Genomic DNA, 57,671 nt, shown 5'->3' on the forward strand with positions numbered 1-57,671 from the left:
GCGAAGACTGATTATTGATGACATGAACGGCCTACCGGCCTGATGAGAAACCTAACATAAAAAATGGCTCTTTCAAGCCGACAAGGTTTTAAGGTTCATCAGGCGCGGAACTCATCGAGGCGCAGGCTCCTTGCCTACAGTGACGCCGGATAGATTTAAGCAAGCCAAAAATTCATCAAAAATGAGTGTTGCAAAAACGAGGGGAACCATAGATTTTTTATGCTCTCCAATCAGACAAGGTTCTCGGTTACTGAAAAATGTTAAAAAATCCTGCCGCCGCAGCGGCTTATCAATGAGTTCACCCGTGTATTCATCAACAAAATGAATTTGCATCAAATGTTTTGCAATATCGACGCCAAAAGGAGTAAATTTCATGGGTGGATCCTCCAGTCATCAAGGAGCAACAGTCTCCCGTTTTTAGGCACTATAAGGCCGGAAATCTGTGAGGATCCACACCTCCTCTCTCAATTCCAGCACAATGCCAAGGGCTAAGTGGTTGGGATGGGTGAATAGAGCTGTCCGGTCACCCAGACAGCCCCCTCCGCAGAACCGGACGTGCGGAACTACCGCATCCAGCTCCCGACAGACCTGTGTCCCCACACATATTCAGCGAGAATTGAACATTGAATGTGTTTTCCATCTGGACGGATAACCCAGCATTTTCAAGATCAGATTCAGCTTCTTCCACGTCAGTCGGCGACGTCCTCCTTGACGGTTGAACCATCGATAGATTATTCGCGTACTTTGGTAGATAAACTGCCCGACTCGTCTCTGGTTATCAGATATACCATGATAATTTACCAGCCTCTGATTACCCTGATGACGATATTCAAGGTAAGCCTTTTGTCGGTTGTATTCAGATTCTTCCAAAGGAAGTCCCTGAGTCCCTTCAATTTGGCTGCAAAACGGTCTTTTCGGCTGGTTAATTTCAGCCGCCAGTGCCCTTTTCGCGTTTTCCCCCAATAGCAGGTAAACCCCAGAAAATTAAACGTGGGCAGGCGATTTCCTGACTGATTGGCTCTCATTGCCGCTATGTGACCCGCGGGAATTAATTGCGATTTGTCACTGTGTAATTCCAGCCCATATTTCTTCAGTCTTTTGGGTAACACCTTATAGAAACGTTTGGCTTCGCTAGGGTACTGGAAGGTGAATACCCTGTCATCGGCATACCTCACCATCTCTGCCCGCCCGTGAATATGTGAACGGCTGATTTCATCAAACCATCCATCTATTACATGATGCAGGTAGATATTAGCCAATACCGGTGACAGAATTGAACCTAATGCACAGTGAAGATAAATGCGCAGTGATGCTAAATTGGGCGTATGGGATCAGACCATACGCCACAAAGCGTAAGCATAATAAATTGAGACATATTCAAATCTGACCAGGATGGTTATGGGGAAATCCCCAACCTCACCTTTTATCTGGAGATTTGAACATGAAAAAATTACCGATCAGAGTACTTATCAGCCTGCTTGAGCAGGAACTTATTCGCATGGGATATAAGGAAACTACTCTGAATTATTATTGTGAACACTGGAAAAGGATCGCCACGTATTTTGATGAGCATCACGAGAATTTTTTTCCGAGCGTATCGCGATGCAATATGTGGATGAAAAATGCGACTTTTTTGCCAAAGAAAAGGCGGGATTACTGACACAAAGTAATATCTATCTGTTCCGGATTGTACGAATGATGGGCGATTTCCAGCAACACAGAGCGGTGCTGCGTCGGTATCATCGTAGCCTTTCTAGAATAAATGTCCCTGAAAATATCATCCTGTTAAGCCAGTTCCAGCAACACTGTAAAAATGGTGGTTATGCGGCTTCCACAACTAAAGGTTATTGCAGAACCGCCGAAAATTTTGCCCGTTTTATGGAATCACACAACCTGAGCGTTGAGGCGCTGAAGGCAGAGGATCTTCCTGATTTTGTCAGAACACTGATGGGCTATAGCCACAAGATGGTAGAGTTTGTTCTCTGTGGACTCCGGTGTTTTCTCCGGTTTCTTTACAACGAAAAGGGACTTGCCGCAGATTTCTCTGATTCGCTTCCCTGTATGCAGACTCGTCAGCAAACAAAAATCCCCTCCGTCTGGAAAAAAGACGATTTGCTCAGGTTGCTGGCAGCGATTGATCGCGGGAATCCGTCCGGCAAACGGGATTATGCCATCATTCTGCTGATTACGCGCTTGAGCCTGCGTTGTATTGATGCAAAACGTCTGACATTTTCAAATTTTAACTGGGCTGAAAACTCTCTGGAATTCTCACAATCCAAAACTCAAAAGCCAGTACACCTGCCACTTTTAAAAGATGTCGGCTGGGCCATCATTGATTATCTTCAGAACGGACGTCCTGTCAGCGATTCTCCTTATGTATTTTTACGACATCTTGCGCCCATAGCCCCTTTTTCTGATGAAGATCATCTGTACCAGATGATCGTGAAGTACATGCGCGTGGCAAAGCTGCCGGTGTCTGAAAAGAAAAAAGTGGGGATGCACTCCCTTCGTCATACGTTGGCTACCACGTTGATGGAACAACAGACACCGATTGAGGAAATCGCTGATATCCTTGGTCATCAGCGTACTCAATCCACATCGGTCTACCTGAAAAGCAGTCTGAAGCGGCTTTGCGAATGCGCACTCAGCCCGGAGGTGAAATGATGGACTATTTATCTACTTTCGCCCCACACATTACTGGATTGATCCAACAGAAGCGGGTTTTAGGGGACAAATACGATTCCGAGCCAGGCATTCTCCGACGCTTTGATACCTTTTGCAGAGAGTGCCATCCTGGTGAGGTCACGATAACCCGTGAACTTATGTTGGCGTGGGCTGTAAAACGTCCCGGAGAACACCCAGCTACTTTACAGGGACGTATTACCCCAGTCAAAGAACTCGCAAAATACACGATGAGACTGGGATACAACGCATTCTGCCTGCCAAAGGGCATGATGCCACGGATCCCCCGGTATCACCCGACATGCTGACGCGGCTGAAAGCATACAGGCAAAACATTCACCTGTTATCCAGCCCGAAAGTTTCAAAAAGCCAGACGATCATCTGGTAATGAGCTTTCTTGAATGGCTTGAAAATGGAAGAAATTCTTCTGTTGCCACAAGAAACCAAAGGCTTGTCGCCATCCATGCGTTTTTTCGTTATGTTCAGGTGCAGGAACCCGGGCAGCTTCATTTGTGCCAGCGGGTTTTACAAATTCCCGGCAAAAAGCCTCAGCGGCGGATTGTCCGGCATCTTACGCCAGAACAGACAAAAGATTTGCTTGCAGCACCAGGCTCACACACTCAGTCTGGGCGCAGGAATATGACATTGCTCAGTGTTCTCTATGATACCGCGGCAAGGGTTCAGGAGCATTGTGACCTCCGTGTTCGTGACATCAGGCTGGAGCAGCCTGCCATTATCACTCTGACCGGAAAGGGACGCAAAACACGCCATGTTCCCATTTTAGGCAACACCGTGACGCTTTTGCACTCATATATGCAGGAAAACAACCTGTTACATGATGGAAAGCTGGACTCGCCGTTGTTCATTAATCAACATCATACAAAGCTGACTCGTGGCGGGATTAGCCATATTCTACAAAAACATGCGAAGACAATAATTCCCCGGTATCCGGGGATGTACGAAAAGCTCACGCCTCATGTCCTTCATCACTCAAAAGCCATGCACTTGTACCAGTCCGGCGTCAATCTCATCTATATTCGCGATATTTTGGGGCATGTGGACATATCAACCACGGATATTTATGCAAGAGCTGGTATGGAATCCAAACGAAAGGCACGGGAAAACGCGTATCCGGATATTACACCGGAGGTACTGCCAGACTGGGATCACAATGAAAATTTACTGAGATTCTTAAACAGCCTGTAGCATCTCTCTATTTATTATGCTTACTCTTTGTGGCGTATGGCCTGATCCCATACGCCCAATTTAGCATCACTGCGCATTTATCTTCACTGTGCATTAAGTGCTTTATGTAAAGCTTTACATAACCCACCTTGTGGGCACCCCCGCTCATTGCTGAATGTTTGTTTACCGATTATTACTGGTGCCGTTATCAACACCTCGATCAATCTGAGGAAACGGCGATCTGATATCTTCTTCCGAAGTAATTCCATCAGTTCCCTGTGTGGGATCACATTGAAATACTTACGGATGTCGATTTCCACAACAGCACCATTCCAGTTGCGGAACGTCTGCTGTTGCAGAGCCTTTAATGCTGCATGACAATTTAAACTCGGTCGAAAACCGTATGAGCAGGGCATAAACAGCGGTTCGTAGATCCTGCTAAGAATATCGCTGACAGCAAGCTGTACCAGCTTATCTTCCAGACAAGAAATGGCTAATGGCCGTTTGCTGCCATCCTCTTTCGGTATTTCCGTTATTCTGGCGGCCATGGGGTGATATGTTCCCCGGCGGATACGTAAGATAAGACTATTGATATTCTCATCAATCTGCTCTCCGTAGGCGGCCTTTGTCACGCAATCAATACCAACGGCTTTACTCCCGTCCAGCCGCTGGAATTGCCCTTTCAGCATGTCACTACTGAGCAAATGACCTAAGTTATTGAACAATTGCTGTTTGTTACATGCCGATTTCTCGCCTATGCGCTCAAGTTTTGTTAACCATGATATTCCGTCGTTGCTGAGTACGGTCATTGTTTCTCTCTCACGCTCGATCTATCTGCCAGTCCTTCGCTCCACGGTCATTACTCGTTTCTACGCTACTATGACTGACTCCGACTTCCTGATACTCATTTCTCAGGCCTTGTGTTGGGCACTTGTGCCTAAGATACTCATTCCATTGAGAAGTATCAGGATCTCCTGGGTTCCGCACTGTTCTCTACAAGCTCGCCGACGCCCGCGGCTCCGGTGTGTGCTTCTGAATGGATATTTGCCAGTATGACCATTCCGAAGCTGTTGCCTGCTGGTTTTCCAATACCATCGGCACATCACTATCAGAGGGATTTCGGCGCTATCACGTTCACCATTTGGTTTCGGCTCGAATGTTTCGCTGTCTACGCTATCTCCTTTGTTACCGCCGGAAATGCAAGACTCGCTACGTAGTGATGTGATGGACGTCCCCTTTTCCAGTTGCAGACAGTGTCGCCTTTAACTTGATACTGAGTGCGCTGTATTTCGGAGGGTTCTTCCATGAACACAATCAAAGTAGTGGGCATTGATCTTGCCAAAAACGTTTTCCAGGTCTGTGTTTGGTTAACTGATAACTCTGTTGCCTGGAACAAAAAGGTCTCACGACAAAAATTGCTGGATACGCTCAGCGCGTTTCCACCCAATACCCTTATTGCGATGAAAGCTTGCCAGAGTGCTCATTATTGGGGAAGAAAGCTCCAAGCCATGGGCTATAAAATCAGGCTTATCCCGACTCAGCATGTCAAAGCGCTCTGTAAGAATCAGAAAAATGATGCCAATGATGCGCTGGCTATTTGTGAAACGGCCTGTCGCCCTGAGATTCATTTTGTCCCTGTCAAAACGATTGAGCAACAAGATATCAAAGCCCTGCGTAGTGTCCGGCAACTCATGGTGGAACAACGTACTGCACTGGTTAATCAAACCCGGGCGCTGCTCGCTGAGCAGGGAATTGTTATTCCTGCGGGCATTCAACAACTCCGGCAGGCTCTGCCTGATATTTTGGAAGAGGGAAATAACGCATTATCCTTTGTCCTCCGACGCCTCCTCCATTCACTCCAGGAAGATATGCAGCGGTTTGATGCCCGTCTTCACGAAATGGATAAAGAAATTCAGGCGGTTTCAAGCCGGCAATCGGGTTATGCCCACTTACTGACCATCCCTGGCGTGGGACCGTTGATTGCCGCCGCTTTTGTCAGTGAGGTCAACGTAGAACAATTCTCACATGACCGTCAGCTTTCTGCCTGGTGCGGTCTGGTTCCGCGCCAATACAGTTCCGGAGGGAAAAACCGTCTGGCTGGCATAACCAAACAGGGCAACAACCGTCACCTGCGAACGTTAATTATTCATGGTGCCCGTGCGGTGATGCGCTATTCTCAAAGACGTGAGGATGCCTTGGGTGAGTGGTTAAGAAAGTTAATTGCCCGATGTGGGGTCATGAAGGCGACGGTCGCGTTGGTCAATAAACTGGTTCGTATTATCTGGCGCATTTTGAAAGATGATGTTGATTTTATGATGAAGAAAGCGGTGAATTAACCGGTTAAAAAAGACGTTTTATTGAGTTTGCAAACACTGATGAGAAAACGGCTACCGTCCCTGTAATAGCCTGGACTAGACCAAGGTACTGAGATACCTACGTAGTGATAAGGAAACGGGGCTCGGATGACATCATGGCGCGGGTGATTTAACCCACAATGACGCCGGATATATGGTCGCAAACCGTTTCAATTCAATGCTTGCACAACCGGGGACGTCCATATATGGTCTGGCTTGTCCTTTCTACGGCAGGACTTTCACCTACAAGATCAGTGCAGCTTTGCCCAGCACACTGACCATCTCATTAACCTCACTCTTCTAATCTTTGGGGTAAAGAAAACACATCTAAAATCATACTGTTACTCATTACACATGCGAATTGGCAGAATGACTCAACGGTTAAGACTAGGAAGGCACTATCCAAGAAAATCTATGCAGCCCCGAACTCGCTGGAACTGTTTTAGCGCACAGGCATAGAAGCTTAACCGAATGCCATTGTCCAGCTTACAACCCCAAGAACGAGGCTGGAAAGGGTTTGGGTTTTAAAGTCCGATGTTTTATGTATATATTTTTTGCTTTTACTTTCTGTATGTACAATAATGTATGTACAAATATTGAGAGTTGGTTATGCAAATATCATTTGAATGGGATTCAAAGAAAGCCAGCATAAATCTAACCAAGCACGGAATATCCTTCGAAGAAGCGGCGCACGTATTCAGCGATCCTAACCATATATCAAGACAGGATAGATTCGAGAATGGAGAGTTCAGGTGGCAAACAATAGGTTTGGTTGGTGGATGCGTTGTTGTACTGGTTGCACACTCTGTCAGGCATGATGATTCAGGAGAAATAATTAGAATCATTAGCGCAAGAAAGGCAACTAAAAACGAGAGGTTAGCGTATGAGCAAAATTACTATTAAACGAGGGGAACTAACCCCCTTAACTGACGAGCAAAAATCAAGACTTAAACAACTTGCAGACATGGCTGATTCGCAAATTAACACAAGCGATACACCAGAGTTACGCCTTGAATTATGGTCTAAAGGTGAGAGAGGGAAATTTTATAAACCCATTAAAACCGCTACGACAGTTAGAATTGATAGCGATGTTATTTACTGGTTAAAAAGCCAAGGTAAAGGCTACCAAACTAGAATAAATGCAATTCTCAGAGATGCCATGCTCAAAGATGAAAAAAAGCACTCATAGCTCTATAGATTAACGTTAGAGGCTATTTAGGGGTTTGGGTTGAGTAGACCTGCCGGTTACCCGGACAGGCCCCTCCTCAGAACCGGACTTGCGGAACTACCGCATCCGGCTCCCGACAGATCAGTGTCCCCACACATATTCAGCGAGTTAGTAACAGCATTGATTTGGTTTTCCATTTATCTGGATAACCCAGTATTTTCAGGATCAGATTCAGCCTTTTCCAAGTCATCGGATGGCGGCCACCCTTACGGTTAAACCACCTGTAGAGTATCCGACGGCTCTGGTAAATGAACTGCCCGATGCGCCTACGGTTATCCGAGATCCCGTGGTAGTTAATCCATCCACGAACCACCCGGGTAACCGTACTGAGGGTTTGTCTTTTGTTTGCGTGGAGGCTCTTCCACAGGAAATCTCTCAGCCCCCTCAGTTTTACCGCGAAACGGTCCTTTCTGCTCGTATATTTCAGCCTCCAGAACCCTTTTCGTGTGCGCCCCCAGTAACAGGTAAACCCCAGAAAGTTGAACGTAGGAAGACGTTCTCCCCTCTGATTTACCCTCATCGCCGCCACGTGACCCGCCGCAAGAAGCTGCGATTTATCTTCGTGAAGCTCAAGGCCAAACCGGCCCAGTCTTTTCGGCAACACACTGGAGAATGTAATGAACGCATCCCAACCACTTACCCGGCATTGTGATGGAATTGGGAGATGAGGCGTGGATCCACTCATGAAATATATTCCTGTTGGCGTCGATATTGCAAAACATCTGATGCAGATTCATTTTGTTGAGGAATCTACCGGTGAACTTATTGATAAGCAGTTGCGACGGCGTGATTTTTTAACTTTCTTCAGTCATCGGCAACCTTGCCTGATTGGTATGGAAGCCTGTGGCGGGGCGCATTAGTGGGCACGGGAACTGAGAAAACAGGGACATGAAGTCCGTTTGCTTCAGGCCCGGTTTGTCCGGGCATTCCGGATGGGTAATAAAAACGATGTTCAGGATGCACGAGCTATTTGGATGGCGGTTCAACAACCGGGTAAATCGGTAGCTATCAAAAATGAAGAACAACAAGCCATCCTGTCATTACACCGGATGCGCTACCAATGAGTGAAATTCCGAACCGCCCAAATCAATGTATTACAGGGTTTGTTACTGGAGTTTGGTGAAACCGTGCATAAAGGGAGAACCGCTTTGGATAAAGCAATGCCCGAAGTGCTTGAGCGGCTAAGGGAAAAACGGGCACCTTTCCTGCTCAGTCTTCTTGAAGAGCAGTACCATCGCTTGAGCGAAATTGATGCGCAAATTGCGCATGTAGAAGACCCGCTGAATGCGTGGGCAAAACAGAATGCTGATTGCCAACGAATTATGAAAATCCCCGGTGTCGGTGTTCTGATTGCCACGGCAGCCCTTGCCACGATGGGTGACCCTCACGCGTTCCGGTCAGGCAGAGAGTTTTCCGCTTATCTGGGTCTGGTGCCGAAGCAGACGGGAACAGGAGGCCGGGTCAAGTTACTGGCAGGGCGCGAGCATACTTTGATTAACATTCAGCCAAAGAAGACTTTGGCGCGGTAATCATCACACCAGCTTGCTTTTTTAAGCTTATTTCTTTGGCTCGGTGCCCCACAATCACATTGCTTGACCACATTCAAAACAAGACGCCGGAATAACGCCAGATTCTCAATTGCACCCTCTAAAACAATCCGTGAATCATCTTCTTTGAAAACGACATCAAGAATATAGTGCTGGCTATTTTCAATTCGCCAATGCTGACGAATGTAATACCCAAGGGATTTATGTCGGGGTGAAAGAGAACTCACATAATACGAGGTATCTACTGTCCCCTTGCCATTTTGTGTTCGGTGGCGTTCAACCGCAATAATGCTACGGATCGTTGGCCACCGCTCGGCCATTTCAGGGGAGAATTTCGGGTTTAACTGGAATACATACCGCTCTTCGCATCGGCCATGGGCTTCTTGCTTGATTTCCGTTATCACTTGCTCTTTACCCGCATCAAACACGGCCTGAAATTGAGACTGAACCGCGTTCCACAAATTGGGTTGATTTTTCTTCACCTGCACAACGACATGGGCTTTCTTTTCGCTGATTTTTTCCAGCGTTTCACGCTGGCAATGCAGGGCATCAAGGGTCACGATACTGCCTTTGAGATTAAGGATATCCAGCCTCTGGCGGACGGTACTGATTTCCCCGTTTTTGGTCGAAGTCGCTTTCTGGCTTAACACCAATCCTGCCTCGGTATCATAGGCAGTGACCAGTTGGGCGGCATTTTTCTTATTGTTACGATAGGCGCGTCGCAGGACTTTCCCATCAAAAGCGATAACCGGTTTATTCCCCAATTCACGCTGCTCATTAACCCAGTTGAGTAAGGCTTCCAGCAGGGAGTCCAGCTCGATAGCACGCAATATTCTCGCCATGGTATGCCGACGGGGTATTCCATTGAGGAATGGGCGATACGTTTTCAGCCACTTAATTTTTGCCCGGCCATAAGTCTCAATATCTTGCCAACCTTCGGCTCCCGCCATAATGGCACTGACGACAAGGAAAATCACATCAATCAGGTCGTACTGACGATTAATATCAGAGCGTGTTTCTTTAACAACGGATAAATGTTCAATCAGGGTCATAAGCAAGCGATTAGAAGAGAAATAAGGCTAATTAGATCATGTCATTACTCTTCATTCAATAGGTGTTAAAAAAGTATGCTCGCGCCCTGGAGCGGCAACCGCTTATCAGCAAAATTACCAGCAAATAAAAAAGATACTTTATTTAACTGCCAGAGCATCAGATTATCACTTAATCCGGTCACTACCCCTGATATCGGTGTAGCTCATCCCGAGGGCAAACAGGCGGATAATCTTCCGCTCTATCTCGTCTGATAACGTGGTCTGGTGCTTCTTAACCAGTTGGGGCTCAAAAGTACCATTACGATCCCGTGGTGTAGCCAGTTCAAAGTTGCCGGTCGGGGCTTTGATGGTCTTTTTGGTGGAGCCATTCTTCCGGTTGGCCTCAAGGTCATTAGCCAGATGGGAGTCAAGTTCGGCAGCCAGAGCGGCTTCAGTAAGCAGCTTAATCAATGGAGTCAGGATGCCATTCTTACCGGTCAGTGCCTGACCATCCTGAAGCGCTTTCAGGGCTTTTTCGAAATCGAAAGGTTGAGTCATTTATCATTCCTTTTTGAGATATATTACTGGAATGACACAGAATTTCTAACACTCCCGACTCAATCCTTTAAAGAGTTATTTTACAAACTCTGCTGCCGTACAGGCAGACTATGAAGCCGGTCACCCGGCTTTCTCACTTACTTCGGCACCTCCGGCCACTCAACATCAGGAGCCTGCGAAGTATCTACCCGTCATTCCGCACCTCATTCCTGATTTAAAAATAGTGTTCTCTTACGCATATTTTACATATTTATTGTTCCCATGAGATTGACGGCGATCGCCCATTTTGATCTATTACTTTTATTTGCCGGAAAGTGAATATGCTCAAGTCAGAACCTGCCATTAAACGTCTTGATCACCTTGGTCTCATCGCGGCTTTCTGCTATGAAGCCGGATTGCCCCGTATCATTGATGCCATCATGCCAAAATATTCGGGTCACACCGTTTCTCATGGTGAGGCTTTTCTTGCGATGATCCTTAACGGGTTGGGGTTTCACAGCCGGACACTGCACATGTTTTCCGGTTTTTTCCAGCATAAGCCGATTGAACGTTTGATTGGCCCCGGTATTGATGCTGGACATCTGAATGATGACGTGCTGGGTCGTACATTAGATGCTTTATATGAGGCCGGCGTGTCAGAAGTCTATCAGATACTGGCTGAACAGGTCATTGATAAATTGGGCATAACACCCCATTCTGTGCATCTCGACATCTCCAGTTTCCATGTGGATGGCGAGTACAAGTCTCCTCTGAAAGACGACACGCAGCGTATTGAACTGGTTCGGGGGTAGAGCCGCGACCATCGGCCTGAGCTGAACCCGGTTATCCTTGAGCTGATTTGTGAAAATCAGATCAGGATACCCGTTTACATGCAGGCGATGAGCGGAAATACCAACGATACCCGGGCGTTCACAGAATTCACAAAACATCATATTCGTTGCCTGAAAGCCGCGCAGAACAGCCGCTACTTTGTCGCCGATCCGCCCTTTATAGCGAAGAGGCAATAACTTCACTGCATAAGCAAAAACAACGCTTCATTACCCGCGTGCCGTTAACGCTCAAAGAAGCCAAACAGCAGCTTTTGAACGTGGATCCCCATCAGCTACAGCCTTTCACCGAAGGTTATGCTGGATGTTGGGTTGAATCCTGCTATGGCGGGATCCCCCAACGCGGGTTGCTGGTGAGTAGTGCGGCTGCCCGTCAACATGAAGGGCAGACTTTTACGAAAAATACGCTCAAATCAACGGAAAAAGAGCTGAAAGCGTTTGAAAAATTATGCAAAAAAGGGTTTGCCTGCAAGGAAGATGCGTTATGCGCCCTGCGTAATTTTGGCTCCGAATGCCAGTTTATCGGTATTGACGCCCCACAAGTGGAGGAAATCATGACATATCAAGGGCGTGGACGTCCGGCTAAAGATAAACCCTCTCAGATTCATTACCGGCTCTCAGGCCGGGCTTACAGTCAACTGGATAAAATCGTGTATGCCCGACTCAAGGTGGGGAGGTTTATTTTGGCGACCAATGAAACGGACGATAAGGCGCTGGATATGGCTGCGTTGCTCGCGAATGACAAAGCCCAGCAGAAAGTTGAGCAAGGTTTTCGATTCCTAAAAAGTCCCGAGTTCTTAACCTCATCAATGTACCTGAAAAAACCGGAACGCATCGAAGCCTTATTGATGGTGATGACGTGTAGCTTAATGGTGTATGCGGCGCTGGAACATAAAATTCGCACGGGTCTGAAACAAAGCCAGGCATTCTACCCGGATATGAAGCAGCAGCAGACGCAATCGCCCACTGCTCGTTGGGTATTTTTAACTTTCGAAGGTATTAATACCTTTGAATTTCAAGAACACCGGATGGTGACGGGAATGCAACCGTACCAAAATGCCCTGCTGAAAATATTGGGGCCACCATACGAGTCTTTTTATTCCTGAATTGGGTGCGGAATGTCGGATTTATGATTCAGTAGTGATCTATGGGAAAACCACGGAGAATTAGCTGAAAAACTGGATGAGCCAGAGGGGCAATTACAGGAGCAGATTATTCATTGGCTGAAAGCGCATTTAGAAAACGGCGATGACATTAGCAACCTGACCAGTGAGGATTATTTGCAGGGGCTCAATGAACAACACACGACCACTCTATCCCCGTAAACACAGGGAATACTTCATATTCATTATCTGTATCTTTTCTATTATCGGGTTATCCCCGCAAGCACGGGGAACCTTTTTACTCGACTACCACCACAAAACCGGAATCTGGTTAATCCCCGTAGATACAAGGAACTCCGGCACTATTGCGGGAATTTCCCTCCCCGATGACGGTCCATCCCCTCAAGTTACGAGGAACACGGTTACAACAAACGAAGATGATTCTGTATTTAGCGGTTTATCCCTGTATAAACAGGGAACACGTTTGTTTCCGCTAATTCAATCGCTAACTGTTCGGTTTATCCCAGTAAATACAGGGAACATTTTTCCAAACCAGATATACAACAGTACCAGTTCGGTTCATCCCCGTACATAGGGAACACTTTACTTAATACTGCCTATAATATTCCCCCGTAGACAGAAGGAACACCGATTACTGCTAATTACGTCCCTGTGTTACTGTCCGGTTTATCCCCGCAGAGACAGGGAACACAGGTAAAACCAATCATCAGTGTCATTCTCATACGGGTTATCCCCGCGGGTACAGGGAACTCATTCCTGGCTTTATGCTATTAGGAGCACTGCTAGGTTCATCCCCGTAGTTACAGGGAACATTTAGTAAATTTACTAAAGCATCACTCATGCCGCGGCTTATCCCCGCCAGTACAGGGAACATGTAAATTCGCTCATTGATAAGATTTATCGAGTTTGGTTCATCCCCGTAGGCACAAGGAACATTCACCAACCAGTCTCTTATGGCTAATTATAGCGTTTTATACCATGAAGCAAAGGGAACATTTTCTTCCAGGCTCAAATGCATACCAAAATTCGGGTTTATCCCCACAGATGTGAGGAACACAGTAATTATTTTATCAATACTTTTTAGAGTAGCGACTGCACCTAACGCGATTAGGATATCGCAGCACGAATACATTAGTTAGTAATCTCGCCTTTTACTCTGCTTTCAAAACATAACGCGAACACCTAATAACACAAATGAACTCTCTTCAACAATCAATACCCTTATTACGATCCCCAACAGAAATAGATTTAAATGAAGTCAATGCCATTATACTGCTCTGATTAACATCAAGCCGCACCCCATAGCTTTAGATCGACCAAAACCTTTTGTATACTGTGCCAAGAATAAATCACCATCGGTAATCGTCAGAAGTCCCTGGAAATCGACACTGGAGAATTGGATTTTTTGTCCCTTCCTTTTTACGCTTCGATGCTGAGTATAACCTTCAATATTCAGTAAATCATCAAACTGAATACCCCATTGCTGCATACGACGATTATCCAAGAGCCAATTACGGGCAGCATCTTCCATCGTGGTCTTGATTTTTCCCTGTTCAGTTTCACCTTGCCGTCTTGCCTGAAACTTAGCATGCATTAAGACATCATGACGCCGGCGTTTTCCAGCAGGATCGGTAACACAAATTGTTGGATTAACACGTAATTTGAAAGCTAAACGTTGTCCCTCATGCAATAGAGGGTAAAATGATTTCGTTTCAACATCAAATAATGGTGACTGCGTTTGAGGTGATGTTTTAGATAAAACATAGAATACAGGTAACCCCATTACTCCGATTTCTTGCCGGAATAGAAATTGACGCTGTACGTCTTCAGAAAATAATTTCCATAACAATTGATGAGAGGTATAAACTCCATTTGCACCAAGCTTCGCCAATATATTTGCTGTCTGGCCTGATTGCCGAAGTGTAATTTTAGACAAATACATTAACATCCTCCCCGACAGAAAGTTGATACATAGTACGTTGCCTGAATTGCCAACGCCCCCTGTTGATCGGCTCATCCCAAGGATGGCTTATGAAGATATTTGAAGCGATAATTTCATCTTTCTCTCCTTCCCAAAAATAAGTAACAAGACCATTTGCTCCCAGCCATAACTTATCTTCCTTATCACAATGGATCAGTGGTGGAAAAGAGATATCCAACGCCGATTTTAATGTCGATTTCTCTGTTAATTTAGGGCAGAGAGGTAAAGCAGGTGGACAAGATTTACGTCCAAGATGCAAGACAAATACCGGTTTAAGTAAAGCATCCCGCAATTGTTCCAGCGTAAAAGCAGCTCTCCGGGTTAATGCAATGGCAACGATCCAAATACCATCACAGCGATAGTCACGATTAGATAATATGGTATTCAGTTTATCTGAACTTAATTCACTTTTACGGCTCTGGTGAATCACATTATTCTCGTGCGTTGGTACCTGCGTCGTATGGTAATCACGCATTAAAGAGCTGGGAACAATTTGCTTAATTGCAATCAACACACTTTTTTGTAATTTTGCTAATTCAGATTCATTATCTCGTCGAATGCCTAACGCAGCTCCTAATAACCCCAAAATCGCAGATCGGCTAGGATATGATCCCGTTGGCCTTTCCCCGCCAACCGCAGGTTGGCCCCAACTTGCCATCGGGCCATATAATCGAAAGACTAAATACTCTTTCATTCTGCCCCCATTACTGCGCAATAAACTCAAGCAGCTCGGTCAAACTTCCTTCCCCTGTGAATGTGTTGAATTTATAGCGGGCATCAGCACACGCTCCATAAACCTGATCAATATTGTGCATTTGGCTTTCTAATGCGTGAATTGCCGATGGGCCTTGGTCACTGTCATGAATCGGTTTTAAAAATGCGACAGATAAAGAACGTGGTTGTTGTTCGCCTTTTTCAGCGAGAACAAAATTGGCATAAGCACGAGAAGCAAAACTACTTTGTTTACCCGTCGGCGAGACTTTCACCGCCGCTTCTGTCAATGCTTTAATCGCTTTATTAGCAAGCGCTTCATTACCATCCAAATTCTCTATTAACTGCGTTTTATTAATACAGATATAACTGTAGAACAACGCCGCCGCAAAACCCGATTCCCCTATATGAGCCGAACCCGTGTCTTCCTTACCATCATTTAAATCATCTACTGCCGTAAAATAATCATCTTCAACGACAACACTGTGCACACTAATCGCATGCGCAACCTGGCAAGCAGCTTCGACGTTAAATGCAGGGCTTGAAGCTAACATTCGACCAAACAACGCAATATCTACAGCGGTTTGTTCAGCTTTTAACAAATTAAGCTCTTCCGATGTTGGTGCCCGGCCTTCTTCTGCCAGCACCGCAACCAACGACATGACAGATCGCTGCTCTGCCGGGCTGATATGTGCCAATTGTTCAGTCTCTAAAGCACCTTTTTTAGTTTTGCCAAAAACACCGGCAATACTTGCAGCCAATGCCTTAGCGGATTTTTCTTTCACGCCAGCACTGATCAAGGCTTCAAATACCTTAATACCAAAGCGCTTTGTGCGAATACCAATATTCTCTGATAACGCTTGCTCAAATAATTCAGAAGTGCGCCAGTGACGTTTCAAACTTTGAGAACTCACTCGCAAACGTTCAAAACCACCCATTTTCGCTGTCTTAGGCCGGCCTAAATCATCACGATTAAGATTAGAGGGTGCATAGGAGGTTAATAAGTGTAATTGAATAAACTGACTCATAGTCATTCATTCTCCTAAATTAAATTAATAAGAATCTGATAAATCAACCCATTTACTACTGGCAGCGCAGTAATAATCCATCACCCACTTTACATTGATACGCTTATCCGCTTTACATGGTCGTAATTGCCCATATTCAGCAAACCATTCCTCAATATCCTGAGCTAAAGCCAGAACAGAAATATTGCCTTTTACTTGCTGTAGGATCCGACGTAATCGACGTAATAACTCGTTCGGTGTTTTCGCATTTTGTAATTGTGAAAAGCGCAATTCACTGACAATCGGTTTATTCCCCCCTCCTTTCTTACCCGCCGCTACGGCCAATTTAATACCATTGTTGTTTCTGACATAAACTAATACCGCCGCTATCGTGGCCCAATATTCTATTTTTACCGGATTATCAGATAAGCTAATTTCGTCGGGTAAACTGAGCCATAAAGCCCGAAAACCTTCAGTTAACATCGCCATCTCAACATTTTCACAACGCTTTAACTGGGCTTTATAAGTAGAAGGAGACGGAATAATATCTTTCTCTTTTAACTGTTTTGGTGACAGAGACATACTTTGCCACCAATGCAATAATATAATTTCAATTTTACTGTCCATTACACCTCCTCTTTGTCAAAATTAATATGATTATTGGTAATAAATGTTTTGATCTCTCTTAAAGCTTTTTGACCATATAACCCCATGATTAACTGCTGACGCGCTCTTATACGTTTCGCCATTGAACGCTCATTACCCAGTTCAGATAAAGCAGCATATTCATCAAATAAATCCAGACAGAGATGACGCAAAGTATTGAGCCAATGTTTGGCCTGTTCCGAGGTAAGAAAAGGATCATTCGAGCGTGCGTTGTCGATAATTTGATGAACCACTGAAAAGAATAACGATTCACTTTGTTGCCAAAAAGCAAGGTCAATAAAAGAAGTGTCTCCTTTCACCTCTGCGGGCTTTTCAAACCAGGCAGCTTTTATTTGGTTTCGGCATAACCAAATTATAGTGGTTGCCAGCTTTTGTAGATCTTTAACTTGACACAGAATATCTTCCTGTTGTTCAGGTAAGACAAAAAACAGCGGCATGATAACGGAATACCAGCAACGTGCTTTCATATTATCCATATCGTAGCCAAACCCCCACAAATAAGGTATGACACTTTGAAGTTCAGCAAAATCACAACATAAAGAATAAAAATGGCTCACTACCGGCGCACAGCGTTGCCCTCTTTCATGACTGTTAAATACCAAAGTATCCCAAGTTTTGTAGGTCACGCCTCCCGGCTGACCTTTAACAGATAAATGTTCCGCTGATTTTTTGGGGTCCCATTTATAAGGCGTTAATGGATGAAGCCAATTCCCAGAATAATTGCTACCATAATTCTGTGTACGATATTCAGAAACAGTTAATGCAGAACACTTGCCTGAAATTTTACAAACCTGTTCCTTCTCTTCCACCACAAGACGTATACGTCTTGGCATTGCCCAATACATATGCAAGGGATGAACATCTGAAAAATAAATTTCTGTCCCTTCCTTAACACTTGCTTTTGTTGGCGCTAACCAGGGAAAAACCTGAGCACTGGTTAAATCAGGTTCTGAATAACGCCATTCATTTCGATTAATGACGTTTAACCACAGTTTTTGCCATAGTGTCGCATCAGCCTGGCCCGGCAGCACTAACGTGGTTAATGGCCCTCCCCCTCGCAATCCGACCCGATGTCCCACACCACCTGATGGCGCGTTAATTTGTAAGGTAAAAAGTGCCAAAGCGGCCATTTCAAGAGACATCACATCACCAATGCCACGTTTAATGAAATGATCAGTATTCAGCCTTAAACCATTAGCTCCTGGTGCTTCAATTAACAGTCCAGCGACAGTGGTTAATTTTACCTTTTGCAGAGGATCAAAATCCTGCATAAAAAGGGGCCCTGTACCGGTAATATTGAAAGCATGTTCAGCTTTATCAAAAGCCTGTTGTAATGTTTTCTTATCAGGCAATGTTGCATACAGGGAATGCCATTGATATTGATCTTCCGGTGCAAAAACAGTTTGCAATAAACCAATAGCAAATTGACAAGCAGCTCCCTGAAAATCAGCTCTCGGTAAAGCAAAGTCCATAACATCATGGTCACATATTGCATTAATGGGCAGTACTTTTTCACTACCATCACGTAATCGGAAAGGCAACCACGGGTCCTGAACTAAGTTCATAACACCTCCTGCTTTTATTTTTCACAAAAACCTATTGTTGAAGAATAAGTAAAATTTGGGTCCTGTTCTGGCAACCAAGGTTGCAAGTACCTAATTTGGTGATATTTCTGTCGTAATGCATTGAGAGCGGGAATTAATTTCCTTGGAATTGGCGCTAATTTATCCGCATATTTATTTTTAGATAATGTAACCGTACTCAATGACACTGAAAATTCGGCAGAATTTACCCAAGGTACCAGTTGTCCTGAATCAGTCTTTTTCAGTAATAACACCTCAACGGTTTCAATATCGCTGTAGCGGGTATGAATATCGGCATCATCTTCATACCAATTATCAGCACTTCGATCACAATAACCATATAACTGCCACTGCAACCAATAAGATTTCGCTTTGGCTTCCTGACTTTGTTCCTCACCAATTAATATATTTTCCTGGCGCTTTAACTTTTCAGGCGCTTGCTCATAAGCATGACCATAAACCGCATCAATTAACTCACGGGTTTCCACAGGCATACGTATTGCACCCAATTTTCTCAATACACGCATGCTTAACCACAAACGTGCAGGCGAGCGATAAACATATTGTGTGCTACGGAAATGATGGCTTAACCAATCTGACTCGGGTTGATCCTTCCACTCAGGCGCGTGGATAAAGAGTATTGGCGCAGAACGTGAATCTTTAATTCCATGTTGATAAACACCATCACTATCACGAGTATGGCGTTGCAAACGCCCTGCTCGCTGAATCAGATCATCAATAGGACAAATATCTGAAATCATCACATCGGCATCAACATCCAAACTTTGCTGGAATACTTGTGTAGCAATTAACGCCTTACCTCGACGCATCTCGCTATGACTATTTTTACCAAAAATAGTCATGACATGATTTTCAATTTCTTTCCGGTGTTGCAATACAAACCGGCTATGAAATAACAGACAACGTTCAGGTTCAGTGAGCAAACTTCGCAGCGTCTGATAAGCCTCAATAGCATCGTCTACTGTATTTCGGATCCAAACGACACATTGCCCTTGTACAATCGCAGCCAATACTTTTTCAACACAGCAGACAAAGCTATTTAAGAAATCAATTTTTACTTCCCGGCTAACATCTTTTCGACTTGATAACGGTTGTTCAATAACGGGCGATATGGCATTCAAGCTTATTTTTGTCGCTAAGGGGAAATCCGTTTTTTGCAATAATTGTGAGCTCAATCCACCGGCGTTCAACCAAATATCCGTTAAACGTTGACGCTGTTTCAGGGTCAGTGTCGCTGTCAGCAAAATAGCCGAACCACCTTGATAAAGATGCAGAGCTAATAAATTTTCTAATAAATTAAACATAAATTCATCAGCGGCATAAACTTCATCAACGATTAATACCTTACGATTAAGCCCAAATAATCTCAGTGCCTGATAACGCCTGGGTAATATAGCCAATAAAGCCTGATCAATAGCACCTATTCCAACAGGCGCTAACAACGCCTTCTTGCGTGGATCCGCCAGCCATTGATTGCACTGCGCTGAAGTGATGACATCTGTTTCACCATAATTTCTGTCTGGGTGACCTAACGCCAGAATGGCTTCACGAAATTGATCATTCATCTCTCGTGCACCATGAGTCAAAATAATACCTGGCTTGCTGCCATTGTCTGTTAATAGCATTTGCTGATAATGTTCAGCAATCCGGTTAAACACTGCATTGGAAGACACCATATCAGGCAATCCGAAATAAAAACCATCGGCTGCTTTTATTTGCATTAAACGATGTGTCAGCGCTAATGCCGCCTCTGTTTTTCCTGCCCCGGTAACATCTTCTAAAATAAAGAGTTGAGGAGAATCATCTACAGGTATTGATTCCGCCCACTTCTGCAATGGTGTCGCAGCAAAACCGTAATAGTCCTGAATAGAAATAAATGGCTTTACTACTGGCACTTTGCCTAAATCTGTCGCCACAACCGCTTTTTTTGCCACGGCTTTAGCATGTTGCCAATAATCGGTTAATGACATAGGTTCAGATTGATATACAAAATAATGATTATCAGAACCAATCCAATCCGCCAATATTGCAATACCAGCAAACTGCCAGCTCACTTGCTCTAATCGCCGTCGCCATTCTTTGGATTGTAATTTTTCAATAGGAAATTCAGGTTGGAGTAATTCAATTAAATGATGAACAAAGAGTGTGGCGGCATTGAGATTATGAGGCTCAGTAAAATATTCGATAGCTTTATAGTCTGTTTTATCTATTGGCTGACCATGATGTCCTAATACACAGTCCATCAGCACCATTAAGGTATCGAAAATCTCTTGCTGTTCTCTCTGTTTAACATCCTCAATATTAATCAGCTTTTTAAGCAACTTCGGTTTAATATTTTCCCAAAAATACAGTCCCATACGGTCATGACAGAAATAACGGCCATCATAGCCTTTACAGCAATAAGGTCGATACAGACTGACTGACTGACTGGGAAATAATTTTTGAAAAGCAGATGCAAATTTACCAATATCGTGCAATGCCAGTACAAAAGAGACAATACTTTGTAACTGCTTTGTGGATAACGCTAAAAAATTAGTGAGATCTTTGATCAACGATCTTTCTAAAGAAAGTAACTGCATGCCGACAGCAGCGACATCCAAGCAATGATAAGGAAGTAGATGATAATCTGTACTCTCAGCCTCTGATGTTCGCTTCGCCTTACCCCAATATTGAAAATAAATTGGTATTTCCATTTAAAATCCTTACTTAAACATTTCTTTTGCCTACTTTCAGAACATAATGCGAAAATTTAGATCAAAAAAATACTACTTTCTGTTTTTTTAGGATAATCCTGTATAAAGATGCCTTACTTAAACAAATACACTTCCGGTTTATCTGTTTAAGCACAAACCAGAATTAAAGCGACATCGTATTGCAAAGAACAACTTGATAACGTGACTAACCTTATCCATCCATTTGATAAGTAAGTAAAATATTTGTACCATTTCATCAAGGATTCATTGATGCCAGCAACCCTGCATATATAATGTCTGACCGAGTTGAGATGAAAATACTGATGGGTGTTTAGCGATGTCAATACAATCATATGCGAATTGCTTTCAGTCTTTAGCGGTGCAAGCGTAAATCCTGATGGGATAACATAGCGAAAAGGCTAATTTACTAACAAAAACAATTTAATAGAATGATTAATATAGATATTTTCACGGACGAACGACTATTTAATGAAGTTAACGCAAAGATTATCTGCGTTTTCTCCTCCATTCTTCAAATTGCGAAGGCCGGAGACCATACCTTGCCAGAACACCTTCATGTAATCGTCGTAACTCCTCAATAACCAATGCCTTTAACGTGTCACGTTCAGATTGACTTAATTGATTGGAAATTAATTTATCTATAACCTCAATCGAATCCATTTCCGGAGCCACAACAACCTGATAAACAATTTGTTTAACGGTATTTCGATATTGCAATCTTAATGGGTCTGGTTCTGCTATTTCTTGTTTAAGAGCCAAATATTCTTGGGTAGAACGTTCGTAAGCCCATAGGTAGAGATCTCGTAGCAATTCAACTCTGGTCATTTCATAAATACCGAGCATTGCACGGCTATATGCCTCTTCTGATACATCCAGAAAAGTCAACGGACATAGGTTTGAACGGAGCAACGGCAAATTAGCAGCCAAGCGGGAAGTTCGTTTATTTATATCTGCAAAAGGTTGTAAGTATGGCAAGTGAACCATGATAAAAAACGATTGCTCAAATGGATCTGAAATAACTTGTGCTTTCGCAAGCAACGAATCAAAAACCTCACTAATATGAACCTCTCCTGATAACGGTCTGAAAACACTTTTTCCTATTTCAACCTGATGCTGACGGATGCGTCCTTCATCTATAGGATTGGGCAGTAAATTTTCAGATAATGTACTATGCAAATTGAGAATGGTATATCGATTAAAATCAGCTTCAACTATACCATCAACAAGTAATTCAATAGCGGATTTATGGTTGAGGATCATTTGAGTTTCAATCGCATCTTTTCCTACAGCAACCTTTCCATACTCAATTAATTCGATCGTATCTAATCGACTGTAAGTATTTCCTTCCAAACGACTTGAGGCCCATGATAAATCAATGAGCAAACGATCCAGAATAGCTCTACCATAAGTTCCCGCTGGCTGTGAGGTCTGTTTTGTTCCTCCCATTCTCCAAAGCTGATTACGAATTGGAACTGACAGATAATGAGTCACATTGGGTTCATACGATTCCAGAAATTCTCGTTGATAACCAACTGGCACCCTGGCTTTCATGGGTTGATCAATATAACGGAGAACATCCTTACTATCTTCAGACAATGGAATATAGCTCGGGAAATCGCCGGATTTTTCTGTTACCTGCTTTAATGTTTCTCGCTCAGAAATAACATAGCGACGACCCCGTCCTTCTCCCAAAGCGTGTACTTTTCCATCTTCAACAAGCTGTCCTAGCCAACGTTGGACAGTCCTTCTGGGAACAGAAGGATGCTCCACTAATAAATCCGAAACAGACATAGGCTGTGATGCAACACACAAGGTCTTATGAATATTAGTAATTGAACTCATAGTAAACGACAAATTTCAGTAAGAATATGGCGCGATTATGGCGCAATTCAGATAATCGCGCCACTTTTGTGCCATCAATATGGCGCGATAAGAACTTCACTCTTTCTTACGGCAGCTTTCCTTATTTGTAGGAGGCGACTTCATCGATATTTACATCCAACAGGATTTCAATGGCACCGCTACGTAAAAAACGTTGAGTTTTAGGTGTAACACTCACTTTTTCACTCACAGGAAGAACTTCAATACCTGTGCCTAAAAATACCGGGATCATGGTTAAGAATATTTGCTGTAATTCACCAACTTCGGCAAAATACGCAGCGGTTTTACCACCTCCCACTAACCAGACATTCTTACCATTAGCCGCTTTTTTCGCCACAGCAACAATATCTCCCGCTGTTTTATCGGTTATGGTGATATTCAGCCCTTCTGGCGTTGGCAATGCCCGATGAGAAAGAACAAATGCGGGAACATTTTTGTATGGCCAATCATCCGATGAATTTGCCATTATCCATTCGTATGTTCCCGAACCCATAATCACAGCACCAATACCTTGGTAAAAATTATCATAAGGTGTTGCGTCATCTCCAAGCACAAACTCATCCAACCAATCCAGACCGTGGTTATTATTAGCAATATAACCGTCTATTGTCGCAGCGACATAATAAATTAGTTTCGGCATTATTCCTTCCTATCAAACACGATGTTAAGACACTATGCTCCTGGCTTTATGACAGTCAAAATCCTTTTAAATTTACACAAAAAGGTAACGTATATTTTCTGGGAGTTAGCCCCCAGTGTATATATATTAACATATGGATTTATTCGTACTATCTTATATCTTCTTCAACACGCCATATTGCAAAGAGAAACACCGAAACACAGCTCTTCACACCCGCAAACGTAAATCTCATCGTTTGTTCGATGCCGCCTGAACGCAGATTGAAAAATTCTCAGGATTAAAAGAAGAAGTAAAATCCTCCCATGCTATAAACTCATCGATGGATCTAAAAAATTTTACAGAAAATAATTATAACAATCTGACCATTGATAATAAAATACGTGACTTATCATGATATTTATCTAATCTTATTTCATGATTGGAATTGTCTAGAAAATGAATCTTTAGACATATAAATATTTATCTTATGGATAGATTATTTTCATGTCGATTTGGTACACACTGATATTATATAACTAGAATGTCTAGATATATCAATAAAAGAATAATATATTTAAAAAGTACATGTAAATATTCAATTATATTTACATGTACAATTAGAAATCATGGTAGGAAAAACATGCTTAGAATAAACATTACTATAATAATAACAACACATCCTATTACTGCTATAAATTCAAAAGGGAATAGCCAAATCCAAAATATACAAAGACATAAGGTTATTCCTATATGCATTACTTCCCTAAATTCACGGTAAAGAAAAACAAAGAAATTTTTAATGAAATAAAAAAAATTTTTATCATTATTCGATCTGTTTGTTGAGCTCATAAATTATCCTCTCGTCCATTTCGGTAGATAAATCACCGGAGCAATACATTTAAATTAAGTTTCCTAAGTATGGTTCAATAAAATAATACATCATATCTAAATTATCTTTTCTTAATTTATAATATAATTTAGGACATTTTCTTCTTAGTCTTTTTGAAGCAGAGCTAACTTTATCAACTAATCCATAAATTGAAAAAGCTGATAACGGCCAAGCAACAAATTTTTTTACTGCTTCTTTTTTTGTTATATCTTTGATTATTTTCTGAGCTATATAATATGATATCGCATATACAATAGCTTTAGTTGTTGCATACTTCCCAATAAAACTTACAATAGGTTTTTGTACTGCTCTTGCATAATTTTCTACTTTCTGTTTCCTTATTTATGTTGAGGAATCAATAAGGTCATCAATAATAACCTCTACTGCAAATTCAATATATTCTGGCTTTGATATAATGCTTATTAATAAATTAAATATTCTGCGGTCTTCTTCTTTTACTTCCCGGCCATATTGATTATAAACTGCTTTTTCGAATTCTGCATAGGAATCACCTAAGATATCACGAGGTAAGAACCAATGGGCTGTCCTTTTAACTGCTCGTTTAGCACCTAAATAAACACTTTCCCCAATATCACTGATTGTACCTGCCAATCCACTATTAGCTACATCTAACGGATCTATGAGTTCTCCGTTTTTGTTCCTGTATATCCATCCATCATCCCATCCTTCACTCCATTCGTTTCTATTCATTTTTATAGCCTTATATGATATTAAATGCTCAATATCATAGTTTATTATTCACTCATTTAAAATATAAATTTTCTTAAAATCATCGTAATTTGACCACTTTTTAAAGTAGAAATTCAGCTCTATTAGTTTCGCACTTTTAGTTAAAACTGAATAGTGATATACCCGCTTAACTTGAAGATGCAGGATTCAGAACCTGGAAGTTGTCATTAATACGGCACGACAGGTTCCCGGCAAGCTCCGATAATCTTTCCGTAAAAAAGTGATGTATTGCTTGCCCGAACAAGGTCGTCGAGGCGAAGTAATGGTTATTTCTGACCTTTTCGTTCATCACCTTCCATAACCTTTCTATCGGGTTCAGATTCGGGCTGTAGGGCGGTAAATAATGAAGGTCTATATTCATCACATAAGCCCAGTCTTTCACCAGCTCACTTCGATGGTAACTGGCTCCGTCAAGGATAATATGAACCTTCTGACTGACCGGATAGGTTTCACGGATAGCAATGAAGAGCAGCAAGTTTATTAAATAAACTAGCCTATCTCGTTTAATGTGAAATAACCGAGATAGGCCCTACTGATATCATTGAATGAATCATTAAGCTAGAGTTCAAGGCAATATGAATACATTCAGAGCAAGCATAATTCACAGCAATAATTCACGTGTTTTTTCTAATTGTTTTTATAGATTTTACTATTATATTTATTTTACCCTTCGGTGTAATTAATTTAATTTGTGAAAAATATTCCAAACTAAAATCATTCAAAAAAAAACAATAAGTTTTCAGAGGAAAATAATTTAATTCTGTCACACTAAAAAACAATACCTATCTTAAATTCCCGATCGTCTATTGAGCGCTTTTATAATTTAACCCTGCTAATGATAAATAAAATCCCATCTGAACAACATATCTCCGCAAATTATTTATTGGTAACGGAGAATAATTACCTGTAACATACCAAAAATGATAATGATTTGCATTTACATTGTGAAATGGCATGAAAATGACCGTTAATGCTTTAGACACCCAAAAGATCCAGTGGATGTACGTCCACAATCATGATTGGCTATTCCGTTGGCTTAAGCATCGTCTTAACTGCGATGAAACCGCCGCAGACCTGGCTCAGGATACTTTTGTCAAATTACTTCGCTCGCCCCTGCCACAGCAGTTAAATGAACCTCGTGCCTATATCGTCACTATCGCTAAGGGGCTGATGATTAACTGGTATCGCCGTCGATCACTTGAACAGTCTTATCTGGAGCTGCTCGCCAGCCTGCCCGAGCAGCTTATTCCTGCTCCAGAGCAGAGGCTTATTATTCTCGAAACGCTTCAAGAAATTGATATGATGCTCAGTCAACTCCCCACGCCGGTACAGACTGCCTTTTTGCTTTCCCAGATAGAGGGAATGAAATATGAAGATATTGCAAATCACATGAATATTTCGCTATCTACGGTCAAACGCTATATGAAACAAGGCTTTTATCAGTGCCTGATCGCTATGACATAGAGAGATTGATCCATGGCTTCCACCAATACATCTCATTCATCAAGTACAACCTCTGAAACGATACTTGCAGAAGCCGCAGAATGGCTGACCATTCTGAATGACAGTCATGTCAGCGAAGCTGACCGGAACGCCTGTGCCGCCTGGTGTGCACAAAGCCCAGAACATGCTCAAGCCTGGGAGCGGGCACAATGCCTGTTAGCACGGTTACATCATCTGCCACCTCATATCGCATCACCCTTGTTGAACAATAAACGCCCCCTTGCCCGCCGGGAAGCTATCAGAAAACTCACTCTTATGTTGTTAATTCCGACTGGAGCATCGTTCTTCTGGCAATCCGATCAATTTAAGCTTCTGATTGGCGATTATCACACCGCTACAGGACAAATACAGCACTGGTCATTACCAGACAGCAGTCAGCTAACGTTAAACACACAAAGTTCAGCGGATGTTCATTACGACGATACCCAGCGGCTTGTTCATTTAAAATTGGGGGAAATGTATATTGAAACCCATAAAGACAGCCACCAGCCGGTACGCCCATTTAAAGTACGAACTAAACAAGGCACCATTGTGGCGTTGGGAACAAAATTCAGTGTCCGCCAGCAAGCCTCCCACACTCAGGTGGAAATAGCAGAAGGGGCAGTTCGTATTATTCCAGATAATGGTTCACCACAAATATTGTATGCCGGAAAAGCAACATATTTCACTCCGTTTGCCGTTGCTCCACCACACCTCAGATCAGCAACATCACTAAGTTGGTTACAAGGTATGATAGTGGCTGATAACTTACCGCTGGCAACGGTGATTGCAGAACTGAATCGCTATCGCTCCGGCGTGATCCGCTGTGATGATGCAGTAGCAAATCTGCGGGTTTCTGGTGCCTTTCCTATACGGGATACGGATCTGGCGCTGCATATGCTATTACAAACCTATCCGCTCTCAATGCGCAGCCTGACTCGCTATTGGATTACCCTCTACCCACCCAATGAATAAAAATAATTATTTTTACTGACACTTTTTTCAATCTCATACGGCATAGAGACAAAAGAAGCTTAAAAAGCATGGAGAAATTGCCTATGCCACATCATGTTAACTGCCAGGGATCACAACCACGCTGGCAAAAAAAGTCCTTAACCACATTGTTATTTCCATTGATTCTGCTGTCGGCACAGCCCATTTATGCCGCCACACAAACCGCGACCGTTTATTCCGTTAATATTCCGTCGGGGGCATTGGGAAATTCTTTGTCCCGTTTTGCTGCTCAAACAGGTACGGCGTTCTCCTTTGATCCGAATTTAACCAATGGACTGACAGCACCTTCATTAAATGGCAGCTTTACCGCCCATGAAGGTTTGGTACAACTGCTCACAGGCAGCCATTTACGACTTTCCCAACGCACCGATGGCAGCTATACGTTAGTAAAAATAGCAAAAAATACGACCAGCAAAGGTGCAATAACACTGAGTCCCCTTGCGGTAACAGGCAGTCGCGGGCACTCAGGTAATGAGCCATTGCGTTTCGATAGCACCACCATCAAAGGTAAAGATATCGAAAAATTTGGTGTGATCCATCCTGTTGATATATTTAAAACAACCCCAGGCGTATTGTCTGGTGAAGCACGCAGTTCAGGCAGCCTGGATGTGAATATACGGGGTCTGCAAGGACAAGGCCGGGTCTTAACCACCGTTGATGGCGCATCTAATCAGACTGCCCTGTATCGTGGTTATCAAGGTGTCTCCAACCGTTCCTTTATTGATCCCGATTTCATTGGCCGGGTAGATATCAGCAAAGGCCCGACAGGAAAAGGCGGTATGGGAGCCATTGGCGGTGTCGTGGAGATAAAAACCATCGAAGCCAGCGATATCCTGCTTGATGGACAAAAAATCGGATTTCGCCTGAAGGGAAGTCTATTGAACAACCATTCTAATCCTGATGATTATCAACGTAATGACTGGCCATCCCCATCAAAAAACGCTTTCTTTGATGCCAGGAATCGAACAGGGAGTATTGTTTTCGCAGTGGCCGAACCTTCCTATGAATTGCTGTTTGGTGCTTCTCAGCGCAAGCGTGGCAATTACCATTCGGGTAAACACGGGCCAGGGGCCAAAGAACGTGGGATGCCGGGTTACCTGTGTCAAAGCGATCCACAGGATTGCCTCATTCCACAATTCAGTGAACAGATGGCAGGTTATTCGCTATATGCAATGGGAGATGCCGTACCTAACACTTCTGAAGATAGCCAATCGTTACTGGGTAAAGGCAAAATTCGTTTTGGTGATGGTCATGAAATCTCCGCTATCGTTAGTCATTATCAAAATCTCTACGGAGAATCTTATGTTGCAGATATGGCAAACCTGAGCCAAACATTCATGATCTTAGATCAGGGTCCACTGACACGGCTCAACATGAACAGGCACAGCCTCAATTATAAATGGGAGCCGTCATCAAATCCCTGGATTAATTTGGACATAGGCGTGTGGCAAACACGGGTTAACGATCGCCCCCGAACCTCAAATAATACCCTCGGTGATAAGAAATTCATGCGCACAGTAGGGATGAATCTGAGTAACACCTCATTATTTGAGCTTTCAATGCAAGATATTGAGTTGAATTACGGGGCCAGCTTTATTCGTGAACGCACAGGCCCAAGCGAAGGAAAATGGGAGTATGCCGTTAATCGGGAAGGAGAGCGTAAGGAAGGCCATCTTTTCCTAAACGGCAGCTATATGCTTACTGGACGCCTTACCTTAATGGGTGGATGGGATTACAAATCCTATCAAGTCGAAGATTATAGTCCAGTACCTTCTCTTCGTCGGAAACTGGCCTCAGGAAAAGTAAACAACAAGCAGGATCACGCTCATGGTTACTGGGCAGGCGCTAAATTTGAACTGAATAATGAAACTGCGCTACACGCCAAATATACCTATGCGCCACGCTTTCCATCAATGGTTGAAGGTATTCGTGGCTACATGATGAGTGTTGACGATTATATAAAACCTGAAATTTCAAAAAATATAGAATTCGGGCTGACATCACGTTTCCCGGGTGTGATTGCTGACAATGACAGTTTCGATATCAAAATATCCTACTTCGATAATCGGGTGAAAGACTATATCAACCGGTCATGGATGGATGATTACTGGAGTATGTATATCAGCAATATTAAAGCCGCGAAATTCGCAGGATTAGAATTAGCAAGTGTTTACCACAGTGATCATTTTGATGCGCGTTTATCTATGAATTACTATACGAAAGTCAGATTCTGTACTGAAAATGAAGGTTGTGTCGCTCGCAGCCTCCCTTCGGATTATGCCACTAACCATATTCCGCCTAAATATGCTGTATCACTCGATCTGACACGAAAATTTCTAGATGACAAAATGTCCATCAATGCAAGAGTCTCACATTATGGTCAACGATCTGTACCCGCAGCAAAACCGGGGCAAGGTTCCGCCGCCTTGCTGGCCCCCATTATTTGGCGACCCGCAACAGTGGCAGATATCTCGCTGACCGCCCGAATGAATAAACATGTCGAGTTTGAGTTTGGTGTGGATAATATCTTCGACAAATATTATATCCAGCCTCTCAGCCTGGGTTATATTCCATCGCCGGGAAGGACATTCCGTGCCGGGATCACAACTTACTTTTAAATCAATTAGTTAAAATAAAGGCATATCACTGAGCTGATATGCCTTTTTCTGACAGAACCCTATTTATCCCCGTGAACACAGGGAACACTTTTCGATTCTATCCTTAATACATAAAAGATAAGGTCCATTCCCGAAAATACGGAAAACACACACAAGTGGCTTATTTATAAATATCTTAATAGAATAAAAGTTTTACTAAGTTTTTAAAAGACTACATAGCAATAAATTTGAAAATCAAAACCAAATTTACAAATTAAATCCAAATTCTACCTATATAAGATTATAGAACGCACAAGTAATTAGTTTATTTAAGTTATTATTATCAAGCCATTAATAAAAATAATTTCAAATAAATCTACCAAATAATTTCGTTTTGCCATTAACCATTCCCGTTTAATTTTAATATGTATCAAAATTTTTTTATCAATATAGGAAAACCATTCTTCCCTGATTGGATAAATTTCCCCTCCTCATTAGCCGTTTCCTGTATCTGACAACTCTTATTTCGAATAAAAACAGAATAACCATGATATATACCCTATAGATTTCAAGATGCATCGCGACGGCAAGGGAGCGAATCCCCGGGAGCATAGTGAACTATGTGACCGGGGTGAGCGAGTGCAACCAACAAAGAGGCAACTTGAAAGATAACGGGTATAAATATATTATTAATAGAAATGCAGGGTGACTTTCAAATAAGAAATAGTTTATGTGTAATTAATCATTCTTAGATGATCGTATGCAAAAATACATATTAACACATAGGGTTTTATAAAATAGAATCACGTTTATTGGACACTTAATAAATTAAAAATTAGCTTCAAATAAAGTATTAATCATTTCTCTTCTTAATAAAAAACAATATGCATAAATGAGAATATCAATCTACAAAATTAAATATCTCGTTCATTAAATTACTATCAAGTTAACCTGAAAAATTACTTTTTTAATAAGGCATACATATGAAAATAGACTCTGTAGATACATTAAATTTAGATAATGCCCAAAATTATGTCACTGCATTATCCGGAATTGTCTCAGTGACAGGCAACGCCTATGGTCGGCTCGAGGTTTTCGGGATAGGTACTGACAACGCAGTGTGGCGTAATCGGCAAACAGTACCAAACACCGACTCTTCCTGGTCCGGCTGGAGCTCGCTTGGTGGAGGAGTCACCAGTAAGCCCGCTGTTTACCTCAATGTGGACGGTCGATTGGAAGTATTCGTACGTGGCACAGATAATGCGCTATGGCATAACTCGCAAACCGCCCCCAATGCGGGTTGGTCAGGCTGGCAGTCACTGGGTGGTGGGATCACCAGCAACCCGGCAGTATATGTCAACTCCGATGGCCGGCTTGAAGTCTTTGTGCGCGGCGGTGATAACGCTCTCTGGCACATCTCACAAACCGTACCCCATTCCAGTTCGTGGTCGAGCTGGCACTCTCTGGGTGGTACGATCACCAGCAACCCAGCGGTACATATCAACTCCGATGGCCGGCTTGAAGTCTTTGCACGCGGTGCCGATAACGCTCTCTGGCACATCTCACAAACCGTACCCCATGCCGGTCCGTGGTCGAGCTGGCACTCTCTGGGTGGCGGGATCACTAGTGATCCAGTGGTAGTCGGCAACTCTGATGGTCGGCTCGAGGTTTTTGTGCGCGGCGGCGATAATGCTCTCTGGCACATCCGGCAAACCATTCCCCATGCCGGCCCATGGTCAGCCTGGCAATCACTGGGGGGCCGGATCACCAGCAACCCAGCAGTATATGCCAACGCCGACGGCCGGCTTGAAGTCTTTGCACGCGGTGGCGATAACGCGCTCTGGCATATCTGGCAGACAACAGCGCACACTGGCCCGTGGTCTAACTGGGCCTCATTGAATGGCGTAATTACCAGCGCCCCAGTCGTGGCGAAAAACGCTGACGGCCGGCTTGAAGTCTTTGCGCGCGGCGGTGATAACGCGCTCTGGCACATTTGGCAAACCACATCATCGTGGTCTGCTTGGGCAACCCTCGGCGGTACCTTGATCGACGCTTCAGCGATCAAATAATCTGGAAAAAGCCAGCTTCGCATAAGATAAGCGTCACCTTCTGGCCCGGTGCACAAGGAAAACATTTACTGAGTCGCATCGGGCCAGTGGTACTTAAAATAGATTCTTGGTTGAATATGTCTGAGAAGCAATCTCTAACAGAGTAACCGCTTGGTTGTCAGTTTTTTTAATAAAATTAAAAGGTAGATTCACATAATAATTACGACAAAAATATATTTTCAAACATAAGAAAAATTAAATTTTAAACCGGTAAAAACAATTCATTTATAATTTATTATTTTTTAATTACTGTATGTAAAATATATATAAACGCATGGAATTTTATAATGTAATATCACATTTGCCAGGCACCTTAAAGATCAGAGATCAGCATCAAATAAAATATTTACCATTTCTTTTATTAATAAAAAACACAAGCAAGGATATTAATATAAAAATTAAATATATTGCTTATTACATGACTATTTATTGAGTCTAAAAAAACCATTCCCAAAGAGAATATATATATGAAAAAAGAATCTATTAATACATCAATTCCAGATAATACCGAGTCATATGTTACAGACGAAATAAAAATATCCAACGAAAGTTCCTGGATGGCATTATCCGAAATTATCTCAGTAGCAGGCAACGCCGATGGCAGGCTCGAGGTTTTCGGTGTGGGCACCGACAATACGGTGTTGCACAATTGGCAAACGGCACCAAACACCGGCTCTTCCTGGTCAGGTTGGAACTCGCTTAATGGCAGAGTGACCAGCAAACCCGCCGTTTACATTAATTCAGACGGCAGACCGGAAGTATTCGTACGTGGCACAGATAATACGCTATGGCACAACAGGCAAATCGCGCCCAATTACGGTTGGTCAGGCTGGCAGTCTTTGGGTGGTGCGATCACCAGCAACCCGGTGATATATGCCCACTCCGATGGCCGGCTTGAGGTCTTTGCACGCGGCTCTGATAATGCTCTCTGGCACATCTGGCAAACAGCCCCCCATTCCGGTCCATGGTCTGGTTGGCAATCACTAAATGGCGTGCTCACCAGTGATCCAGCGGTACATGTCAACGTCGATGGTCGGCTTGAAGTCTTTGCGCGCAGCAACGATTACGCTCTCTGGTACATCAGGCAAACGGCTTCTCATACCTATCCCTGGACAAACTGGCAGTCACTGAGTGGCGTGATAACCAGCAACCCGGTGGTGATTAGCAACGCTGATGGTCGGCTTGAGGTCTTTGCGCGCGGCTCTGATAACGCGCTCTGGCACATCTGGCAGGTCGCTCCCAATTCAGGTTGGACAAACTGGCGGTCACTGTCTGGTGAAATAACCAGCAATCCAGCGGTATATATCAACGCCGATGGCCGGCTTGAAGTCTTTGCTCGTGGTGCCGATAACACACTCCAGTACATCTGGCAGACGGTAGCATCTGGTTCATGGTCTGACTGGGCCTCATTGAATGGCGTAATTACCAGCGCCCCAGTGGTGGCGAAAAACGTTGACGGCCAGCTTGAAGTCTTTGCACGCGGCGGTGATAACGCGCTCTGGCACATCTGGCAAACCACATCATCGTGGTCTGCTTGGTCATCCCTCGGCGGTACCTTAATCGACACTTCAGCGATCAAATAATCTGGAAAAAGCCAGCTTCGCATAAGATAAGCGTCACCTTCTGGCCCGATGCATTTTAAGGAAAACATCCACTGCACTGCATCGGGCCAGTGGCATGTAACGAGGATGGCAGCTACGCGCTTGAGCCAAATCTAAGGCGATGGGAAAAAGGTTTTGAGTTGCCAAAATAAATCCTTTTTCTATCATTCTTCTCATTTTTTACCTTTAATTTTATAGCGCCATCGCAAAATATTGCCCATTATTTCTATTCAGATTCTTACAATTTACTCAAGCCAATTTGCAAATTAATTCCATATTTTACCTGTAAGTTTATATACCCTTTATCTTTCAAGTTGCTGCTTTGTTGGCTGCTTTCACTCACCCCAGTCACCGAGTTATCTATGCTCCTGGGGATTCGTTCACTTACCGCCGCGCTGCGGCTCGAAATCTATTAGGTATAGAACGCAAAAGTAATTAGTTTATTCAAGTTATTATAATAAGAATATTAACAAACATTATTTCAAACAAACCCACCAAATAACCCAACCTCATCTCAAAAAATTTAATCTTAATAGTAAATTTCTTATAAAAATCATAATAATTTTAAATAAAACATCAAAAAATGATTAAATATTTAGACAAATAACTTTTTATTTCAAACAAAACAACTACGATACAAATACATTAATAATAGAAACTAAAGGTAATTTTAAAATAAAAAATAATTTACATTTAATTAATAACGATTAAATTATTGCATGTAAAAATATATATCAACATAAGGAGATTTATAGTATATAATTATATTTGCTTAAATCTTTACCGTCCAGAAGCCAGCACCAATTAAAATATTAATTATTTATTCAATTAATAACATAATAAAGGAGTGGAGGAGTAAAAAATATTAATCTAAAAATTAAATATCTTACTTATTAAATTACTATTTGGTGAACCTGAAAAGTTATTTCTAAAGAGGATATGTAATATGAAACAAGAATCTATCAAAACATTAAATCCAAATAATATCGAGTCATATGTTGCAGGTGAGGTAGAAATCGAGAACTCTGCGATAGCGTTATCTGGAATTGTCTCAGTAGCAAACAATGCCGATAATCGACTTGAGGTTTTCGGTGTAAGCACTGATAGCGCAGTGTGGCACAATTGGCAAACAATACCGCTCCCAAACTCCTCTTGGCCCGGCTGGAGCAAATTTAACGGTGTAGTAACCAGCAAACCCGCCGTTCATCGTAATTCAGACGGTCGATTGGAAGTATTCGTGCGTGGTACGGATAATGCACTCTGGCATAACTGGCAGACCGCCGCTGATACCAATACCTGGTCAAGCTGGCAGCCGCTGTATGGAGGTATCACCAGCAACCCTGAGGTATGTATCAACTCTGACGGCCGACTTGAGGTCTTTGCACGCGGCACGGATAACGCGCTATGGCACATCTGGCAAACCGCGGCCCATACCAATTCGTGGTCAAGCTGGAAATCTCTGGGTGGCACACTCACGAGTAACCCGGCTGCACATATCAATGCCGACGGCCGGCTTGAGGTCTTTGCACGTGGTGCCGATAATGCCCTTTGGCACATTTGGCAAACAGCCGCTCACACTGATCAATGGTCAAGTTGGCAGTCACTAAAAGGTATAATCACTAGCGACCCAGTAATCATCGACAACTGCGATGATCGGCTCGAAGTCTTTGCACGCGGTGCCGATAACACACTCCGGCACATTTCACAGATCGGTTCTGATTCCGTTTCGTGGTCAAACTGGCAGTGTTTGGATGGTGTGATCACTAGCGCCCCAGCGGTGGTGAAGAATATCTCTGGTCGGCTTGAGGTCTTTGCTCGCGGCGCTGATAACACGCTCTGGCGCACCTGGCAAACTTCCCATAACGGCCCATGGTCTAACTGGAGCTCATTTACAGGCATTATCGCCAGTGCCCCAACGGTAGCGAAGAATTCAGACGGCCGGATTGAGGTCTTTGTGCTTGGCCTTGATAAGGCACTCTGGCACCTCTGGCAAACAACCTCATCAGCCACATCATCGTGGACCACCTGGGCTCTCCTCGGCGGCATCACCTTGATCGATGCCTCAGTGATCAAGTAATCTGGAAGGAGCCAGCTTCGCACTAGACGATCGTGAGCTGCTGGCCCGGTGCAAAAGGAAAACATCTACTTGCGCTTCACCGGGCCAGATAGGGGGATAATAGGGCTGTATTAATCCAGCCACTCAGTCAACGCTTTTTCTAGTTTATTCAACGCCTGAATATGTTTACCTTTTGACATAAGATCAAGATTGTGTAATTAGAAAGCAAAAACCAGTCAACATCGGGAAATTCTTTAAACCACTTCGGCAACGCAGCTTTATCTTTCACGCAGAGCCATATCCTTTGCTGCTTTAACTGTAGATAATGAGAACGGCCTTGGTACACCAGACTGGTGAGCCCCGCTAAATGAACCGGGATAGAAAGCTGGTTTTGCAAGCACTGTACAGCATCACTCCACTCAGGCTTACGCCCTGCTCGTACATACACGCCGGCCCGCAGTTTTTGCAGCCAATTGCTATTCATATACTTATTCGCTAAAGAGGGACTGATGCTGTGCTTTGTTAGCCAGGATTGCAACACTAAGGAGCCCGGCGTAGTGTTTTGCAAAAGCCAGTTTAATTTTGATGACATAGATTCACCCTTGGTGTAACAATATAATAAATAGTAAACCATTGGGTGGTTAAAGTGTCAATTTTTTGAGCAATCATTTCATCGATCATTCGTTTTTACCTATTCCTAAGTCGCAAAGGCCAAAATAAATCCTTTTTCTGTCCTTATTTCCGCTCTATTCAAATCCTTACAATTTATCCAGTCCAATTTGCGAATGACTTCCAGATTTTACTTGTGTAAGTTTAAAGCTTGGTGCGATACCATAACAAAAGAATTAATTCACAAATTTAACGTAAGACAACTGCATGATTAACACAGAAACTTTTGATACCCACACGCCCATGATGCAGCAATATCTCCGTCTTAAAGCACAGCATCCCGATATCCTGCTGTTTTATAGAATGGGGGATTTCTATGAACTCTTTTATGACGATGCTAAAAAAGCCGCAAAATTGCTGGATATTTCGCTGACCAAGCGAGGCCAATCGGCTGGTAACCCTATTCCAATGGCAGGCGTGCCACATCATGCAGTAGAAAACTATTTAGCTAAACTGGTTCAATTAGGTGAGTCAGTCGCTATCTGTGAGCAAGTTGGCGATCCTGCCACCAGCAAAGGCCCGGTTGAGCGTAAAGTCGTTCGCATCGTTACCCCCGGTACCGTGACAGATGAAGCTTTATTACAGGAACGGCAAGACAACCTGCTCGCAGCCATCTGGCACGATAATCAGGGATTTGGCTATGCCACGCTGGATTTAACATCCGGCCGTTTCCAAATATCCGAAACGGCAGAACAAGAAACGATGTCAGCCGAATTGCAACGTAGCCGTCCTGTTGAATTGCTCTATCCTGAAAGTTTTGAGCATATGGCTTTGATTGAAAATTATCATGGCCTGCGCCGCCGCCCTTTATGGGAATTTGAACTGGATACAGCAAAGCAGCAACTTAATCTGCAATTTGGTACCCGTGATCTGGTCGGTTTTGGTGTGGAAAAAGCAACACTCGCTCTGCGCGCCGCGGGCTGCCTGTTGCAATACGTCAAAGATACTCAGCGCACAGCGTTGCCTCACATCCGTGGCATCACGGTGGAACGTCAGCAAGATACGGTTATTATGGATGCGGCAACCCGCCGTAATCTGGAGCTGACACAAAACCTGTCTGGCGGTACTGATAATACCCTCGCTTCTGTTCTTGATCTGTGTGTTACCCCAATGGGTAGCCGAATGTTGAAGCGCTGGTTGCATGCTCCCGTCAGGGATCGCCAGATACTGGAAAACCGTCAGCAGGCCATTGCTACCTTGCAGGAAATTGGGTTGGAGTTGCAGCCATTTTTACTGCAAGTCGGTGATCTGGAACGTGTATTGGCCCGCTTGGCTCTACGCTCTGCCCGGCCACGGGACCTGGCAAGAATGCGCCATGCATTCCAGCAACTACCAGATATCCATCAGATTATGGATTCATCCGATTCGCCATATATCAAACAATTACAGCGAAATATTGGTAATTTTGATGAGTTACAGGAATTGCTTGAAAAAGCGATTGTAGAAACACCACCGGTATTGATTCGGGATGGTGGCGTAATCGCACCGGGTTATAACAGTGAACTGGATGAGTGGCGCACACTGGCTGATGGTGCCAGTAACTATCTGGAACAGCTAGAAATCCGCGAACGAGAAAAACTGGGTATTGATACTCTGAAAGTCGGCTTTAATGGTGTTCATGGCTACTATATTCAAGTCAGTCGTGGGCAGAGCCATCTGGTGCCCATTCATTATGTCCGCCGCCAGACACTGAAAAATGCTGAACGTTATATCATCCCTGAGTTAAAAGAATATGAAGATAAGGTTCTGACTTCGAAAGGCAAATCCCTAGCAATAGAGAAAGCCCTGTATGAAGAATTATTCGATCTATTACTGCCTCACTTAGCCGCATTACAAACCAGTGCCGAAGCACTGGCTGAACTTGACGTACTGGCAAATCTGGCAGAACGGGCTGAAACCCTGAATTATGTTTGCCCAACATTGAGTGATAAACCGGGAATTCAAATCACCGGTGGTCGTCATCCGGTTGTTGAGCAAGTTCTGCGTGAGCCATTTATCTCCAACCCGCTCTCTTTATCCTCGCAGCGACGTCTGCTGATTATTACCGGTCCAAATATGGGCGGTAAAAGTACCTATATGCGTCAGGCCGCACTTATTACACTTCTGGCTTATATCGGCAGCTTTGTGCCTGCTGAAAAAGCGGTAATCGGCCCTGTTGATCGCATATTTACCCGTGTGGGCGCTTCCGATGATCTGGCATCTGGCCGTTCAACCTTTATGGTGGAAATGACGGAAACTGCCAATATCCTGCACAATGCGACCGAACAAAGCCTGGTGTTGATGGATGAAATTGGCAGAGGAACATCAACTTACGATGGTCTTTCTCTGGCATGGGCATGTGCAGAAAATCTGGCAAACCGCATTAAAGCAATGACTCTGTTTGCAACTCACTATTTTGAGCTGACCACGTTGCCGGAAAAACTCGAAGGTGTAGTTAATATTCATCTGGATGCGGTAGAACATGGGGATACCATCGCCTTTATGCACAGTGTACAAGAGGGTGCAGCCAGTAAGAGTTATGGGCTGGCCGTTGCTTCCCTCGCTGGCGTTCCCCGTGAAGTGATTAAACGGGCGCGCCAGAAACTTAAAGAGCTGGAATCCCTGTCCAATAATGCAACTGCAAGTCATGTGGATACACCGCAACTTGCGTTGTTAACAGAAGAAACCTCACCGGCGGTTGAAGCATTGGAAAATCTCAATCCAGACTCCCTGACTCCCCGTCAGGCATTGGAATGGATTTATCGGCTGAAAGATATGGTGTAAAAAAGTGTTCGATAAAAACCTTTTACAACCAATATCCCGTTTTTTGCAATGTGAAACCCCGGATTTGTGGGTAGATAAAGCAAAACAACCGGAAAATTTACCTGTGCTTCTGCGCGATCACCTGTTATGTGAATTGAAAGCAGCACAGAGTGCTATGTATTTGATCCGCAAGTATGCTGTGGATCAGCAAAGTGCGGATACACTTCTGGCATGGTTTAAACCTTATGAAGATTTTGCTTACAAGAAAATGGGCAATCTCAATTCACTAAGAGGTCAAAATCAGGCAACCAAACAGATCACCGCCAAAGCTAATTCACCCTATAGCCAAGATCTGATTGATAAAATGGTATTGCTGATTAAAGAAGAGTTACATCACTTCTATCAGGTGCTGGAGATCATGGATGCACGCAATATTGGCTATGAAAGTATCAGTGCCAGCCGTTATGCTAAAGGCATGCTTAGCCATATCATCAACCACGAGCCTTATACACTGGTGGATAAACTAATTATTGGTGCCTATATTGAGGCACGCTCCTGTGAGCGTTTTGCCAAACTGGCACCTCATCTTGATGAAGAATTGAGTAAATTTTATATCTCACTACTTCGCTCTGAAGCACGCCATTACCAGGACTATCTTTCACTAGCGCAATCTATTGCTAATGGAGATATTACCGAACGGGTGAACTATTTTGGCCGTGTTGAAGCTGAATTGATTCAAAATCCAGATAGCGATTTTAAATTCCACAGTGGTATTCCTGTAACTTGAATATAACATTGATTAAAAAAGGTGAGCTTATACTCACCTTTAAACCAATGACGAAACAATTGAGGTGATTCAAAATTAGGGGCATTAAAATTATTAATCAAGCTATTTGCAATCGATGAAGGTGAGATACATTAATATGCTGTTTTGCCTGCCATAAATCGTAATCCACCTGCATTCCCATCCAAACTTGAGGTGAACTGCCAATAACGGCAGATAATTTCAGTGCCATTTCTGGCGAAACATCAGACTTACCAATAACCAAGCGTTGCACAGTTGATGGTGCTACACCCAGTGCCTTAGCCAAGCCTCTGGCGCTCAAATTCAAAGCTTCCATAGCCTCTTTAACCAATATTCCGGGATGCGGGGGGTTATACATCATAGCCATTAGTGGTAATCCTCATAGTTCACAATGTAGACATCACCATCATACAACTCAAAGGTAATTCGCCAATTCCCTGTCACAGTAATAGACCATACGCCATTTCGGTTCCCTGTAATTGGATGTAAAAAAAAGCCGGGGATATCTACATCTTCAATTTTTACAGCTCTATTCAACACCTCAAGACGGGTAGCAATCTTTGGAGCTTGCATGGCATTAACACCGGCTGTAGAACCTGTTTTGAAAAACTTTTTCAACCCTTTATGTTTAAAACTCTTAATCATATCCGTCTGCTAAACGGTGATGCTCGGTACAATTATCATACGCAATTGCCGCGCCATACGCAACATTTTTATACGTCAAAGTGAGACTTTAAAACCATCTGTGATTTGGTATGGAATTGCGCTGACAATAAAAGGTAAGACAAATTTAATCTCAATAGGCCGGATATAATGTGGTGTATTGAGATCAATTATATTCAAACGAAAATAAGGGTAGAGCTATCTGATGACAGTAATGCACTTGTCCCCTTGAAAAGGAAAATTATTGGAAGAGGATAATGAAGCGTCCTAAATTAGTCGACCACTGTAATTTAAATATCAAAAATCTTTGATTGAAATTTACTATCATCATCCCAGACAATTAGAGTCATTCTACAGGGTACTGAAGAACCTGATAATACCAAGCATCAACAATGCAAAAATACGGACAATAGTTCTTCAGAACCCAAGTAGCCAAACTATTCAACAACTAAGTACGAAACAACGCTTCAATATTCAAACCTTGAGTTTGCATAATATCTTTCAGACGCCTCAAGCCTTCGACCTGGATCTGACGTACCCTTTCCCTCGTCAACCCGATCTCTTTGCCCACATCTTCCAGCGTTTCGGCTTCATATCCTAAAAGACCAAAACGACGCGCTAATACTTCACGTTGCTTCGAATTCAACTCAAACAGCCATTTGACGATACTCTTTTTCATATCATCTTCCTGCGTTGTTCCCTCCGGCCCTGTTTCATTCTCATCAGATAAAACGTCCAATAATGCTTTATCGGAATCGCTGCTAATGGGTGTATCAACCGAAATAATACGTTCATTTAACCGCAACATACGGCTTACATCATCAACTGATTTATCCAGTTGTTCTGCTATCTCTTCCGGGCTAGGTTCATGATCTAATTTATGAGCCAGTTCCCTTGCTGTACGCAAATAGACGTTGAGCTCCTTAACAATATGGATTGGCAACCGGATTGTGCGGGTTTGATTCATAATCGCCCGTTCAATAGTTTGCCGAATCCACCATGTTGCATAGGTAGAAAACCTGAACCCGCGCTCCGGGTCAAATTTTTCAACAGCACGGATAAGACCAAGATTGCCTTCTTCAATCAAATCAAGAAGCGCTAATCCCCTGTTACTGTAACGACGGGAAATTTTGACAACCAATCGCAGGTTACTCTCGATCATTCTCTGGCGGGCCAGAACATCACCACGTAATGCCCGCCTGGCGAAAAAAACCTCTTCTTCCGCGGTCAACAACGGAGAAAAACCAATCTCGCCGAGATAAAGCTGTGTCGCATCAAGAACCCGCTGGTTCATACCCTGCAATACATCTAAATCACTCTCAAGATCAGTTAGGTCATCCTCATCATTCTTCAATAATTTCTCATCGAAGTCGTCAACTATACCACTTTCATCTAAATCCGCATCATCATACAACTCGTTAACTTTCAGCGTATTTTGGCTCATAAGCTGCCCCTACCCATGATAATGCAGGCAGAATTCAGCATTCTGCCCAGTTTATCGCTGCGGAAGATAACGCAGCGGGTTTACGGATTTTCCCTTGTAACGAATTTCAAAGTGTAATCTTACAGAGCTGGTACCCGTGCTACCCATAGTGGCGATTTTTTGCCCCGCCTTAATGTCCTGTTGCTCACGAACCAGCATTGTATCGTTATGAGCATAGGCACTCAGGTAGTCATCGTTATGTTTTATAATTATCAGATTTCCATATCCACGTAAGGCGCTTCCGGCGTAAACAACTCGACCACCTGCTGTTGCAAATACTGACTGACCACTGCTACCAGCAATATCAATCCCTTTGTTACCCCCTTGGGTATCAGAGAAATTTTCAATCACTTTGCCTTCTGCAGGCCACATCCAACTGCTGACAGCGCTGTTTCCACTGCTTGCGGTTGTCGTCGGTGATTTTACATACGTATTGTTTACGGTTGACGTAGTTGCCTGTGGCAACATTTTTACACTTTTCTGTTTTCCTGAATTTGCAGGATACGCATTAGTTGATTGAGAATCAACCAGCGTTGTTTGAATTTGATTATGGCTATAAGTGGTTAACATCCTGCCGCTGCCGGTCCTCAAAGTCTGTCCCACAGTCAGGCTATAAGGTTCTGAAATATTATTTTTGCTCGCAAGATCACGAAAATCACTCCCCGTGATCCAAGCAATATAAAACAGAGTATCACCGTGCCTTACGGTATAAGTGTTGCCGTTATAGCTACCTTTAGGAATACTTTCATAATCACGGTCATAAATAATTCTCCCTTGTGAATTGCTGCCGGTAGCACTCATTGACGAAGGTGAAGATGGCATTGGTGTAGATATAGCATAGCTGTCTGAAGAGATTACCGGGCGACTGATCCCCCTGCTTTGTTCCTGATTAATACTGGTGATAGGCGCTGGGCGAGTTGGCGGATTTGTACAACCGACTAACCAGATTCCCATCAATGAACAAATTACAATCCGCTGTATTTTCTTCATTGGGCTTCCCGAATTCATACTTTCTTCCCCCATAACGGCAAATAATAAGCGTAAAAATCAATAACTCTTAAAGGTTATACATAACCATAAAAATTTCCAAACGAAAATAATTTCGCTTATTAAAGCGCATATAACCATTAATTGAAAAATAGTTGCAATAGACTACGAATTTAAGCCAGTTCCCCTTGTACAAGAGGCACAAAACGTACAGCTTCGATCACTTCACTATGAAAACCATTGCCATGACGTTTCACAGATTTAAGAATTTGTGTATGTTCACCAACGGGCAAAACCATAACACCACCATCAGCAAGCTGGAGCATCAGTTCTTGTGGGATATATGGAGGAGCCGCAGTCACGATAATCGCATCAAATAACCCACGCGATGGCCATCCTTGCCAACCATCCCCATGACGGGTTGAGACATTATGCAAATCAAGTTGTTTTAATCTGCGCTTAGCCTGCCACTGTAAACCTTTTATCCGTTCTACCGAAAAAACATGTTTGACTAAATGCGCTAATATTGCCGTCTGATAACCAGAGCCTGTACCAATTTCCAGTACCTTAGCATCAGGTGTTAACTGAAGCAGTTCAGTCATACGGGCGACAATATAAGGCTGAGAAATCGTTTGCCCATAACCAATAGGCAAAGCTGTATTTTCATACGCTTTATGTGCCAGTGCTTCATCGACAAAACGTTCTCTGGGCACAGCAGAAATGGCGGCCAGTAAACGTTCATCTTCTATTCCCTGCTGGCGTAATTGTGTCAGCAAATTTTTCATTGCCCGACTTAGCATGCTCCATCAACCTCAGCTTTAGCTAACCAGTCTCTGACTAACCCCTGCGCTTTATACGCAGTCAGATCGACCTGCAATGGCGTAATAGAGACATATCCCTGTTCTACAGCCGCAAAATCTGTTTCAGGCCCCGCATCATGTTTATCTCCCGGCGGCCCCAGCCAGTAAAGCATGTTTCCTTTCGGATCTTGCATAGAGTAGACTTCTTCCGCTGCATGACGGCTACCACAACGCGTCACCCGGAAACCTTTAATTTGCTCAAGAGGCAGATCAGGCACATTCACATTCAGAATATTACCCGCTCTCAAAGGTGTTGTTTGTAACATTTGCAGCAAACGGCATGTGATTTCTGCCGCCGTTTCATAATGCGATTGGCCATCAAGTGAAATGGCCAATGCCGGCAAACCCAGGTGGCGGCCTTCCATCGCGGCAGCAACAGTACCTGAATAAATCACATCATCCCCAAGGTTGGGTCCACGGTTAATACCAGAAACAACAATTTCCGGACGCGGAAGGACTAAGCGATTAACACCGAGATAAACACAATCTGTTGGCGTGCCATCCAGCACCGAGATATCCCCATTCGCCAGCGTATGAATTCTTAATGAACGATCAAGTGTCAGTGCATTAGATGCACCGCTCCGGTTACGATCAGGCGCAACAATCTGTACATGATAGCTTTCCCGCAATGCTGTCGCTAAAACCTGAATACCTGGTGCAGTTACACCGTCATCATTACTCAGCAATATTCGTAACATTATTTTGATCCTGATTGATGATTTCCCTGACCACACTGGTAGCAAAACTGCCGGCAGGCAACCAGAAACTGATCTTTACCGTGCTATTATCCAGCCATTCCCAACACAGATCCTGAGGCCGAACCAGAATAGCCCTACGGGTGCAATCCACTCTTTCCCGTTTGATAAGTTCCCACAATGATTCATAAGGCTGTAAATATTGCCGTTCAAAATCCGCAGATTGATGCAGTGTTCCCAATTCACCACTGCCAGGCAGTGGCGCGGTTATCTGTAGCTCTCCATCGGTGACCCGCTGCTGCAATAAAGGCAACTCGGCTTCGTCAGCAACAAACCAACTACCACGCCCCGTTAATTGTAAGGCGTCACCATTAATGACCTGCTGCTGCTGTCCAAGAGCAATCCGCGCACTCGCCACCGCATTAAACATAGCACTGCGACTGGCTGAAAGATAAAAGCTGCGTTTATTTCTCTCTTTTACCCGGATTTCATTATCCGCCCAGCGTTGCGCCTGAACCAGATTCTGTCCATCCCGCCCAAAACGCTGTTCACCAAAATAGTTAGCAACCCCACCTTGTTGAATCAGTTGTAATCTGTTTTCAACAAACTGGTGATGATTGATTTCCCGCAAGATCAGAGTAAATGAATTTCCTTTCAGTGCTCCAATACGCAGTTTACGTTTCTGACGATCTGTCGCCAGAACCTCACATCCTTCAAGCTGAAACGATGAAAAATCAGGATCCTGTTTACCCGGTAAGTGTAAGCAAAACCATTGTTCTGTTACTGCGTTACGGTCTTTCAAACCTGCATAACTGACCGATCTAGGCGGTATTCCCGCGAAACGGGCGAGATTATCTGCAACAAATTGGGTATTACAACCCGTTTTACGGACATGCACCATCAAGTGCTCACCTTCCCCATCAGGAGAAAAACCTAAATCTTCGCGGACGATAAAATCATCCGGTGAAGCTTTTAATATCCCCGTCGCTTCCGGTTGCCCATACAGCCAATTTAATTCAGCTAATGTCATCAATTATTCCTTAACCAGCAAAGCCACCGCTTCGCAAGCAATACCTTCTTTACGTCCAACAAATCCCAATTTTTCGGTCGTTGTGGCTTTAACATTGATATCATCAATGTGGCATTGCAGATCTTCCGCCAGATTGACTCTCATTTGTGGGACATGGGGCAGCATTTTTGGTGCCTGAGCAATAATCGTAATATCCAAATTACCGATCCGATAACCCTTTTCTCTGATACGACGATAAGCTTCACGCAATAACTTACGGCTATCCACACCTTTAAATGTCGGATCAGTATCCGGGAACAATTTCCCGATATCACCCAATGCCGCCGCCCCTAACAAGGCGTCAGTCGCTGCATGGAGAGCAACATCACCATCAGAATGCGCCAATAGCCCTTGTTCATAAGGGATACGGACACCACCGATAATAATCGGCCCTTCACCACCAAATTTATGCACATCGAAACCGTGTCCGACTCTCATGATGTCTGTTCCTTCATTTTCTGGACAGATAAAATTCTGCCAATACCAAATCCTCGGGGCGCGTAACTTTTATATTGTCAGAACGCCCGTTAACCAATACCGGTTGATAGCCACAATATTCCAGTGCAGAAGCTTCGTCAGTGATATTAGCATGTTGTGACAGTGCTTTTGATAAGCTATCCCTCAGTAACACCAGTGGAAAAAACTGCGGTGTTAGCGCATGCCAGAGATCTTGGCGCTCTACCGTATGGTCAATAACCTGACCAACACGTCCACGTTTCATCGTATCGCTGACCGGAGATGCCAGAATACCACCACATGCCCTATTTCCCTGTTCATCCGCTTCTGCCAATTGTAGCAAACGTTCAAGATCGTCACGGTGTAAACAAGGACGGGCCGCATCATGCACTAAAACCCAGCGATTATCATTCCCGGCCAAATTAGCCAGATAATTTAAACCAGCCAATACAGAATCTGCCCGCTGCTTCCCACCGATTACCGTCGTAATGCGCGGATTTGATGCAACCTCAAGAGATTGAAACAATGTATCAGCCGGATTTAAAACAACCACAACGCGTTGAATGCGGGGATGATCAAGTAATGCAGCCAGAGTATGTTCAATAACAGTTTTTCCGGCAATAGACAGATATTGCTTTGGGTAATCCGAATTCATTCGGCTACCAATGCCCGCTGCGGGTACCAAAGCAATAATATCAGCACAGGAATGCAATAATAGATCGTTCATTTTAATTATTGAGTATTATTTGGAGTCGAGGGACGTGAATTATTTTCTTTAGATTTATCAGTGACTAAACGATAGAAAGTTTCACCTGGTTTGATCATACCCAATTCATTACGGGATCGCTCTTCAATGGCTTCCTGTCCGCCAGTAAGATCGTCAATTTCCGCCGATAACTGATCGTTACGCACTTTAAGTTTGCTGTTTTTGCTCTCTTCCATAGCAACATCATTCTTAACCCGTACATAATCATGAATACCATTTTTACCAAGCCACAGTGAATACTGTAACCATCCGAGTAAAACCACTAATAGTAGCGTCAGCTTACCCATTTCCGCCCCCTGAAATATCCGTCAATCATCCCATAACTCAAAGAGCGACGCTACTATCACAAAACAGGATGGGGGAAAAATAGTTGAGAATATAGTTGAGAGTAAAGTTATGACATAAGCACATCACCGAAGATTCAATAATGTGCTTATGTTGATGTTATACGCCATTAACCCCTGAACGTATAATGCCGTTCTTTTTCAACTCCGCCAGCAACTGCTCCACTGATACTTCAATAGGTTGTTGGCCTGAAAGATAAATTTCCGGGTTATCGGGAATCTCATAGGCTGAATCAATCCCTGTAAAATGACGGATTTCACCCGCACGGGCTTTTTTGTACAATCCCTTAGGATCACGGGATTCGCAAATTTCCAATGGTGTATCGACAAAAACTTCAATAAATTGCCCTGATTCCAGCAATTCACGAACCTTTTGCCTCTCTGCTTTATGAGGAGAAATAAAAGCGGTCAATACGACTAACCCGGCATCCACCATCAGATTGGCAACTTCACCCACACGGCGGATATTCTCCTGTCTGTCCTGTTCTGAGAAACCCAAATCACTGCAAAGGCCATGACGCAAGTTATCACCATCAAGCAGATACGTTTTTATTCCCCGTTGAAACAGGGCTTGCTCTAAAGCCCCAGCCACCGTGGATTTACCTGAACCAGATAAACCCGTGAACCAAATAACCAATGCGGGATGCTCATTTTCGGCTTCCCGTCGCTCTCTGGTCAGTTGATATCTATGCCAGACAACATTTTCTGACGCCAAATTTTCAATTCCTTCTGCCAATTTATTTACCTCCCAGTAAATCTCTGGCCCCCCAATGGGGGAAATGGCGGCGAATTAACCGGTTCAACTCCAGTTCAAATTCGCTGAATTCTTTTGGCCCTTCATAAACATCTGTCTGAATTTCACGCACCAAACCAGCGCCAACCGTGACATTAGTCAGCCGATCAATAAAGATAATGCCGCCAGTGTCACTATTTTGCTGATAACTATCGAGCATTAATGGCTCTTCAAAAGAAAACTCCACTGATCCGATGGCATTCAATGGTAAATCAACAGCCACCCGTTGTGTCAGGTTCGTAATATCCACCTGATACTGGATATTCTCAACTTTCCCACGGCTCTTTTTACCCGCCACTTTGATATCAAGATTTTGTCCCTGCACCAAAGGCTGTTCAGACATCCACACAACATCCACCAACGCATGCCGGGTAACCGTCATCTCATCATCAGCAGAAATCAGGAGATCGCCCCGGCTGATATCAATTTCATCTTTCAGCACCACGGTAATTGCTTCACCAGGGACAGCAAAATCCAAATCACCATCAAAAGTCACGATCCGCTCTACTTGCGAGGTGACACCAGATGGCATGACTTTAATCTTCTGCCCTTTGCGTAAAATCCCAGATGAAAGTGTACCGCTGTAACCACGAAAATCGAGATCAGGCCGACTGACATACTGTACCGGGAAGCGCAGTAACTGCTTCGAAGCCTCTTTCTTTACATCTGCGGTTTCAAGAATATCCAACAACGCTGGCCCTTCATACCAGACCATATTGGTACTTCTGGTGACAATGTTATCGCCATCAAGTGCAGAGATCGGAACAAAATAGATTTTCAAATCTGTCGGCAACTGAGCGGCAAAGTTCAAATAATCTTGTTTGATCAGGTCAAAAACCTCCTGCCTGTATTCCATTAGATCCATTTTATTCACCGCAACCACCAAGTGGCGGATCCCCAACAAGGTACTGATAAAACTGTGACGACGGGTCTGCTCCTGAACGCCTTTACGGGCATCAATCAACAGAATCGAGAGATCACAGGTCGATGCGCCTGTCGCCATATTACGCGTGTACTGTTCATGTCCCGGCGTGTCGGCAATAATAAATTTGCGTTTTTCGGTGGAAAAATAGCGATAAGCGACATCAATGGTGATGCCTTGTTCACGCTCTGCGGCGAGACCATCCACCAGCAAAGCCAAATCCAATTTTTCACCCTGAGTACCGATTCGTTTACTGTCATTCTGCAATGTTGAAAGCTGATCTTCGTAGATCTGACGGGTATCATGTAACAGACGGCCAATCAGGGTACTTTTGCCATCATCCACGCTGCCACAAGTCAGGAAACGCAATAATCCCTTATCCTGTTGAGCACGCAGATAGGCTTCTACACCCCCCTGTTGTTTAATTTGATCAGCAATAGCTTCATTTTGTGCAAGTGCGGACATGGTTGTTCTCCTTAGAAATAACCCTGACGTTTTTTCAGTTCCATAGAAGCAGACTGATCACTGTCAATCAGCCGCCCTTGCCGCTCACTTGTCGTGGATATCAGCATCTCTTCAATAATTTCCGGCAATGTTTCAGCATCAGATTTCACGGCTCCCGTCAGCGGCCAGCAACCAAGAGTACGGAAACGAACTTTGCGCTGACTGATAACTTCGCCGGGTTTCAAATTGATCCGGTCGTCATCAACCATAATCAACGTGCCATCACGCTCTATTACCGGACGCGGTTTGGCAAAATAGAGAGGAACGATATCAATTTGTTCCAGATAGATGTATTGCCAAACATCCAGTTCAGTCCAGTTGGAAAGTGGGAATACGCGAATGCTTTCACCTTTGTTAATCTGACCGTTGTAATTGCGCCACAATTCAGGACGCTGGTTTTTAGGATCCCAGCGATGTGAGCGATCACGGAATGAATAAATACGCTCTTTGGCACGTGATTTTTCTTCATCACGCCGGGCACCACCAAAAGCCGCATCAAAACCATATTTATCCAGTGCCTGTTTTAACCCTTCCGTTTTCATGATGTCAGTATGTTTGGCACTACCATGCAAAAATGGGTTTATTCCTATCGCTTCCCCTTGCGGGTTGCGATACACCAATAGTTCAAAACCGTAATTCTTGGCGGTACGATCACGAAACTCGTACATTTCGCGGAATTTCCAGCCCGTATCCACGTGCAGCAAAGGAAATGGTAAGGTTCCCGGATAGAACGCCTTGCGTGCAAGATGAAGCATGACCGAAGAATCTTTACCAATAGAGTAAAGCATCACTGGGTTTTCAAACTCTGCGGCCACTTCCCGTATAATATGGATACTTTCAGCTTCAAGTTGCTGCAAGTGTGTCAATCTTTTCTCGTCCATTACCACTCCTTATGCAAAATCGACTACTGCCGGACGGCTTATCTTGGCAATAGGTTGTTGCCCAAACCAGGCTATCTGATGGTGGAGTTGAGCTACCTCTCCCACTACCAATAATGCCGGTGACGGCGCTTGCTGTGCTAACTGTTCCAATTCAAGCAAAGTGCCTGTTAACACTTGCTGCTCTGGACGAGTACCACAACCGATAACAGCTACGGGTGTATCTTCTGCCCGCCCATGTAAAATTAATTGATGACTTATCAAGGCGGATTTCACCGTCCCCATGTAAATCGCCAGAGTCTGATTGCCTTTGGCCAAAGCCTGCCAATCCAGGTCATTACCATTTTCCCGGCAATGACCTGTAATAAAAGTGATACTCTGCGAATGCTCCCGGTGAGTCAGCGGAATTCCCGCGTAAGCAGTCGCTCCAATAGCGGCGGTAATTCCCGGTACGACTTGAAAAGGAATACCTGCTGATGCTGCAACCTGCAACTCTTCACCACCACGGCCAAAGATAAAGGGATCACCGCCTTTAAGGCGAACCACTTTTTTCCCTTGTCTGGCAAATTTCATTATCAATTGGTTAGTTTCTTCCTGAGAAACCGAGTGATTACCGGCTCTTTTGCCAACGCAAATTTTATCTGCATCCCGGCGAACCAGATCCAGCACTTCGCTGCTGACCAGATGATCATAAAGCACCACATCAGCCTGCTGAATAACCTGTAATCCTCGCAATGTCAGTAATCCCGGATCGCCTGGACCTGCACCGACCAGAGCCAATTCTCCCGGTGAATCAGGCTGTTCCAGTTGTTGTTCAAGCTGCTCTTCCGCCTGTCGGATCTGACCATTTGCAACCAACATAGCGAAACGGCCATTAAAAGCCTGTTCCCAAAAAGAACGACGCTGGCGCATGGAAATTAATCGCTGCTTCACTCGCTCACGCCAATTCCCGGCAATTTTTGCCATTGTGCCAAGACTGGAAGGCAGTAACGCCTCCAGCTTTTCCCGTATTAAACGCGCCAATACCGGCGCTTTTCCTGCCGATGAAATCGCCACTAAAACAGGAGAGCGATCGATAATTGATGGAAAAATAAATGAGCAATGAGATTGATCATCAACGACATTGACCAAAACACCGCGCTTATCCGCCTCGGTAAAAACCCGATGATTTAGAATGTGATCATCAGTCGCTGCAATCACCAGAAAAATGCCATCAAGATATTCAGGCTGGAATTCTCTCTTATACCATTCCAGTTCACCAGCTTGATAACGCTGTTGTAATTCAGAGCATAATTCAGGCGTTACAATCTGTAATAACGCACCTGCCCGTAGTAGTAGAGTCGCCTTGCGTGCGGCCACCTCTCCACCACCGACAAGTAATACAAGCCGCCCTTTTAACTCAACAAATATCGGTAAGTAATCCACAATTGCCCTTTGTATCCAGTGAAATATTTATAAGTAATGAAACTGTTTCGAATGAATATATGAGTCGGTGGTAAGGTTATGAAATGACAAAAAGGAATTAATTGTTCTGTAATGGAATATAGGTGACCTCTCTAGAATAGGCGTAAAAATCCATTGCACAAAGCCCCGCCCTAAAACAAAGCGAGGGCTTTATCATCAATCACACTTAGGAAATATCCGGTTTTTTAATTTTCATGTAATCCACATTCTCGCTTTAAGCCAAAGAAGCGGGTTTGTTCTTCACTCATGCCCGGTTCCCATTTTTGAGTTGTATGGGTATCACCAACAGAGAGATAGCCCTGTTCCCATAATGGATGGTATTCCAGACCATGCTTTGTAAGATATTGATGAACACGTCTGTTATCCCAATCGATAATCGGCAAGATCTTAAATACGCCACGCTGTACAGACAAAACCGGTAATTTTGATCGGCTTTCAGATTGCTGGCGGCGTAAACCAGCAAACCAACTTTGTGCTCTCAGACTTTTCAAAGCCCGATTCATTGGTTCGACTTTATTAATTTGATTGTAGCGTTCGATTCCCTCTACACCTTGTTCCCACAATTTTCCATAACGAGCTTCTTGCCAGGCTGGAGAATGTTCAGCACTGAATACTTGCAGATTCAGTTTCAGTTGCGTTGTTAATTTATCTATAAATTGATAAGTTTCAGGGAACAAATAGCCGGTATCAGTAAGAATGACAGGAATATCCGGGTATTCCTGTGTCACTAAATGAAGACATACCGCCGCCTGAATGCCAAAACTGGAAGAAAGAACAAACTCCCCCGGCAAATTCTCCAATGCCCAATTTACCCGCTGATGAGCATCCATAATTTCAAGTCGCTGATTAATTTCAACCAGTGATGCCTCCCGCTGTTCTGTCTCCATTCCAACCAATTGTGATAAGCTGAGTTGGCTCATACCGCCTCCTGCCAATCGTAAAAATCGCGAGCGGAATCCAGTACTGGTTTGATAATATCGGTACGGATCAAGAAATCACCAAACCCTTCATTTGGCTGCCGCCCTGTCGCCCAGCGCCCGATAAGTTCATCCATGATGGATAAGATCGCTTCAGAACTGATATTTTCTTTATACATTCGTGGAATACGAGTGCCGATCCGGTTACCACCAAGATGGAGGTTATAGCGATCAAGCGCTTTACCTACCAACCCCACTTCCGCCAACATAGCTCTGCCACAGCCATTCGGACAACCCGTCACCCGCAAGACAATATGTTCATCACCAATACCATGTTTATTCATCAGTTGTTCAACGTGAGTGACAAACTCCGGTAAGAAACGTTCCGCTTCAGCCATTGCTAACGGGCAGGTTGGGAAAGAGACACAAGCCATTGAGTTTTCACGCTGAACGGTGGTTTTATCATCAATCAGCCCATGTTCTCGGGCGATAGTTTCAATTCGCTGTTTTTCACTTTCAGGAATACCAGCAATAACTAAGTTTTGGTTGGCTGTCAGGCGAAAATCCCCTTTGTGGATTTTTGCAATTTCGGCAACGCCACTTTTCAGTGGCCTGCCCGGATAGTCCAAAAGGCGACCATTCTCAATAAACAGCGTCAAATGCCATTTATCATCAATTCCTTTTAGCCAGCCAATTTGATCACCACGGCCAGTAAATTCATAAGGCCGGATTGCTTCAAATTTCACGCCCGCACGTTTTTCCACTTCCTCTTTAAAGATGTCAACACCAACCCGCTCCAACGTATACTTGGTTTTAGCGTTTTTACGCTCGGTCCGGTTACCCCAGTCACGCTGAGTGGTCACCACAGATTCAGCAATCGCCAATGTATGCTCAAGCGGAATATAACCAAATTCACTCGCCATACGTGGATAGGTATTTTTATCACCGTGAGTCATTGCCAAACCACCACCCACCAGCACGTTAAAACCAACCAATTTGCCACCTTCTGCAATAGCAATAAAGTTCAGATCGTTGGCATGTAGATCAACATCATTCTGGGGAGGGATAACAACCGTGGTTTTAAATTTACGAGGCAAATAAGTAGCACCAAGAATCGGCTCTTCATCAGTAGTTGCGACTTTTTCTTTATCTAGCCAGAGTTCAGCATAAGCTCGGGTACGTGGCAGCAAATGTTCTGAAATTTTCTTCGCCCATTCGTAAGCTTGCTGGTGCAACTCTGATTGAATAGGATTCGAAGTACAAAGCACATTTCGGTTAACGTCATTCGCCGTCGCAAGCGAATCCAGACCAACCTGATTCAGTAATTGATGTGCAGGTTTTACATCCCCTTTCAAAATGCCATGAAATTGAAATGTCTGACGGTTAGTCAACCGGATACTGCCATACAGAGTGTTCTCTTCAGCAAACTTATCAATACCCAACCATTGTTGCGGCGTAATAACACCGCCCGGCAGACGACAGCGCAACATCATCGCATGGCGTGGCTCCAGTTTTTGCTCTGCCCGTTCAGCACGGATATCACGATCATCCTGTTGATACATGCCATGAAAACGAATCAGCAGGAAATTGTCCCCTGCAAAACCGCCCGTTAAGCCATTGGTTAAATCTTCACTAATTGTACCTCGCAGGAAGTTACTCGCCTGCTTCATACGCTCACTGTCAGCCAGTTTACCTTCGACAATCAAAGGGCCATGTTGTTTATCACTCATTAATACACATCCCTCTGATAACGGCGCTCAAGGCGCAGTTCACTTAAGAATTCATCTGCCTGTTCGGTATCCATGCCACCATATTCAGAAATAATATCCAGCAACGCATGTTCCACATCTTTCGCCATGCGGTTTGCATCACCGCATACATACAGATGTGCCCCTTCCTTGATCCAACGCCACACTTCTTCGCCCTGTTCACGCAATTTGTCCTGAACATAAACTTTATGCTGCTGATCGCGGGACCACGCCAGATCAATACGAGTCAACAGGCCATCTTTGACATAACGCTGCCATTCCACTTGATAGAGAAAATCTTCCGTAAAATGTGGATTACCAAAGAACAACCAATTTTTCCCCTCAGCACCATCTGCATCTCTTTGCTGCATAAATGCCCGGAATGGAGCGATTCCGGTTCCCGGCCCAATCATAATGACTGGTGTTTGCGGATCGGCAGGCAGACGAAAATTGTCGTTATGCTCGATAAAAATACGAATATCGCCCTCTTCCTGTAAGCGATCTGCCAAATAGCCGGATGCACCACCAGTGCGGGCCCGACCATCAATTTCATAACGGACAACACCAACTGTAATGTGAACTTCATTTTCTACTTCGGCCTGAGAGGAAGAAATTGAATAAAGCCTTGGCGTTAAAGGTCGCAATAAGTCAATAAACTGTTGAGCTTCTGGCTGAGAAGCAGCCTCTCTTACCATATCGGCAATAGGTTTATTATGAGCGTATTGCTGTAATGCCTGTTTATTGGCAATCAGAGACAGTAATTTTTCATTTTTCGCCAGCACAGCATATTTCTCTACAATCAAGCTGGTATTTTGGGTTAGTTCAACATGGCTAATCAGCGCTTCCCTTAATGGTAATTTCTGATCATTCACCTCAACCTGTTCTATTCCTTCCAACCAGAGTAGATTCAACAATTCATCCACCAAAGCCGGATCATTTTTAAACCAGATACCCAAAGCATCACCCGGTTGATAACGCAGACCTGAATCTCCCAGATCAATTTCAATATGGCGAACATCTTTATCAGAACCACGACCCGTTATTTTCTGACGGGTTGCTAAGGCCGCTGTCAATGGTGCCTGCTTAGTATACGGAGTTGAAAAAACGTCATGTACCGATTCGCTCTGTACAGAAGTCATCGCCGTATTTGTCTGCGCAGGAATACGCTGTTTCAGGATTTCAGTTAATCGCTTACGCCACTGAGCCGCCGCCTCCTGATATTCCACATCACTATCGACACGATCCAGCAGCCGTTTAGCCCCCAATTCATTCAGACGATTATCAAAATCTTTTCCTGCCTGACAGAATTTCTCATAAGAAGTATCACCCAGACCAAAAACAGCAAACTCAGTATCACTCAGCTTCGGTGCCTTTTTAGAATAGAGATATTTATATAATGCAATCGCTTCTTCGGCTGGTTCTCCTTCACCTTGAGTAGAAGCGACAATGATGAGCATTTTCTCTTGAGCAATTTGCTTGAATTTATAATCACCGGCATTGAACAAATTGACATTGAGTTTTTCTGCCAACAGATCATCACGAAGTTGTTCAGCTAAACGGCGAGCATTACCTGTTTGTGACGCTGAAATTAATGTAATCGTCTCCTGTGCCGGAATCGCTGGAGCCACAGACTGAACCTTTGGCTGTTGATTCATCATTCCCCAAAAATAACCAGACAGCCAGGCTAACTGATTCGGTGAAAAATCCCCAATCGCCGATTGCAAACGCGCTAGCTGTTCAGGCGAAACCGGCAAAAGTGAAATTGAAGGTGGTTTTATGCTCATTATCCTGTGCTGCCTTTTACGATTACCAATGTCTGTTATCTTGAGTAAAGAAAATAAATAGGGATAGTTAATAAGGTTATCTCAGCAACTTGCCACTATTTAAAGAAACTATCGCAATATCAAATAACCAAAACGCCTAACCATATTTACAGATTTAATATATCTATAAAACAGTTAATAAGGGCAATTGCAAAGAAAGGAAAAAACCGGGTTTAATTCAGCAGATCAGGTAGAATAGCGGGTTTTTTGAAGTCAGGGAGAACCACTATGCGCACAACTATTTTTAAAGATTTTCAGTTTGAAGCCGCCCACCACCTGCCACATGTTCCAGAAGGTCATAAATGCGGACGCCTGCATGGGCACTCATTTATGGTTCGACTGGAAATTACCGGGGAGGTCGATCCTCATAGTGGTTGGATTATGGACTTTGCTGATCTAAAAACTGTATTTAAACCCATTTGGGAACAGCTAGATCACCACTACCTGAATGATATCCCTGGGCTGGAAAATCCAACCAGCGAAGTACTGGCAGCCTGGATTTGGGCTAAAGTTAAACCCTCAGTTCCACAACTCAGTGCCGTTATGGTGAAAGAAACCTGTAACGCAGGATGTATTTTCCGCGGAAAGTGAAACAAATTACTGCACCAGGAAACCTCCAGTGCAGTAATTTTCTCTCAAGCAATATTCAAATACTTATGTGTTTGCATAGAAAGCCGCCAATTGCGCGCAATACAAGTTTCAATACATAAACGGGTAGCGTCTTCTTTCTGGCTAATAGGTTGCAATGCAATAATACGCGATGAGTTGTCACCCAATGTTGCTAATAACTCATCCAGTGCTTCAATGTCTCTTTCACGTGCAACGGGATGTTTTATTTCATTAGCTCTTTGCAAAGCTTGCTGCAAT

44 protein-coding genes and 10 pseudogenes (1 of these 54 running past the window's edge) are annotated in these 57,671 nt (G+C 43.7%); 18 read left to right on the forward strand and 36 right to left on the reverse strand.

Annotated elements, in window-relative coordinates; translation table 11 throughout:
* Window positions 1–225: 225 nt before the first annotated feature.
* Together C5470_RS16415 and C5470_RS16420 are read right to left on the reverse strand one after the other, a co-directional pair.
* Window positions 226–375 (reverse strand): annotated as a pseudogene (locus C5470_RS16415) (IS110 family transposase); the annotation flags it as partial.
* A gap of 231 nt (window positions 376–606) precedes the next feature.
* A pseudogene (locus C5470_RS16420) lies at window positions 607–1,289 on the reverse strand (reverse transcriptase domain-containing protein); the annotation flags it as partial.
* 313 nt (window positions 1,290–1,602) lie between these two features.
* Here C5470_RS16420 and C5470_RS16425 point away from each other — a divergent pair.
* From C5470_RS16425 to C5470_RS16435, 3 genes are all read left to right on the forward strand, one after another.
* A complete protein-coding gene (locus C5470_RS16425; protein WP_166290742.1) occupies window positions 1,603–2,664 on the forward strand; it encodes a site-specific integrase in 1,062 nt (353 codons plus the stop codon).
* Window positions 2,661–2,990 carry a hypothetical protein gene (locus C5470_RS16430; protein WP_166290744.1) on the forward strand — a complete coding sequence of 110 codons (330 nt, stop codon included), beginning with the start codon at window positions 2,661–2,663 and terminating at the stop codon, window positions 2,988–2,990. Before C5470_RS16425 ends, C5470_RS16430 begins: the two co-directional genes overlap by 4 nt.
* A 79-nt stretch (window positions 2,991–3,069) precedes the next feature.
* Window positions 3,070–3,888, forward strand: coding sequence for a tyrosine-type recombinase/integrase (locus C5470_RS16435; RefSeq protein WP_166290746.1), 819 nt, complete (start codon window positions 3,070–3,072; stop codon window positions 3,886–3,888).
* Between the two features lie 119 nt (window positions 3,889–4,007).
* Here C5470_RS16435 and C5470_RS16440 read toward each other — a convergent pair.
* Window positions 4,008–4,676, reverse strand: a pseudogene (locus C5470_RS16440) (reverse transcriptase domain-containing protein); the annotation flags it as partial.
* A 243-nt stretch (window positions 4,677–4,919) separates the two neighbouring features.
* Between C5470_RS16440 and C5470_RS16445 the strand changes: the two are divergent.
* The 4 genes from C5470_RS16445 to C5470_RS16460 all read left to right on the forward strand — a co-directional run bounded on the left by C5470_RS16445 (window position 4,920) and on the right by C5470_RS16460 (window position 7,410).
* Window positions 4,920–5,084 carry a hypothetical protein gene (locus C5470_RS16445; protein WP_166290748.1) on the forward strand — a complete coding sequence of 55 codons (165 nt, stop codon included), beginning with the start codon at window positions 4,920–4,922 and terminating at the stop codon, window positions 5,082–5,084.
* Window positions 5,085–5,171: 87 nt separating this feature from the next.
* Complete coding sequence (locus tag C5470_RS16450; RefSeq protein ID WP_166290750.1) at window positions 5,172–6,203, forward strand: IS110 family RNA-guided transposase; 1,032 nt, start codon at window positions 5,172–5,174, stop codon at window positions 6,201–6,203.
* 627 nt (window positions 6,204–6,830) lie between these two features.
* Window positions 6,831–7,124 carry a BrnT family toxin gene (locus tag C5470_RS16455; protein WP_166290752.1) on the forward strand — a complete coding sequence of 98 codons (294 nt, stop codon included), beginning with the start codon at window positions 6,831–6,833 and terminating at the stop codon, window positions 7,122–7,124.
* Window positions 7,105–7,410, forward strand: coding sequence for a BrnA antitoxin family protein (locus C5470_RS16460; protein WP_166290753.1), 306 nt, complete (start codon window positions 7,105–7,107; stop codon window positions 7,408–7,410). The genes C5470_RS16455 and C5470_RS16460 overlap by 20 nt, the downstream gene beginning before the upstream one ends.
* Window positions 7,411–7,549: 139 nt before the next feature.
* Here C5470_RS16460 and C5470_RS16465 read toward each other — a convergent pair.
* Window positions 7,550–8,062, reverse strand: a pseudogene (locus C5470_RS16465) (group II intron reverse transcriptase/maturase); the annotation flags it as partial.
* A 70-nt stretch (window positions 8,063–8,132) separates the two neighbouring features.
* Here C5470_RS16465 and C5470_RS16470 point away from each other — a divergent pair.
* A pseudogene (locus C5470_RS16470) lies at window positions 8,133–8,921 on the forward strand (IS110 family RNA-guided transposase); the annotation flags it as partial.
* A gap of 29 nt (window positions 8,922–8,950) precedes the next feature.
* Here the strand turns inward: C5470_RS16470 and C5470_RS16475 are convergent.
* From C5470_RS16475 to C5470_RS23760, 3 genes and pseudogenes are all read right to left on the reverse strand, one after another.
* Entirely contained in the window at window positions 8,951–10,048 is a 1,098-nt protein-coding gene (locus C5470_RS16475; protein WP_166290755.1) for an ISAs1 family transposase, read from the reverse strand.
* A gap of 186 nt (window positions 10,049–10,234) precedes the next feature.
* Window positions 10,235–10,585: pseudogene (locus C5470_RS16480) on the reverse strand (transposase); the annotation flags it as partial.
* Window positions 10,586–10,722: 137 nt separating this feature from the next.
* Window positions 10,723–10,776, reverse strand: a pseudogene (locus C5470_RS23760) (tail fiber assembly protein); the annotation flags it as partial.
* Window positions 10,777–10,905: 129 nt separating this feature from the next.
* On the opposite strand from C5470_RS23760, the pseudogene C5470_RS16485 reads away from it, so the two are divergent.
* Window positions 10,906–12,518 (forward strand): annotated as a pseudogene (locus tag C5470_RS16485) (IS1634 family transposase).
* Window positions 12,519–13,803: 1,285 nt separating this feature from the next.
* On the opposite strand, the gene cas6e reads toward C5470_RS16485, so the two are convergent.
* The 10 genes and pseudogenes from cas6e to C5470_RS16535 form a co-directional block, all read right to left on the reverse strand.
* A complete protein-coding gene (gene cas6e, locus C5470_RS16490; protein WP_166290757.1) occupies window positions 13,804–14,478 on the reverse strand; it encodes a type I-E CRISPR-associated protein Cas6/Cse3/CasE in 675 nt (224 codons plus the stop codon).
* Window positions 14,465–15,211 carry a type I-E CRISPR-associated protein Cas5/CasD gene (gene cas5e, locus C5470_RS16495; protein WP_166290758.1) on the reverse strand — a complete coding sequence of 249 codons (747 nt, stop codon included), beginning with the start codon at window positions 15,209–15,211 and terminating at the stop codon, window positions 14,465–14,467. Before cas5e ends, cas6e begins: the two co-directional genes overlap by 14 nt.
* Before the next feature lie 10 nt (window positions 15,212–15,221).
* A complete protein-coding gene (gene cas7e / locus C5470_RS16500) occupies window positions 15,222–16,256 on the reverse strand; it encodes a type I-E CRISPR-associated protein Cas7/Cse4/CasC (protein ID WP_166290760.1) in 1,035 nt (344 codons plus the stop codon).
* A 24-nt stretch (window positions 16,257–16,280) separates the two neighbouring features.
* The gene (gene casB, locus C5470_RS16505; RefSeq protein ID WP_166290762.1) at window positions 16,281–16,862 is read right to left on the reverse strand and encodes a type I-E CRISPR-associated protein Cse2/CasB; all 582 of its coding nucleotides are present in this window, start codon (window positions 16,860–16,862) and stop codon (window positions 16,281–16,283) included.
* Window positions 16,862–18,466, reverse strand: a complete 1,605-nt coding sequence (gene casA, locus C5470_RS16510; RefSeq protein ID WP_166290764.1) for a type I-E CRISPR-associated protein Cse1/CasA — start codon at window positions 18,464–18,466, stop codon at window positions 16,862–16,864. Before casA ends, casB begins: the two co-directional genes overlap by 1 nt.
* A 14-nt stretch (window positions 18,467–18,480) precedes the next feature.
* Window positions 18,481–21,198 carry a CRISPR-associated helicase Cas3' gene (cas3, locus tag C5470_RS16515; protein ID WP_166290765.1) on the reverse strand — a complete coding sequence of 906 codons (2,718 nt, stop codon included), beginning with the start codon at window positions 21,196–21,198 and terminating at the stop codon, window positions 18,481–18,483.
* Window positions 21,199–21,705: 507 nt separating this feature from the next.
* Window positions 21,706–23,061: a Fic family protein gene (locus tag C5470_RS16520; RefSeq protein WP_036849649.1), complete on the reverse strand. Its 1,356-nt coding sequence runs from the start codon at window positions 23,059–23,061 to the stop codon at window positions 21,706–21,708.
* Window positions 23,062–23,182: 121 nt separating this feature from the next.
* Window positions 23,183–23,740: a dihydrofolate reductase family protein gene (locus C5470_RS16525; RefSeq protein ID WP_166290767.1), complete on the reverse strand. Its 558-nt coding sequence runs from the start codon at window positions 23,738–23,740 to the stop codon at window positions 23,183–23,185.
* Between the two features lie 1,210 nt (window positions 23,741–24,950).
* Window positions 24,951–25,319, reverse strand: a complete 369-nt coding sequence (locus C5470_RS16530) for a hypothetical protein (RefSeq protein ID WP_036849646.1) — start codon at window positions 25,317–25,319, stop codon at window positions 24,951–24,953.
* 166 nt (window positions 25,320–25,485) lie between these two features.
* Window positions 25,486–25,824: pseudogene (locus C5470_RS16535) on the reverse strand (transposase); the annotation flags it as partial.
* A 488-nt stretch (window positions 25,825–26,312) separates the two neighbouring features.
* On the opposite strand from C5470_RS16535, the gene C5470_RS16540 reads away from it, so the two are divergent.
* From C5470_RS16540 to C5470_RS16565, 6 genes are all read left to right on the forward strand, one after another.
* The gene (locus tag C5470_RS16540) at window positions 26,313–26,822 is read left to right on the forward strand and encodes a sigma-70 family RNA polymerase sigma factor (protein WP_166290769.1); all 510 of its coding nucleotides are present in this window, start codon (window positions 26,313–26,315) and stop codon (window positions 26,820–26,822) included.
* A 12-nt stretch (window positions 26,823–26,834) separates the two neighbouring features.
* Window positions 26,835–27,815, forward strand: coding sequence for a FecR domain-containing protein (locus tag C5470_RS16545; protein ID WP_166290770.1), 981 nt, complete (start codon window positions 26,835–26,837; stop codon window positions 27,813–27,815).
* An 83-nt stretch (window positions 27,816–27,898) separates the two neighbouring features.
* Window positions 27,899–30,472 (forward strand): TonB-dependent receptor, encoded by a 2,574-nt coding sequence (locus tag C5470_RS16550; RefSeq protein WP_166290772.1) that lies wholly within the window; start codon window positions 27,899–27,901, stop codon window positions 30,470–30,472.
* Between the two features lie 962 nt (window positions 30,473–31,434).
* Complete coding sequence (locus C5470_RS16555) at window positions 31,435–32,520, forward strand: PLL family lectin (RefSeq protein WP_036849642.1); 1,086 nt, start codon at window positions 31,435–31,437, stop codon at window positions 32,518–32,520.
* 506 nt (window positions 32,521–33,026) lie between these two features.
* A complete protein-coding gene (locus C5470_RS16560; RefSeq protein ID WP_166290773.1) occupies window positions 33,027–34,142 on the forward strand; it encodes a PLL family lectin in 1,116 nt (371 codons plus the stop codon).
* A gap of 964 nt (window positions 34,143–35,106) precedes the next feature.
* A complete protein-coding gene (locus tag C5470_RS16565) occupies window positions 35,107–36,237 on the forward strand; it encodes a PLL family lectin (RefSeq protein ID WP_036849639.1) in 1,131 nt (376 codons plus the stop codon).
* A gap of 160 nt (window positions 36,238–36,397) precedes the next feature.
* Here C5470_RS16565 and C5470_RS16570 read toward each other — a convergent pair.
* Window positions 36,398–36,808, reverse strand: a pseudogene (locus tag C5470_RS16570) (AbiEi antitoxin N-terminal domain-containing protein); the annotation flags it as partial.
* Window positions 36,809–37,092: 284 nt separating this feature from the next.
* On the opposite strand from C5470_RS16570, the gene mutS reads away from it, so the two are divergent.
* Both mutS and miaE read left to right on the forward strand, forming a co-directional pair.
* Complete coding sequence (mutS, locus tag C5470_RS16575; protein WP_036849638.1) at window positions 37,093–39,648, forward strand: DNA mismatch repair protein MutS; 2,556 nt, start codon at window positions 37,093–37,095, stop codon at window positions 39,646–39,648.
* Window positions 39,649–39,652: 4 nt separating this feature from the next.
* Window positions 39,653–40,414, forward strand: coding sequence for a tRNA isopentenyl-2-thiomethyl-A-37 hydroxylase MiaE (miaE, locus tag C5470_RS16580; RefSeq protein WP_166290775.1), 762 nt, complete (start codon window positions 39,653–39,655; stop codon window positions 40,412–40,414).
* Between the two features lie 97 nt (window positions 40,415–40,511).
* Here the strand turns inward: miaE and C5470_RS16585 are convergent, their stop codons facing one another.
* The 17 genes from C5470_RS16585 to cysJ all read right to left on the reverse strand — a co-directional run bounded on the left by C5470_RS16585 (window position 40,512) and on the right by cysJ (window position 56,765).
* Entirely contained in the window at window positions 40,512–40,799 is a 288-nt protein-coding gene (locus tag C5470_RS16585; RefSeq protein ID WP_166290777.1) for a HigA family addiction module antitoxin, read from the reverse strand.
* On the reverse strand, window positions 40,799–41,077 hold the full coding sequence (locus C5470_RS16590; protein ID WP_166290779.1) for a type II toxin-antitoxin system RelE/ParE family toxin: 279 nt from the start codon (window positions 41,075–41,077) through the stop codon (window positions 40,799–40,801). The genes C5470_RS16585 and C5470_RS16590 overlap by 1 nt, the downstream gene beginning before the upstream one ends.
* Window positions 41,078–41,543: 466 nt before the next feature.
* A complete protein-coding gene (gene rpoS, locus C5470_RS16595; RefSeq protein WP_132355939.1) occupies window positions 41,544–42,539 on the reverse strand; it encodes an RNA polymerase sigma factor RpoS in 996 nt (331 codons plus the stop codon).
* A 51-nt stretch (window positions 42,540–42,590) separates the two neighbouring features.
* The gene (gene nlpD / locus C5470_RS16600) at window positions 42,591–43,568 is read right to left on the reverse strand and encodes a murein hydrolase activator NlpD (RefSeq protein ID WP_207627027.1); all 978 of its coding nucleotides are present in this window, start codon (window positions 43,566–43,568) and stop codon (window positions 42,591–42,593) included.
* 170 nt (window positions 43,569–43,738) lie between these two features.
* Complete coding sequence (locus C5470_RS16605; RefSeq protein ID WP_021323170.1) at window positions 43,739–44,365, reverse strand: protein-L-isoaspartate(D-aspartate) O-methyltransferase; 627 nt, start codon at window positions 44,363–44,365, stop codon at window positions 43,739–43,741.
* Window positions 44,359–45,123: a 5'/3'-nucleotidase SurE gene (surE, locus tag C5470_RS16610; RefSeq protein ID WP_036849634.1), complete on the reverse strand. Its 765-nt coding sequence runs from the start codon at window positions 45,121–45,123 to the stop codon at window positions 44,359–44,361. The genes C5470_RS16605 and surE overlap by 7 nt, the downstream gene beginning before the upstream one ends.
* A complete protein-coding gene (gene truD / locus C5470_RS16615) occupies window positions 45,101–46,150 on the reverse strand; it encodes a tRNA pseudouridine(13) synthase TruD (RefSeq protein WP_152963179.1) in 1,050 nt (349 codons plus the stop codon). The genes surE and truD overlap by 23 nt, the downstream gene beginning before the upstream one ends.
* 3 nt (window positions 46,151–46,153) lie before the next feature.
* Window positions 46,154–46,627, reverse strand: coding sequence for a 2-C-methyl-D-erythritol 2,4-cyclodiphosphate synthase (gene ispF / locus C5470_RS16620; protein ID WP_152963180.1), 474 nt, complete (start codon window positions 46,625–46,627; stop codon window positions 46,154–46,156).
* Between the two features lie 13 nt (window positions 46,628–46,640).
* The gene (gene ispD / locus C5470_RS16625; RefSeq protein ID WP_166290783.1) at window positions 46,641–47,372 is read right to left on the reverse strand and encodes a 2-C-methyl-D-erythritol 4-phosphate cytidylyltransferase; all 732 of its coding nucleotides are present in this window, start codon (window positions 47,370–47,372) and stop codon (window positions 46,641–46,643) included.
* Window positions 47,373–47,377: 5 nt separating this feature from the next.
* Complete coding sequence (gene ftsB / locus C5470_RS16630; protein ID WP_036849631.1) at window positions 47,378–47,698, reverse strand: cell division protein FtsB; 321 nt, start codon at window positions 47,696–47,698, stop codon at window positions 47,378–47,380.
* A 157-nt stretch (window positions 47,699–47,855) separates the two neighbouring features.
* On the reverse strand, window positions 47,856–48,491 hold the full coding sequence (gene cysC / locus C5470_RS16635; RefSeq protein ID WP_207627028.1) for an adenylyl-sulfate kinase: 636 nt from the start codon (window positions 48,489–48,491) through the stop codon (window positions 47,856–47,858).
* 1 nt (window position 48,492) lies between these two features.
* Window positions 48,493–49,935, reverse strand: a complete 1,443-nt coding sequence (gene cysN, locus C5470_RS16640) for a sulfate adenylyltransferase subunit CysN (protein ID WP_166290785.1) — start codon at window positions 49,933–49,935, stop codon at window positions 48,493–48,495.
* Between the two features lie 11 nt (window positions 49,936–49,946).
* Window positions 49,947–50,855, reverse strand: a complete 909-nt coding sequence (cysD, locus tag C5470_RS16645) for a sulfate adenylyltransferase subunit CysD (protein ID WP_152963183.1) — start codon at window positions 50,853–50,855, stop codon at window positions 49,947–49,949.
* A 9-nt stretch (window positions 50,856–50,864) separates the two neighbouring features.
* Window positions 50,865–52,277, reverse strand: a complete 1,413-nt coding sequence (cysG, locus tag C5470_RS16650) for a siroheme synthase CysG (protein ID WP_166290787.1) — start codon at window positions 52,275–52,277, stop codon at window positions 50,865–50,867.
* A 224-nt stretch (window positions 52,278–52,501) separates the two neighbouring features.
* Window positions 52,502–53,236, reverse strand: coding sequence for a phosphoadenylyl-sulfate reductase (locus C5470_RS16655; protein ID WP_166290789.1), 735 nt, complete (start codon window positions 53,234–53,236; stop codon window positions 52,502–52,504).
* Complete coding sequence (gene cysI / locus C5470_RS16660) at window positions 53,233–54,963, reverse strand: assimilatory sulfite reductase (NADPH) hemoprotein subunit (RefSeq protein ID WP_166290791.1); 1,731 nt, start codon at window positions 54,961–54,963, stop codon at window positions 53,233–53,235. The genes C5470_RS16655 and cysI overlap by 4 nt, the downstream gene beginning before the upstream one ends.
* A complete protein-coding gene (cysJ, locus tag C5470_RS16665; protein ID WP_166290793.1) occupies window positions 54,963–56,765 on the reverse strand; it encodes an NADPH-dependent assimilatory sulfite reductase flavoprotein subunit in 1,803 nt (600 codons plus the stop codon). Before cysJ ends, cysI begins: the two co-directional genes overlap by 1 nt.
* A 267-nt stretch (window positions 56,766–57,032) precedes the next feature.
* Here cysJ and queD point away from each other — a divergent pair, with 267 nt between their 5' ends.
* Complete coding sequence (gene queD, locus C5470_RS16670; RefSeq protein WP_166290795.1) at window positions 57,033–57,395, forward strand: 6-carboxytetrahydropterin synthase QueD; 363 nt, start codon at window positions 57,033–57,035, stop codon at window positions 57,393–57,395.
* Between the two features lie 44 nt (window positions 57,396–57,439).
* Here the strand turns inward: queD and queE are convergent, their stop codons facing one another.
* Window positions 57,440–57,671: the 3' end of a 7-carboxy-7-deazaguanine synthase QueE gene (gene queE, locus C5470_RS16675; RefSeq protein WP_166290797.1), read on the reverse strand. Its footprint extends 440 nt past the window's final position; the window shows 232 of its 672 coding nt (coding positions 441–672); its start codon lies beyond the right edge, outside the window; the stop codon is at window positions 57,440–57,442.

Source organism: Photorhabdus stackebrandtii, from assembly GCF_011189495.1.
GTDB lineage: Bacteria > Pseudomonadota > Gammaproteobacteria > Enterobacterales > Enterobacteriaceae > Photorhabdus > Photorhabdus khanii.

What these genes read in the sequence shown, in the direction of transcription:
- C5470_RS16525 (WP_166290767.1), bottom strand. Translation starts at nt 23,740, where the DNA reads ATGCCGAAACTAATTTATTATGTCGCTGCGACAATAGACGGTTATATT.
- C5470_RS16655 (WP_166290789.1), bottom strand. Translation starts at nt 53,236, where the DNA reads ATGAGCCAACTCAGCTTATCACAATTGGTTGGAATGGAGACAGAACAG.
- C5470_RS16585 (WP_166290777.1), bottom strand. Translation starts at nt 40,799, where the DNA reads ATGGCTATGATGTATAACCCCCCGCATCCCGGAATATTGGTTAAAGAG.
- queD (WP_166290795.1), top strand. Translation starts at nt 57,033, where the DNA reads ATGCGCACAACTATTTTTAAAGATTTTCAGTTTGAAGCCGCCCACCAC.
- cysI (WP_166290791.1), bottom strand. Translation starts at nt 54,963, where the DNA reads ATGAGTGATAAACAACATGGCCCTTTGATTGTCGAAGGTAAACTGGCT.
- C5470_RS16520 (WP_036849649.1), bottom strand. Translation starts at nt 23,061, where the DNA reads ATGAGTTCAATTACTAATATTCATAAGACCTTGTGTGTTGCATCACAG.
- C5470_RS16605 (WP_021323170.1), bottom strand. Translation starts at nt 44,365, where the DNA reads ATGCTAAGTCGGGCAATGAAAAATTTGCTGACACAATTACGCCAGCAG.
- C5470_RS16445 (WP_166290748.1), top strand. Translation starts at nt 4,920, where the DNA reads ATGACCATTCCGAAGCTGTTGCCTGCTGGTTTTCCAATACCATCGGCA.
- C5470_RS16460 (WP_166290753.1), top strand. Translation starts at nt 7,105, where the DNA reads ATGAGCAAAATTACTATTAAACGAGGGGAACTAACCCCCTTAACTGAC.
- cas3 (WP_166290765.1), bottom strand. Translation starts at nt 21,198, where the DNA reads ATGGAAATACCAATTTATTTTCAATATTGGGGTAAGGCGAAGCGAACA.
- C5470_RS16590 (WP_166290779.1), bottom strand. Translation starts at nt 41,077, where the DNA reads ATGATTAAGAGTTTTAAACATAAAGGGTTGAAAAAGTTTTTCAAAACA.
- C5470_RS16455 (WP_166290752.1), top strand. Translation starts at nt 6,831, where the DNA reads ATGCAAATATCATTTGAATGGGATTCAAAGAAAGCCAGCATAAATCTA.
- C5470_RS16430 (WP_166290744.1), top strand. Translation starts at nt 2,661, where the DNA reads ATGATGGACTATTTATCTACTTTCGCCCCACACATTACTGGATTGATC.
- casB (WP_166290762.1), bottom strand. Translation starts at nt 16,862, where the DNA reads ATGGACAGTAAAATTGAAATTATATTATTGCATTGGTGGCAAAGTATG.
- casA (WP_166290764.1), bottom strand. Translation starts at nt 18,466, where the DNA reads ATGAACTTAGTTCAGGACCCGTGGTTGCCTTTCCGATTACGTGATGGT.
- ispD (WP_166290783.1), bottom strand. Translation starts at nt 47,372, where the DNA reads ATGAACGATCTATTATTGCATTCCTGTGCTGATATTATTGCTTTGGTA.
- C5470_RS16425 (WP_166290742.1), top strand. Translation starts at nt 1,603, where the DNA reads ATGCAATATGTGGATGAAAAATGCGACTTTTTTGCCAAAGAAAAGGCG.
- cas5e (WP_166290758.1), bottom strand. Translation starts at nt 15,211, where the DNA reads ATGAAAGAGTATTTAGTCTTTCGATTATATGGCCCGATGGCAAGTTGG.
- C5470_RS16560 (WP_166290773.1), top strand. Translation starts at nt 33,027, where the DNA reads ATGAAAAAAGAATCTATTAATACATCAATTCCAGATAATACCGAGTCA.
- C5470_RS16450 (WP_166290750.1), top strand. Translation starts at nt 5,172, where the DNA reads ATGAACACAATCAAAGTAGTGGGCATTGATCTTGCCAAAAACGTTTTC.
- truD (WP_152963179.1), bottom strand. Translation starts at nt 46,150, where the DNA reads ATGACATTAGCTGAATTAAATTGGCTGTATGGGCAACCGGAAGCGACG.
- ftsB (WP_036849631.1), bottom strand. Translation starts at nt 47,698, where the DNA reads ATGGGTAAGCTGACGCTACTATTAGTGGTTTTACTCGGATGGTTACAG.
- ispF (WP_152963180.1), bottom strand. Translation starts at nt 46,627, where the DNA reads ATGAGAGTCGGACACGGTTTCGATGTGCATAAATTTGGTGGTGAAGGG.
- mutS (WP_036849638.1), top strand. Translation starts at nt 37,093, where the DNA reads ATGATTAACACAGAAACTTTTGATACCCACACGCCCATGATGCAGCAA.
- rpoS (WP_132355939.1), bottom strand. Translation starts at nt 42,539, where the DNA reads ATGAGCCAAAATACGCTGAAAGTTAACGAGTTGTATGATGATGCGGAT.
- C5470_RS16475 (WP_166290755.1), bottom strand. Translation starts at nt 10,048, where the DNA reads ATGACCCTGATTGAACATTTATCCGTTGTTAAAGAAACACGCTCTGAT.
- cysD (WP_152963183.1), bottom strand. Translation starts at nt 50,855, where the DNA reads ATGGACGAGAAAAGATTGACACACTTGCAGCAACTTGAAGCTGAAAGT.
- C5470_RS16555 (WP_036849642.1), top strand. Translation starts at nt 31,435, where the DNA reads ATGAAAATAGACTCTGTAGATACATTAAATTTAGATAATGCCCAAAAT.
- C5470_RS16435 (WP_166290746.1), top strand. Translation starts at nt 3,070, where the DNA reads ATGAGCTTTCTTGAATGGCTTGAAAATGGAAGAAATTCTTCTGTTGCC.
- cas7e (WP_166290760.1), bottom strand. Translation starts at nt 16,256, where the DNA reads ATGAGTCAGTTTATTCAATTACACTTATTAACCTCCTATGCACCCTCT.
- C5470_RS16545 (WP_166290770.1), top strand. Translation starts at nt 26,835, where the DNA reads ATGGCTTCCACCAATACATCTCATTCATCAAGTACAACCTCTGAAACG.
- surE (WP_036849634.1), bottom strand. Translation starts at nt 45,123, where the DNA reads ATGTTACGAATATTGCTGAGTAATGATGACGGTGTAACTGCACCAGGT.
- cas6e (WP_166290757.1), bottom strand. Translation starts at nt 14,478, where the DNA reads ATGTATTTGTCTAAAATTACACTTCGGCAATCAGGCCAGACAGCAAAT.
- C5470_RS16550 (WP_166290772.1), top strand. Translation starts at nt 27,899, where the DNA reads ATGCCACATCATGTTAACTGCCAGGGATCACAACCACGCTGGCAAAAA.
- cysN (WP_166290785.1), bottom strand. Translation starts at nt 49,935, where the DNA reads ATGTCCGCACTTGCACAAAATGAAGCTATTGCTGATCAAATTAAACAA.
- C5470_RS16565 (WP_036849639.1), top strand. Translation starts at nt 35,107, where the DNA reads ATGAAACAAGAATCTATCAAAACATTAAATCCAAATAATATCGAGTCA.
- nlpD (WP_207627027.1), bottom strand. Translation starts at nt 43,568, where the DNA reads ATGAAGAAAATACAGCGGATTGTAATTTGTTCATTGATGGGAATCTGG.
- C5470_RS16540 (WP_166290769.1), top strand. Translation starts at nt 26,313, where the DNA reads ATGAAAATGACCGTTAATGCTTTAGACACCCAAAAGATCCAGTGGATG.
- C5470_RS16530 (WP_036849646.1), bottom strand. Translation starts at nt 25,319, where the DNA reads ATGAATAGAAACGAATGGAGTGAAGGATGGGATGATGGATGGATATAC.
- cysJ (WP_166290793.1), bottom strand. Translation starts at nt 56,765, where the DNA reads ATGAGCATAAAACCACCTTCAATTTCACTTTTGCCGGTTTCGCCTGAA.